Source organism: Micromonospora lacuserhaii (assembly GCF_036902735.1).
Lineage (GTDB): Bacteria > Actinomycetota > Actinomycetes > Mycobacteriales > Micromonosporaceae > Micromonospora.
On sequence record NZ_JBAKHO010000023.1, the window covers coordinates 1 to 57671 of the forward strand.

The 57671-nt window shown below is 73.6% G+C and carries 50 protein-coding genes and 1 riboswitch (1 of these 51 running past the window's edge); of the genes, 15 read left to right on the forward strand and 35 right to left on the reverse strand.

The annotated features are described in order from the left end of the window. The 3 genes from V6U81_RS16225 to V6U81_RS16235 all read right to left on the reverse strand — a co-directional run. Positions 1-2076 (reverse strand): WGR domain-containing protein (locus tag V6U81_RS16225; RefSeq protein WP_334490268.1); only part of this gene is annotated, 2076 nt, incomplete at its 3' end. A gap of 70 nt (positions 2077-2146) precedes the next feature. Beyond that, positions 2147-2473, reverse strand: coding sequence for a hypothetical protein (locus V6U81_RS16230; protein ID WP_334490270.1), 327 nt, complete (start codon positions 2471-2473; stop codon positions 2147-2149). A gap of 161 nt (positions 2474-2634) precedes the next feature. Then, positions 2635-2862 (reverse strand): hypothetical protein, encoded by a 228-nt coding sequence (locus tag V6U81_RS16235; protein WP_334490361.1) that lies wholly within the window; start codon positions 2860-2862, stop codon positions 2635-2637. 142 nt (positions 2863-3004) lie between these two features. Between V6U81_RS16235 and V6U81_RS16240 the strand changes: the two genes are divergently transcribed. The 4 genes from V6U81_RS16240 to V6U81_RS16255 all read left to right on the forward strand — a co-directional run bounded on the left by V6U81_RS16240 (position 3005) and on the right by V6U81_RS16255 (position 6851). After that, positions 3005-3736, forward strand: a complete 732-nt coding sequence (locus V6U81_RS16240; protein WP_334490272.1) for a histidine phosphatase family protein — start codon at positions 3005-3007, stop codon at positions 3734-3736. Then, positions 3720-4589: an NAD(P)H-hydrate dehydratase gene (locus V6U81_RS16245; protein ID WP_334490274.1), complete on the forward strand. Its 870-nt coding sequence runs from the start codon at positions 3720-3722 to the stop codon at positions 4587-4589. Before V6U81_RS16240 ends, V6U81_RS16245 begins: the two co-directional genes overlap by 17 nt. A 147-nt stretch (positions 4590-4736) precedes the next feature. Next, a complete protein-coding gene (locus V6U81_RS16250; protein ID WP_334490276.1) occupies positions 4737-6236 on the forward strand; it encodes a S8 family peptidase in 1500 nt (499 codons plus the stop codon). Between the two features lie 114 nt (positions 6237-6350). After that, the gene (locus V6U81_RS16255; protein ID WP_334490279.1) at positions 6351-6851 is read left to right on the forward strand and encodes a hemerythrin domain-containing protein; all 501 of its coding nucleotides are present in this window, start codon (positions 6351-6353) and stop codon (positions 6849-6851) included. Positions 6852-6898: 47 nt separating this feature from the next. On the opposite strand, the gene V6U81_RS16260 is transcribed toward V6U81_RS16255, so the two are convergent. Then, positions 6899-7756 carry a metallophosphoesterase family protein gene (locus V6U81_RS16260; RefSeq protein WP_334490281.1) on the reverse strand — a complete coding sequence of 286 codons (858 nt, stop codon included), beginning with the start codon at positions 7754-7756 and terminating at the stop codon, positions 6899-6901. Positions 7757-7830: 74 nt separating this feature from the next. Next, positions 7831-7920: riboswitch (ZMP/ZTP riboswitch) on the forward strand. A gap of 18 nt (positions 7921-7938) precedes the next feature. Here V6U81_RS16260 and V6U81_RS16265 point away from each other — a divergent pair. Continuing rightward, positions 7939-9357, forward strand: a complete 1419-nt coding sequence (locus V6U81_RS16265) for a glycine hydroxymethyltransferase (protein WP_334490283.1) — start codon at positions 7939-7941, stop codon at positions 9355-9357. Between the two features lie 61 nt (positions 9358-9418). Here V6U81_RS16265 and V6U81_RS16270 read toward each other — a convergent pair whose 3' ends face one another. The 6 genes from V6U81_RS16270 to V6U81_RS16295 form a co-directional block, all read right to left on the reverse strand. Beyond that, positions 9419-9670 carry a hypothetical protein gene (locus V6U81_RS16270; RefSeq protein WP_334490284.1) on the reverse strand — a complete coding sequence of 84 codons (252 nt, stop codon included), beginning with the start codon at positions 9668-9670 and terminating at the stop codon, positions 9419-9421. Positions 9671-9677: 7 nt separating this feature from the next. Continuing rightward, a complete protein-coding gene (locus tag V6U81_RS16275) occupies positions 9678-11057 on the reverse strand; it encodes an aminotransferase-like domain-containing protein (protein WP_334490285.1) in 1380 nt (459 codons plus the stop codon). A 1-nt stretch (position 11058) separates the two neighbouring features. Continuing rightward, complete coding sequence (locus tag V6U81_RS16280; RefSeq protein ID WP_334490286.1) at positions 11059-12153, reverse strand: alpha-hydroxy acid oxidase; 1095 nt, start codon at positions 12151-12153, stop codon at positions 11059-11061. Beyond that, on the reverse strand, positions 12146-13111 hold the full coding sequence (locus tag V6U81_RS16285; protein WP_334490287.1) for an alpha/beta hydrolase: 966 nt from the start codon (positions 13109-13111) through the stop codon (positions 12146-12148). The genes V6U81_RS16280 and V6U81_RS16285 overlap by 8 nt, the downstream gene beginning before the upstream one ends. Continuing rightward, on the reverse strand, positions 13108-14337 hold the full coding sequence (locus V6U81_RS16290; protein ID WP_334490288.1) for a cytochrome P450: 1230 nt from the start codon (positions 14335-14337) through the stop codon (positions 13108-13110). Before V6U81_RS16290 ends, V6U81_RS16285 begins: the two co-directional genes overlap by 4 nt. Before the next feature lie 64 nt (positions 14338-14401). After that, a complete protein-coding gene (locus tag V6U81_RS16295; protein WP_334490362.1) occupies positions 14402-15685 on the reverse strand; it encodes an SGNH/GDSL hydrolase family protein in 1284 nt (427 codons plus the stop codon). Between the two features lie 362 nt (positions 15686-16047). Between V6U81_RS16295 and V6U81_RS16300 the strand changes: the two genes are divergently transcribed. The 4 genes from V6U81_RS16300 to V6U81_RS16315 all read left to right on the forward strand — a co-directional run bounded on the left by V6U81_RS16300 (position 16048) and on the right by V6U81_RS16315 (position 28867). Next, positions 16048-17610 carry a class I adenylate-forming enzyme family protein gene (locus V6U81_RS16300; RefSeq protein WP_334490290.1) on the forward strand — a complete coding sequence of 521 codons (1563 nt, stop codon included), beginning with the start codon at positions 16048-16050 and terminating at the stop codon, positions 17608-17610. Then, entirely contained in the window at positions 17607-18863 is a 1257-nt protein-coding gene (locus V6U81_RS16305) for an MFS transporter (protein ID WP_334490291.1), read from the forward strand. Before V6U81_RS16300 ends, V6U81_RS16305 begins: the two co-directional genes overlap by 4 nt. A 134-nt stretch (positions 18864-18997) precedes the next feature. After that, on the forward strand, positions 18998-28360 hold the full coding sequence (locus tag V6U81_RS16310) for a SpvB/TcaC N-terminal domain-containing protein (protein WP_334490292.1): 9363 nt from the start codon (positions 18998-19000) through the stop codon (positions 28358-28360). A 57-nt stretch (positions 28361-28417) separates the two neighbouring features. Next, positions 28418-28867 carry a hypothetical protein gene (locus V6U81_RS16315; RefSeq protein WP_334490293.1) on the forward strand — a complete coding sequence of 150 codons (450 nt, stop codon included), beginning with the start codon at positions 28418-28420 and terminating at the stop codon, positions 28865-28867. A gap of 4 nt (positions 28868-28871) precedes the next feature. On the opposite strand, the gene V6U81_RS16320 is transcribed toward V6U81_RS16315, so the two are convergent. After that, positions 28872-29396 (reverse strand): hypothetical protein, encoded by a 525-nt coding sequence (locus V6U81_RS16320; RefSeq protein ID WP_334490294.1) that lies wholly within the window; start codon positions 29394-29396, stop codon positions 28872-28874. Positions 29397-29578: 182 nt separating this feature from the next. Between V6U81_RS16320 and V6U81_RS16325 the strand changes: the two genes are divergently transcribed. Further along, complete coding sequence (locus V6U81_RS16325; RefSeq protein ID WP_334490296.1) at positions 29579-30934, forward strand: BTAD domain-containing putative transcriptional regulator; 1356 nt, start codon at positions 29579-29581, stop codon at positions 30932-30934. 16 nt (positions 30935-30950) lie between these two features. Here the strand turns inward: V6U81_RS16325 and V6U81_RS16330 are convergent, their stop codons facing one another. Genes V6U81_RS16330 through V6U81_RS16345 form a run of 4 tightly spaced genes read right to left on the reverse strand, consistent with a single transcriptional unit; the run spans position 30951 to position 32651 of the window. Next, positions 30951-31508, reverse strand: coding sequence for a dihydrofolate reductase family protein (locus V6U81_RS16330; RefSeq protein WP_334490298.1), 558 nt, complete (start codon positions 31506-31508; stop codon positions 30951-30953). Between the two features lie 39 nt (positions 31509-31547). Next, positions 31548-31697, reverse strand: a complete 150-nt coding sequence (locus V6U81_RS16335; RefSeq protein WP_334490300.1) for a hypothetical protein — start codon at positions 31695-31697, stop codon at positions 31548-31550. 57 nt (positions 31698-31754) lie between these two features. Then, positions 31755-32105: a hypothetical protein gene (locus V6U81_RS16340; protein ID WP_334490302.1), complete on the reverse strand. Its 351-nt coding sequence runs from the start codon at positions 32103-32105 to the stop codon at positions 31755-31757. Between the two features lie 54 nt (positions 32106-32159). After that, positions 32160-32651, reverse strand: a complete 492-nt coding sequence (locus tag V6U81_RS16345; RefSeq protein ID WP_334490304.1) for an SLOG cluster 4 domain-containing protein — start codon at positions 32649-32651, stop codon at positions 32160-32162. Positions 32652-32830: 179 nt separating this feature from the next. On the opposite strand from V6U81_RS16345, the gene V6U81_RS16350 reads away from it, so the two are divergent. Together V6U81_RS16350 and V6U81_RS16355 are read left to right on the forward strand one after the other, a co-directional pair. Further along, complete coding sequence (locus tag V6U81_RS16350; protein ID WP_334490306.1) at positions 32831-33820, forward strand: exo-alpha-sialidase; 990 nt, start codon at positions 32831-32833, stop codon at positions 33818-33820. 70 nt (positions 33821-33890) lie between these two features. Continuing rightward, positions 33891-34640 (forward strand): SGNH/GDSL hydrolase family protein, encoded by a 750-nt coding sequence (locus tag V6U81_RS16355; protein ID WP_334490308.1) that lies wholly within the window; start codon positions 33891-33893, stop codon positions 34638-34640. A gap of 372 nt (positions 34641-35012) precedes the next feature. Here V6U81_RS16355 and V6U81_RS16360 read toward each other — a convergent pair whose 3' ends face one another. From V6U81_RS16360 to V6U81_RS16415, 12 genes are all read right to left on the reverse strand, one after another. Further along, on the reverse strand, positions 35013-36368 hold the full coding sequence (locus tag V6U81_RS16360) for an ATP-grasp domain-containing protein (protein WP_420884037.1): 1356 nt from the start codon (positions 36366-36368) through the stop codon (positions 35013-35015). 2 nt (positions 36369-36370) lie between these two features. Next, on the reverse strand, positions 36371-37342 hold the full coding sequence (locus tag V6U81_RS16365) for an alpha-ketoacid dehydrogenase subunit beta (protein ID WP_334490311.1): 972 nt from the start codon (positions 37340-37342) through the stop codon (positions 36371-36373). Further along, positions 37342-38313 carry a thiamine pyrophosphate-dependent dehydrogenase E1 component subunit alpha gene (locus V6U81_RS16370; RefSeq protein WP_334490313.1) on the reverse strand — a complete coding sequence of 324 codons (972 nt, stop codon included), beginning with the start codon at positions 38311-38313 and terminating at the stop codon, positions 37342-37344. The genes V6U81_RS16365 and V6U81_RS16370 overlap by 1 nt, the downstream gene beginning before the upstream one ends. Then, positions 38310-39107 (reverse strand): DUF3050 domain-containing protein, encoded by a 798-nt coding sequence (locus V6U81_RS16375; RefSeq protein ID WP_334490314.1) that lies wholly within the window; start codon positions 39105-39107, stop codon positions 38310-38312. Before V6U81_RS16375 ends, V6U81_RS16370 begins: the two co-directional genes overlap by 4 nt. Before the next feature lie 2 nt (positions 39108-39109). After that, positions 39110-40039, reverse strand: coding sequence for a phytanoyl-CoA dioxygenase family protein (locus tag V6U81_RS16380; RefSeq protein ID WP_334490315.1), 930 nt, complete (start codon positions 40037-40039; stop codon positions 39110-39112). Next, positions 40036-41127: a 4-hydroxyphenylpyruvate dioxygenase gene (gene hppD / locus V6U81_RS16385; protein WP_334490316.1), complete on the reverse strand. Its 1092-nt coding sequence runs from the start codon at positions 41125-41127 to the stop codon at positions 40036-40038. The genes V6U81_RS16380 and hppD overlap by 4 nt, the downstream gene beginning before the upstream one ends. A gap of 71 nt (positions 41128-41198) precedes the next feature. Continuing rightward, entirely contained in the window at positions 41199-42458 is a 1260-nt protein-coding gene (locus V6U81_RS16390; RefSeq protein ID WP_334490317.1) for a beta-ketoacyl-[acyl-carrier-protein] synthase family protein, read from the reverse strand. Then, complete coding sequence (locus tag V6U81_RS16395) at positions 42455-44071, reverse strand: class I adenylate-forming enzyme family protein (protein ID WP_334490318.1); 1617 nt, start codon at positions 44069-44071, stop codon at positions 42455-42457. The genes V6U81_RS16390 and V6U81_RS16395 overlap by 4 nt, the downstream gene beginning before the upstream one ends. After that, the gene (locus V6U81_RS16400; protein WP_334490363.1) at positions 44068-44595 is read right to left on the reverse strand and encodes a beta-ketoacyl synthase chain length factor; all 528 of its coding nucleotides are present in this window, start codon (positions 44593-44595) and stop codon (positions 44068-44070) included. The genes V6U81_RS16395 and V6U81_RS16400 overlap by 4 nt, the downstream gene beginning before the upstream one ends. A gap of 26 nt (positions 44596-44621) precedes the next feature. Continuing rightward, positions 44622-45782 (reverse strand): beta-ketoacyl-[acyl-carrier-protein] synthase family protein, encoded by a 1161-nt coding sequence (locus tag V6U81_RS16405; RefSeq protein WP_334490319.1) that lies wholly within the window; start codon positions 45780-45782, stop codon positions 44622-44624. Next, on the reverse strand, positions 45775-46020 hold the full coding sequence (locus V6U81_RS16410) for an acyl carrier protein (protein ID WP_334490320.1): 246 nt from the start codon (positions 46018-46020) through the stop codon (positions 45775-45777). The genes V6U81_RS16405 and V6U81_RS16410 overlap by 8 nt, the downstream gene beginning before the upstream one ends. Continuing rightward, positions 46020-46286: an acyl carrier protein gene (locus tag V6U81_RS16415; protein ID WP_334490321.1), complete on the reverse strand. Its 267-nt coding sequence runs from the start codon at positions 46284-46286 to the stop codon at positions 46020-46022. Before V6U81_RS16415 ends, V6U81_RS16410 begins: the two co-directional genes overlap by 1 nt. Positions 46287-46303: 17 nt before the next feature. Here V6U81_RS16415 and V6U81_RS16420 point away from each other — a divergent pair, with 17 nt between their 5' ends. Beyond that, a complete protein-coding gene (locus V6U81_RS16420) occupies positions 46304-46906 on the forward strand; it encodes a 4'-phosphopantetheinyl transferase family protein (RefSeq protein WP_334490322.1) in 603 nt (200 codons plus the stop codon). Positions 46907-46968: 62 nt separating this feature from the next. Here V6U81_RS16420 and V6U81_RS16425 read toward each other — a convergent pair whose 3' ends face one another. Continuing rightward, the gene (locus V6U81_RS16425; protein WP_334490323.1) at positions 46969-48360 is read right to left on the reverse strand and encodes a class I adenylate-forming enzyme family protein; all 1392 of its coding nucleotides are present in this window, start codon (positions 48358-48360) and stop codon (positions 46969-46971) included. Between the two features lie 858 nt (positions 48361-49218). Here V6U81_RS16425 and V6U81_RS16430 point away from each other — a divergent pair. After that, positions 49219-49767, forward strand: coding sequence for a DUF1062 domain-containing protein (locus V6U81_RS16430; RefSeq protein WP_334490324.1), 549 nt, complete (start codon positions 49219-49221; stop codon positions 49765-49767). Between the two features lie 97 nt (positions 49768-49864). On the opposite strand, the gene V6U81_RS16435 is transcribed toward V6U81_RS16430, so the two are convergent. From V6U81_RS16435 to V6U81_RS16465, 7 genes are read right to left on the reverse strand one after another with little or no spacing between them, the layout of a single operon-like run. After that, the gene (locus V6U81_RS16435) at positions 49865-51145 is read right to left on the reverse strand and encodes a beta-ketoacyl synthase N-terminal-like domain-containing protein (RefSeq protein WP_334490325.1); all 1281 of its coding nucleotides are present in this window, start codon (positions 51143-51145) and stop codon (positions 49865-49867) included. Then, positions 51142-52410: a beta-ketoacyl-[acyl-carrier-protein] synthase family protein gene (locus V6U81_RS16440; RefSeq protein WP_334490327.1), complete on the reverse strand. Its 1269-nt coding sequence runs from the start codon at positions 52408-52410 to the stop codon at positions 51142-51144. The genes V6U81_RS16435 and V6U81_RS16440 overlap by 4 nt, the downstream gene beginning before the upstream one ends. Beyond that, positions 52407-52811, reverse strand: a complete 405-nt coding sequence (locus V6U81_RS16445) for a cupin domain-containing protein (RefSeq protein ID WP_334490329.1) — start codon at positions 52809-52811, stop codon at positions 52407-52409. The genes V6U81_RS16440 and V6U81_RS16445 overlap by 4 nt, the downstream gene beginning before the upstream one ends. Next, positions 52804-53514, reverse strand: coding sequence for an SRPBCC family protein (locus V6U81_RS16450; protein ID WP_334490330.1), 711 nt, complete (start codon positions 53512-53514; stop codon positions 52804-52806). Before V6U81_RS16450 ends, V6U81_RS16445 begins: the two co-directional genes overlap by 8 nt. Positions 53515-53537: 23 nt before the next feature. After that, positions 53538-54989, reverse strand: a complete 1452-nt coding sequence (locus V6U81_RS16455; RefSeq protein ID WP_334490331.1) for an acetyl-CoA carboxylase biotin carboxylase subunit — start codon at positions 54987-54989, stop codon at positions 53538-53540. Beyond that, a complete protein-coding gene (gene accB / locus V6U81_RS16460) occupies positions 54989-55474 on the reverse strand; it encodes an acetyl-CoA carboxylase biotin carboxyl carrier protein (RefSeq protein WP_334490333.1) in 486 nt (161 codons plus the stop codon). The genes V6U81_RS16455 and accB overlap by 1 nt, the downstream gene beginning before the upstream one ends. Beyond that, a complete protein-coding gene (locus V6U81_RS16465; protein ID WP_334490334.1) occupies positions 55471-57180 on the reverse strand; it encodes an acetyl-CoA carboxylase carboxyltransferase subunit alpha in 1710 nt (569 codons plus the stop codon). Before V6U81_RS16465 ends, accB begins: the two co-directional genes overlap by 4 nt. Before the next feature lie 475 nt (positions 57181-57655). Between V6U81_RS16465 and V6U81_RS16470 the strand changes: the two genes are divergently transcribed. Beyond that, positions 57656-57671 carry the 5' portion of an AfsR/SARP family transcriptional regulator gene (locus tag V6U81_RS16470; RefSeq protein WP_334490364.1) on the forward strand. 761 nt of this gene lie beyond the right edge of the window, so 16 of the gene's 777 nt are visible here — the first part of the coding sequence; its start codon is at positions 57656-57658; its stop codon lies beyond the right edge, outside the window.

Below are 57671 nucleotides of genomic sequence, written 5' to 3' on the forward strand. Positions count from 1 at the left end.
CGGGCCCGCCGGGCCCAACGCCGCCGGCAGCAGCGCCCGCGCGGCGGCGGCCGGGTGCCGGTGGAACCAGGCCAGGGCGGCCGGGCGCGCCGACTTGAGCCGGTCGAGCCAGTCGGCCATCAGGTCGGCGACCTCACCACCGGTGTACGGCAGCAGCACCCCGGCGGCGACCTGCGGGCTGCTCCGGGAGACGTGGAGCGCGGCGGGGAGGGCGTCCAGCTCCAGCCGTCCCACCACCCGCGGCAGCCACGAGCCGGTGTCCCAAGTGTCGCGCGGGCGCCACGACCGGACCAGCGGACGGGCCACCGCCTCGGGGGCCCGGGTGAAGAAGGCGATGCCCTCGCTGTCGGGGTACCGCCCGGAGGCGATCGTCGGCGCCAGGTCGCTGAGGTCCTCGCCCTGTCGCCACCACGACATGTAGTACACCCGGGTGGCCGCCCAGCGCTCCCGCTCGCCGGGCAGCCAGGCGATCGCGGCCTCGTCGGGCCGGACGAGACCGGCCACCACCGGCGGTGCGGTGCGGTGCCGCCTGGCCAGCCACGGCGGGCTAACCAGCACCGGTGGCAGCCGGTCGGGGGTGGCCGGGGTGAGCGACTCCCGGTCGGCGTGGATCTGCGTGACCCGCTGCCGGTCGTCGGAGTCGAGCAGCGGCAGCGCCGCGGCGACCGCGGCCGGGTTGGTCAGCACGTGGCCGCGCAGCAGCGTGGCGGCGTCCCGGGCGGCGGCGGTGCGTCCCCCGGCCGCCCGGGCCAGCAGGCGCACCCCGCGCACCGGGAAGCGCCGGAGCATCTCCAGCACGCCGGCCTGGACGTACTTCTGGTCGAGCCGGTCGAGCAGCAGCCGCATCGCCTCGTCGGTGGGGAAGGCGGCCAGCAGCGAGACCAGCCGTTGCCGGCCGGCCGCGTCGACGTACTCGTGGTCGAACCAGTCGGCCAGCAGCGGGGCCATCGACGGGCCGACGGTCGCGGCGGCGGTGACCACCGCGGCCGGGTCGTACACGGCGGAGTGAACGCCGAGACGGTCGGCCATCCGGGCGAAGTCCTCGGCGGCGGGCGCCGCGTTCATCATCAGCTCGGCGAGGAACCGGTCCCCGCTGGCGTCGACGGCGGGCACGTCCTCGGCCACCCAGTCCGCCTCGGTGGGCAGCAGGAAGGAGGTGACCACCCGGTTGGCCAGGTCGACCTGCCGGTAGGGGACGAGCGCGGCACGGGCGGCGGCGTACTCGTCGTCGGTGGCCACCGCGAGGTGGGCGCGGACCCGGCCCAGGACGGCCAGCCGGGTTCCCCGGTAGCCCCAGTCGGCCGCCCCGCCGCCCGCCCGGGCGAGGACGCACCGGTGGTGGTCCCGGTGTCCCTCCGTCCTGATCCCGATCGATTCGATGACGGCACGGGCGGCGGCCACCACACCGTCGTCGGCGACCAGCAGGTCGGCCAGGTCGCGACCCCGGTCCGTGTCCCGCCAGGCGATCTCGTGCCCGACGGCCACCAGCAGCCCGGCCGCGCCGAGCGGTGTACGCTCACCGGCCAGGTGGGCGCGGACCGCGCCGACCAGCTCGGCGTCGTCGCTGTTGCCCAGCAGCCGGTCGACGCCGTCGGCCAGCGACGCCAGCAGTTCCTCGCCGGCCTTGCGTGCCTTGGCTCCGCGGGGAAGGACAGCACCGGTCAGACCGTCGCGGCGCGGCAGGAGGTGCCGCCGCCAGCCGGCCGGCACCACGAAGGTCTCCTCGTCGGGCAGCGCTTCAGCCGGCGGTCCGGCCGGGGTCGGCGGCGCCGTCGGACCGTCGGCGGCCGACATCGGACCGGTCGTCCCCGGCTCCCCCGCCACAGCCGACGTCGCCGGTGCAGCGGTCACGGCCGTCGACGTCGGGGCGGCGGGTGCCTCGACGTACCCCTTGCGCAGCTTCTCCGCGATCAGCCGGTCGGCGTGTTCGGCGGCCTCGGTGGCGGAGCCGAACTCTTTCACCTGGATCCGCCCCGCCGAGCCAGTCCGTCCATATCGGACGGTGACCGTCAGGTCGGCGGATTCCACCTCCCAGAACTTCGCCGCGCTGCCGCTGACACAGTCGAATCTGCGCACGCCCGTCTCCTTGATCACCCGCGATGTGCGGGGACCATAACGGCAACCACCGACAGCGTGCCGACGGCGGTCAGGAGACCAGCAGCAGACCGAGCGCGATCAGCGGCACGGAGACGAACAGGAAGATGCCGACCCCGGTCAGCACCCGCCCGCCGCCGGCGCCCTCCTGCTCCGGGGCATGCCCGAACATCGCCCGCGACTCCATGGTGCCGATCCGGCTGAGGGTCAGGTCGCCGGTCACCCCCAACAGTGCGCCGACGATCATCAGGGTGAAGCCGAGGCGTTGGACGAGGTCGCCACCCCGGGCGGAGTGCCAGGCCACCGCGCCGAGCAGCGCGACCAGCCCCGCGACAACGAACAGCACCAGCGCCTCACGCAGTCCCTTGACCACGGTCATCCGTCTCCGCCTCCCCGTCGGATCCCGCCCAGCGCGGGATCGGAGGCGTCATTCTTCCGGGTCGATGCGTACGGCGCAGTCCCGTTCGGGTCCGGCGGTGGTCGGGTACGCGACGGAGGCCGGGCGGACCGCACGGTCCACCCGGCCGCTCCGACCGTGGGTCAGATGTCCTCGCGCAGCCGCGTCATCAGCATCTGCTTGCCCTGCTCGCCGGCCTTGCGGTTGTTCTCCTGCATCTTGCGGAACCAGGTGGCCAGCTCCGTGTCGCCCCGGGCCTCCGCGTCGGCGATGTAGATCCCGAGCTGCCAGATGTGCTGCAGCGACATCTGCACCGCGTGGATCAGGTCGTAGTTCTTGTCCCTCACCGGACTGATCTGCTCGTTCACCATGGTCGCCACGGTGTACCTCCCCTGGTCACTGTCGTGGACGTCGGCGGTTACCCGGCCTCGCCCACTCCATGCGCCCGGCCCCGAGCGCGTCCCGCCGAGCCGGCACGGTTACCCGGTCCGGCCCCCGGGTAGGCATGGGGCCATGTCCGAACTGGCAGCCCTCTGGATCGTGCGGCACGGCGAGAGCACGGCGAACGTGGCCGCCTCGGCAGCCGAGGCGTCCGGCGCCGCGCTGATCGACCTGACCCACCGCGACGCCGACGTACCGCTGTCGACCACCGGGGAGGAGCAGGCCCGGGCCACCGCGCGCTGGCTGGCCGGGCTGCCGGCCGAGCGCCGGCCGGACGTGGCGGTGGTCTCGCCGTACCTGCGCGCGGTGCGGACCGCGGAGCTGGCGCTGGCCGGCACCGGGATCCCGGCCAGCCGGGACGAGCGGCTGCGGGACCGGGAGCTGGGCATCCTCGACGGCTACACCGGCCTCGGCGTCCAGCAGCGCTTCCCGGAGGAGGCCGACCGGCGCCGCCGGCTCGGCAAGTTCTACTACCGGCCGCCGGGTGGCGAATCCTGGACGGACGTCGCGCTGCGGCTGCGTACCCTCCTGGGCGACCTGCGCCGCGACCACGAGGGCCGGCGGGTGCTGCTCTTCGGCCACGACGCCCTGGTCTTCCTGCTCCGCTACCTGGTCGAGGGGCTGACCGAGGGGGACCTGATGGCGCTGACCCGGGAGCACGTGATCGCCAACTGCTCGGTGACCGGCTGGTCCGCGGACGCCGACGGCCGGCTCACCCCGGACACCTTCAACGACGTACGCCACCTGCACCAGCAGGGCGCCCGACCGACCAGGGAGGACGAGGTCCATGCCGAACCGGTCTGACACCCGCGTCATCACGCCGGCCCTGCTGCGCGACTGGGCGCTGCCCGTGCCGACCGGCGGCAAGGAGCACCGGGGCACCGTCCTGGTGGTGGGCGGTTCCCGGTTCACCCCGGGCGCGGTGCTGCTGGCCGGGGTGGCCGCGCTGCGGGCGGGCGCCGGTGTGCTGCAACTGGCCGCCGCCGAGTCCACCGCCGCGGCGCTGAGCATCCAGGTGCCGGAGGCGCTGGTCGTCGGGCTGCCGGAGACCTCCGACGGGGCGGTCGACGGCGATCCCGGTGACCGGCTCGGCGACCTGGTGTCCCGGGCCGACGTGGTGGCGGTCGGCCCGGGCCTCAACGACATCGACCAGACCCGCGCGCTGCTGCACCTGGTGCTGGACTCGGCCCGGCCGGAGACGGCGCTGGTGCTGGACGCGTACGCGCTCGGGGCGCTCAGTCACGAGCCGGACCTGCTGGTGGGCTCGGGGCGGAAGGTGGTGCTCACCCCGAACCTGACCGAGGCCGGGCACCTGCTTGGCCGCGACCCCGGTGACGACCTGGACGCCGAGGCCCGCGAGCTGGCCCGCCGGTACGAGGCGGTGGTGTCGCTCTACGGCCACATCGCCACCCCGGACGGTTCGGGCTGGCGGGAGGAGAGCGGCGACGCCGGGCTGGGTACCTCGGGCAGCGGGGATGTCCGGTCGGGGCTGCTGGCCGGGCTGCTGTCCCGGGGCGCGGAACCGGCGCAGGCCGCCTGCTGGGCCGCCTGGGCGCACGCGGTCAGCGGCCAACGGCTGGTCCCGCAGTTCGGCAGGATCGGATTCCTCGCCCGGGAGCTGCTCGACGAGATCCCGCACACCCTCGCCACCGTCTGACACTTCTTGTCTGACCGAACGGATGTGTGTAACGCCACACCTGCTCCCTACGCTGTTGCTTCGAAAGCGGGCATCCGCCCGCTTCCGCCGGGCCGCTCCCTCATCGCGGGGCACCGCCCGGCGGGGGACGGCCCCCTGGGAGTCTGTGTGAAGAACCTCCGTCGCAAGACACTGGCCGCCGCGTCCGCCGTGACGCTCGGCGTCGGCCTCGCCCTGACCGGCGGGTTGGCGCCTGCGGCGGCCGTCGGACCGGACACCACGTTCCTGGTCCTGGCCCCGCAGGGCGCCGCGACCGGCCCGGCAGCGGCCCGCGTGGCCGCGGCCGCCGGCACCGTGGTGGCCTCGTACGACCAGATCGGTGTGCTCGTCGTCCGCTCCACCAACCCCGACTTCGCCACCCAGGTGAAGGGCGCGGGCGTGGAGTCGGTCGCCGCCACCACCGGCCTCGGCTCCGCCCTCGAAGAGGACGAGACCGTCGAGGTCTCCGCGGCCGACGTCGCCAACGCCACCGGCGACCCGACCAAGGAGCCGATGTTCGGTCAGCAGTGGGACATGCCGATGATCCACGTTCCGCAGGCCCACGCGGTCACCACCGGTAGCTCCAACGTGGTGGTGGGCGTGCTGGACAGCGGCATCTCCAGCAGCCACCCCGACCTGGCCACCCAGATCGCCAAGGACAAGAGCACGTCCTGCATCGGCGGTGTCACCGACACCACCGAGGCGGCCTGGAACCCGACCACCTCCGACCACGGCACGCACGTGGCCGGCACCATCGCCGCCGCCATCAACGGCGTCGGCGTGACGGGCATCGCGCCGGGCGTCAAGGTCGCCGCGGTGAAGGTGGTCAATGACGGCGGCTACATCTACCCGGAGGCCGCGCTGTGCGGCTTCATCTGGGCCGCCGACCACGGCATGCAGGTCACGAACAACAGCTACTTCATCGACCCGTGGGAGCTCAACTGCCGCAACGACGCGCGCCAGCGTCCGGTGTGGCAGGCGGTCCAGCGGGCCATCCGTTACTCGCAGAGCAAGGGCGTGCTGAACGTGGCGTCCGCGGGTAACTCGAACTACGACCTCGCCCACAAGATCACCGACACCGGCAGCCCGAACAACCTGCCGGAGGGCCAGGACCCCGAGGTCCGCGAGGACCTCACCAACGCCTGCCTCGACCTGCCGGCCGAGGCGCCGGGCGTGGTGACCGTCTCGGCGGTCGGCCGGACCGGGGCGAAGAGCTACTACTCCTCGTACGGCCAGGGCGTCATCGACGTGACGGCGCCGGGTGGCGACACCCGGTACCGGACGCAAGGTGCGGCGCGCACGTTGAGCGACGGCATCCTGTCGACCACGTTCGACGTGGCGACGAAGACCAACGGCTGGGGCTACAAGCAGGGCACCTCGATGTCCGGTCCGCACGCGACCGGTGTCGCCGCCCTGGCCCTGTCGGCGCACCCGGGCATGTCGCCGGGTGAGCTGGCGGCGTTCCTGGAGCGCACCTCGGTGGCGCAGTCCTGCCCGGACGGCGTCTTCAACCTGGTGCCGTTGATCGACCCGACCGACCCGCACCTGTACGACGCGACCTGCTCCGGCGGCGCGCGTAACGCGTTCTACGGCGCCGGCATGGTCGACGCGTACAACGTGGTGAAGTAGCAGCACCGCACCACCCGTGGTGGGGCCCGGCGGAATTCCGCCGGGCCCCACCCGTTTTCGCAGTTCAGACCCGGGGTACCGGAACACGGTCAGCCGAACCAAGGAGGTCTGCCGGTGTCCACCGATGCCATCGTCCTGCTCAAAGAGGACCACAAGGAGATGCGTCGTCTCTTCAAGGAGTTCCAGAAGGCCGAGGACGGGCCGGCGGAGAAGCGCCAGCAGCTGGTGACGCAGATCCTGGAGGCCCTGACGGTGCACACGTACCTGGAGAACGAGGTGCTGTACCCCGAGGTCCGCAAGCTCCTGCCCGACCTCGAGGACGACATCCTCGAGTCCTACGAGGAGCACCACGTCGCCGACCTGCTCTGCGCCGAGCTGGCGGCCATGGACGCCTCCGACGAGCGCTTCGTCGCCAAGACCACGGTGCTGATCGAGAACGTCGAGCACCACGTCGAGGAGGAGGAGCAGGAGTGGTTCCCGAAGGTCCGGGAGGCGCTCGGCCGCAACCAGCTCCAGGAGATCGGCGAGCGGATGATCGCGATGCGCGCGGACGCGCCGCGCCGCCCCGACGACCCGAAGGCGCTCAAGAGCGCGCGCGACGCCGCGACCGCCTGACCCGCGAGCACCCGGGGCCCGACCACGCGGTCGGGCCCCGCGCCGTGTCACCAGGCGGTCGGCGGCACCCCATCGGGCGCCGGCAGGATCCGCCGCAGCCCGGGTACGCCCCGCGGCTGCCACTCCCGGGGGTAGCCCACCGAGACCTCCTCGAAGCGCACCCCGTCGTACCAGGTGGTGCGCGGGATGTGCAGGTGCCCGTAGACCACCGCCGCGGCGTCGTACCGGCGGTGCCAGTCGGCGGTGGCCTCGGTGCCGCACCACTGCGCGAAGATCGGGTACCGCAGCACCCGGGTCGGTTCCCGGACCAGCGGCCAGTGGTTGACCAGCACCGTCGGCAGCGCCGGGTCACGGGCGTCCAGCCGCCGGGCGGTCTCGGCCAGCCGGGCCGCGCACCAGTCCGGGCGGCTCGGGTACGGATCGTTGTGCAGCAGGAACTCGTCGGTGCAGACGATTCCGGTCCGGTACGCCTCGGCGAGCGCCGCCTCGCGGGTGTCGAACCCGTCGGGGCGCCAGCTGTGGTCGTAGAGCAGGAACAGCGGCGCGACCAGTGCCGGCCCGCCGGGCCCCCGCCACACCCGGTACTCGTCCTCCGGGGTGAGGACCCCCAGTCGCCGGCACACCTCGACGAGGTGCCGGTAGCGGGCCACCCCGCGCAGGGTGACCGGGTCGGTGGGTGGGGTCCAGAGCTCGTGGTTGCCGGGCGCCCAGACCACCGTGTGCCAGCGCCGCGCGAGCAGGCCGAGGGCCCATTCGATGTCGGCGACGGTGTCCGCCACGTCGCCGGCGACCAGCAGCCAGTCCCCCGGCGACTCCGGTCGCAGCGCCTCGACCAGGTCGCGGTTCTGCGGGTACCCGACGTGCAGGTCGCTGATGGCGACCAGGTTGCCGTCCTGTCCGCGCATCCGCCGATCGTACGCACGCCGGGCGGGTACGGGTCGGTCGGCCGAGCCGGGCCGGGGGCGACCCGCTAGGATCACCGGTGGGCCGTGACTGGCGCGTGGGGATGGAGCACCATCGGGAAGCGGCCCCGTCATGAGGACGCACGCCGAGCGCCTGGGCCTTCCACACGTCAGTAGGAGGTCACATGTCGCTGAACGCCGAATCCACCGCCTTCCGCAGCGCGCTCGAGGTCATCCGCGCCGTCGAGCCCCGGGTGGCCGACGCCATCGGCGCCGAGCTGGCCGACCAGCGCGAGTCGCTCAAGCTCATCGCCAGTGAGAACTACGCCTCCCCGGCCACCCTGCTGACGATGGGCAACTGGTTCAGCGACAAGTACGCCGAGGGCACGGTCGGCCGCCGCTTCTACGCCGGCTGCCAGAACGTCGACACCGTCGAGGCGCTCGCCGCCGAGCACGCCAAGGAGCTCTTCGGCGCCGCGCACGCGTACGTGCAGCCGCATTCGGGCATCGACGCCAACCTGGTCGCCTTCTGGGCGATCCTGGCCGACCGGGTGGAGTCCCCCGCGCTGAAGAAGGCGCAGGTCCGCCAGGTCAACGACCTGACCGAGGCCGACTGGTTCGCGCTGCGCCGGGAGCTGGGCAACCAGCGGATGCTGGGCATGTCGCTGGATTCCGGCGGCCACCTCACCCACGGCTTCCGGCCGAACATCTCCGGCAAGATGTTCGACCAGCGCAGCTACGGCACCGACCCGGTCACCGGCCTGATCGACTACGACCGGGTGGCGGAGGCGGCCCGCGAGTTCAAGCCGCTGATCCTGGTCGCCGGCTACTCCGCGTACCCCCGGAAGGTCAACTTCCGGATCATGCGGGAGATCGCCGACTCGGTCGGCGCGACCTTCATGGTCGACATGGCGCACTTCGCGGGCCTGGTCGCCGGCAAGGTCTTCACCGGCGACTTCGACCCGGTGCCGCACGCCCACATCGTCACCACCACCACCCACAAGTCGCTGCGCGGCCCGCGCGGCGGGATGGTGCTCTGCGGTCCGGAGCTGGCCGACCAGGTCGACCGGGGCTGCCCGATGGTGCTCGGCGGCCCGCTGCCGCACGTGATGGCCGCCAAGGCCGTCGCCCTGGCCGAGGCCCGCCGCCCGGACTTCGCCGACTACGCCCAGCGGATCGTCGACAACGCCCAGGCGCTCGCCGAGGGCCTGTTGAGCCGGGGGACGAAGCTGGTCACCGGCGGCACCGAGAACCACCTGGTGCTGCTCGACGTCTCCGGCTACGGCCTCACCGGCCGGCAGGCCGAGCAGGCGCTGCTGGACTCGGGCATCGTCACCAACCGCAACGCGGTCCCGCAGGACCCGAACGGCGCCTGGTACACCTCGGGCATCCGGATCGGCACGCCGGCGCTGACCACCCGCGGCCTCGGCACGGCGGAGATGGACCAGACCGCCGAGCTGATCCACACCGTGCTCAGCCAGACCACCCCGGGCGAGTCCAAGGCCAAGTACGTCCTCGACCCCGCGCTGGCCGACAAGGTCAGCAAGCAGGCCACCGAGCTGCTGGCCGGCTTCCCGCTCTACCCCGCCGTCGACCTCGGCTGACACCCGCTGCCGCCGCACCCCCGCCGCCGCCCCTCAATGGATGGCGCGGGGGTCCGGGGGGTCAGGGCAGGGGGCGCTTGAGGTGGTAGCGGTGGACCTCGGTGCTGCCCTGGACGTTGTTGACGTCCTCGGCGGCGGAGACCAGCTCCCAGCCCTCCCGGCCGGCGCGGTTGAGGTGCGCGATCGCGGTGTCGCCGTACGCGGTGATGTCGGTCCGCGATCCGTCCGGGGCGTACCAGACGAACGAGACGTGGAAATTGCGTCCCTGTCCCTGGTAGCGGCGGACCAGCAGGGCGTACTCCCAAGCGACCATTGCTCCATTATGGTGGGCCGGCGCCCGCCATCGGAACCGCGGCTGCTCCCTCCGAGAGGTCGGCCACCGGCGCGCGGTCGGGGCCGGCGGACCGCATCTCCTCGGCGACCAGGGCGGCCAGCCGGTCCAGGCCGAGGTCGATCTGCTCCGGCGTGACCGCGCTGACCGACAGCCGCAGCGCGGCCACCGGGGCGCCGTCGTCGTAGAAGTGGGCCATCGGCGTCCAGAGCAGCCCGTGCCGCTCGGCCGAGCGGCGCAGCAGCGTGTCGTCGACCGGGAACGGCACGGTGACCACCACGAAGAAGCCACCCGCCGGGGCGTTCCAGCGCACCGGTGACGGCGGCGGGAACCGCCGACGCAGGCCGGCGAGCAGGTGGGCCAGGTTGCGGCCGTACGCGGCCCGCTCCCGGACGTTCGCGGCCACCAGGGAGCAGTCGTGCTCCAGCAGCGCCCCGCCGATCATCGCCTGGGCCAGCGCCGAGGTGTTCACCGTGACCATGCTCTTGATCTTCGCGAGCTGGTCGGCGAGCGGGCCGACGCTCCCGTCCGGGCCGGCGACCCGCTGGTCGGCGACGACATAGCCGACCCGCGCGCCGGGCAGCACCGTCTTGGCGAACGAGCCCAGGTAGACCACCCGACGACCGGTGTCCAGCGCCTTGAGCGTCGGCAGCCGGCGGGCGTCGCCCGCCGGGAAGAGCCCGTACGGGTTGTCCTCGATCAGCAGCAGCTCCTCCTCGGCGGCCAGGTCGAGCAGCCGCCGCCGGTCGTCCACGCTGAGGCTGGCCCCGGACGGGTTGGCGAAGTCCGGCATCACGTAGCAGGCGCGGGGCCGCAGCCCCTCGGCCCGGGCCTGGCGCACCTGGGCGCGCAGGTCGGCCAGGTCGACGCCGGCCGGGCCGCCGGCCACCGGGCGCACCGGCAGGCCCACCAGTCGCGCCGCGCCGGTCAGCCCGACGTACGTGGGGGCCACCGCGAGCAGCACGTCCCGCGGGCCGGCCCGCAGCGCCCGCAGCACCAGGAACATCGCCTCCTGGCAGCCGACGGTCACCACGATCGCCTCGGGGTCGACGCGTACTCCCTCGTCGACGGCGAGGTTGCGGGCGACCAGATGGTGGATGATCCCCTTCGTCCGGCCGTACTGGAACAGGGTCCGCCGGGTCTGCTCGGGGCTCAGCCCGAGGTCCTCGGCGAGGTGCCGGCGGAACCGGTCCAGCCAGCGGCGCGGGGCATCGTCGTCGAAGAACTCCTCGTACGGCCGGCCGGCGGCCAGCGACACCGCGTCCGGCCAGTGCTGCGCCACCTCGTTGAGGAAGTTCATCGAGTTCAGGGCCGGATCGTCGACCGCCGGGTGCAGCGCGGCGAGCTCCAGGTCCACCGGTTCGTCCACGTCAGCCTCCGGTCAGGGTGCGCAGCTCGCGGGCCGCGGCGGGGTCGGCGCAGCCGGCGAGGGTGAGGGCGTCGCGCAGCTCGACGGCGAGCAGCTCCAGCGCCTTCTCGGCGCCGGCCCGCCCGCCGGCGGCGAGCGCCCAGAGCAGCGGGCGTCCCAGCAGCACCCCGGTCGCGCCGAGGGCCAGGGCGCGCAGCACGTCGGTGCCGCCGCGCACCCCGCTGTCGAGCAGCACCTCGGCCCGGCCGGCGACGGCGGCGACCACCTCGGGCAGCACGGTGGCGGTGGCGGGGGCGCCGTCGAGCTGGCGGCCGCCGTGGTTGGAGACCACCACCGCGTCCGCGCCGACCTGCACCGCCCGCACCGCGTCGCGAGGGTCGAGGACGCCCTTGACCAGCAGCGGCAGCGGGGTACGGTCGCGCAGCCACTCCAGGTCGGCCCAGGTGAGCGCGGGGGCGAAGACCGCACCGGTGTGCGCCGCGATCGCCGACACGCCGGGCGTGCCGGTGTGGGCCAGGTCGTCCCGGCCGCCGGGCAGGTTCGCCGCGGTCACCTCAGGCGGCAGGGCGAAGGCGTTGCGGACGTCGCGCCGCCGCCGGCCGAGCACCGGCACGTCAACGGTCACCACCAGCGCGGCGCAGCCGGCGGTGCGCGCCCGGTCCACCAGCTCGGCGACCAGCGCCCGGTCGCGCAGCCAGTACAGCTGGAACCAGACCGGGCCGGTGGCCACGGCGGTGACCTCCTCGATCGGGGTGCTGCTCAGGGTGCTCAGCGCGTACGGCACGCCGGTCGCGCCGGCCGCCGCGGCGAGGGCCAGCTCGCCGTCGGGGTGCAGCAGCCGCTGGTACGCCATCGGCGCGACCGCCACCGGCATCGCCTGCTCCCGGCCGAGCAGCGCGGCCGTCGTGCGGGGGTTCTCCACGCCGGTGAGCATCCGGGGCAGCACGGCGACCCGGTCCAGGGCGGCCCGGTTCGCGGCCAGGGTGATCTCCGCCCCGCTGCCGCCGTTGACGTAGTCCCAGACCCCCGGCGGCACCACTGCCCGGGCCGGCTCGGCGAAGTCCGCCAGGCAGACCGGCGGGACGGCGTCAGGCATGGTCTGACCCGCCCGGGACGGACCCCACGAGCGCGAAGCGTTCCCGCAGGAAGGTGGCCGCCTCCTCCTGCGCCCGCCGGCCGGCGTCGAAGACCCCGGGCATGGCGAAGAACCCGTGGATCATCCCGGGGTAGCGGCTCAGCCGGACCGGGACGCCGGCCTCCCGCAGCCGCTCGGCGTAGCGCTCCCCCTCGTCGCGCAGCGGATCGTGCTCGGCGGTGACCACCAGGGCGGGCGGCAGGCCGGAGTGGTCCTCGGCGAGCAGCGGCGAGGCGAGCGGGTCCGCCGCGTCGGCCGGGTCGGCCAGGTAATGCCCCCGGTACCAGTCGACGGAGTGCCGGTTGAACAGCAGTGGATCCTCCTCCCCGGTCGGCCGGCGACCGGGGCGCTGGTCGGTGTTCGGGTAGACCAGCAGCTGGCCGGCGAGCCGGGGTCCGCCCGCGGACCGGGCCAGCAGGGTCACCGCCGCCGCGAGGTTGCCGCCGGCGCTGTCCCCGCCCACCACCAGCCGGTCCGGGTCGACGCCGAACTCGTCGGCGTGCCCGGCCAGCCAGGCGGTGGCCGCGTGGCAGTCCAGCACGGCCGCCGGGAACGGGTGCTCCGGGGCGAGCCGGTAGCCGACCGTCACCACCTGGCAGGGCGTCGCGTTGGCGAGCCGGCGGCAGATCCCGTCCGCGGTGTCCACGCTGCCCAACGTCCAGCCACCGCCGAAGAACCAGACCAGCGTCGGCATCGGCCCGCCGCCGGCCGGGCGGTGGATCCGCACCGGCAGGTCACCGCCCGGGCCGGGGACCTGCGTGTCGCGTACCCGGTGCACCGGCTCGACGTCGCCGCCGCCGGCGCGGATCGCGGCGAGGTCGGCGGCGCGGGCCTCGGCCAGGGTCTGGGTGTACAGCGGCGGCGTGCCGGCGGCCGCGCGCGCGGCCCGGTACGCGACCACCTGGGGGTCGACGGTCATGCCCGCTCCTTCCCGCCGGTCGAGACAAAAAGCTTGTCGATGCCGCGCAGGAAGAGGCTCCCGCTGTAGCTGGGCGGCCGGGTCACGGTCAGCTCCGGGAAGCGGGCGAGGAGCCGGGGCAGCGCGAGCCGCCCCTCCAGCTTGGAGACCGCCGAGCCGAGGCAGAAGTGCAGGCCGACGCCGAAGGCCAGCGACGGCGGGCCGGACCGGCGCGGGTCGAAGCGGTCCGGGTCGGGGAACCGGGCCGGGTCGCGGTTCGCCCCAGCGATGATCAGCAGCACGTTCTCGCCCTGGCGGACCGGCACGCCGCCGAGGACGGTGTCCCGCGGGGCGGCCCGGGCCAGGAAGTGCACCGGGCTCTCCATCCGCAGCACCTCGTCGACGCAGCCGCGGGCCAGCCCGTCGTCGCCGGGCAGCGCGCCGACGGTGTCCGGGTGCGCGAGCAGCAGCGGCAGGCCGTTGCTGAACATGTAGACGGTGGTCACGAAGCTCGCGTTGAACAGGACGATCAGGTTGCTGATCAGCTCTTCCTCGGTCAGCTCCACGTCGCCGGAGTCCAGCGCCTCGACCAGCCCGCTGATCAGGTCCTCGCCGGGCTGCCGGCGCCGGTGCCCGATCAGCTCCCGGTAGTAGTCGCGCAGCTCCGCCGCGGCCTGGTTCGCCCGGGCGAGGCGTTCCGGGGTCTTGCCGGCCACGTCCATGAACTCGTCGATCCAGTCGACCCGCTGCCGGTACCAGGGCAGGTCGGCCTCGGGCAGGCCGATGAACTCGGCCATCACCAGCGCCGGCACCGGGTACGCGAAGTCGGCGACGAAGTCCACCTCGGCGCCGCCGGCGCCGGCCTCGGCGATCCGGTCGAGCATGGTGTCGACGACCCGGACGATCACCGGCTCCAGCGCGCCGAGCCGACGTGGGGTGAAGGTCTTCGCGAACACCGCCCGCATCCGGGTGTGGTCCGGCGGGTCGGTGAACATCATCGAGGACATGAACGTCCGCAGGATCTCCTGGTCCTGCCAGCCGGGCGGGGCGCCCTTGCACCACTGCGGGTCGCGCAGCACCTGGTCGACCAGGTCGTACCCGGCGGCGACGGCGGAGACGGTGCTGTGCTCGGGGCGGGTCGGGATGGCGCTGATCGGGCCGTGCGCGTGCAGGGCCGCGTACCAGGGATAGGGGTTCTGCCGGCCCTGCTCGCTGTAGAGGCCGGTCAGGATCTCGTCGACGTCCACGGTGGTGCTTCCTCCCCAGGATGGACGGTGGGGCGGCCGGGTCACCCCCGCCGCCCCACCGGTGTCACAGACCCAGCAGTCGTAGCGGTACGGCGTCGGCCATCGCCTGGTTGCCGGCGTCATTCGGGTGGATGTGGTCACCCGCGTCGTACGCCGGCAGCAGCCGGCTGGGCTGCGCCGGGTCGCGCAGCACGGCGTCGAAGTCGAGCACCCCGTCGAACTCACTCGCGCCCTGGGTCCGCAGCCAGGTGTTGACCGCCTGGCGGGTAGCGTCCTTCTCCGGCGTCCACACCCCCGGGCCGCCGTTGCCCTCGTACGGCGTGATCGTCCCGACCAGGCTGCGCAGGCCGCGCTCCTTGGCCTGCTGGTTGATCTGCCGCAGGGCGGCGATGATGCTCTCGGCGGAGTCGTCGGACATCCAGATGTCGTTGATGCCCAGGTGGGTCACCAGGGTCTCCACCCCGGTCTGCGGGAAGACGTCCTCGTTGAGCCGGGCGAGGGCGTTCGGGCCGAGTTCGTTGTAGCCGGGGAAGCCGCCCGCGCCGGGCTCGGGGCCCTCGTGGTTGAGCCGGTTGCCGGCCAGGCTCAGGTTGAGCACACCGGGGGTGCGTACCTCCGGTCGGGTGTCGATCAGCCGGTCGGCGAGCAGATCGGGCCAGCGCTTGTTGGCGTTGACGGTGCTGCCGTTGCCGTCGCCGATCGAGTCGCCGAAGACGACCACCGAGCCCGGGGTGTGCCGGCGCTCCACGTCGACCCCGGAGAGGAACATCCAGCAGCAGTTCGGCCGGATGGTGAAGCCGGTGCCGTCGGCGGCGGTGGTCAGGTCGGACGCCCCGATGAAGTTGGTGACCTTGGACTGGCCGTGGAAGGTCACCGGCCCGGTCAGCACCGGGAAGTGCAGGGTGACCACCAGGTCCTCCTGCTCGTCCACCGGGAAGTCGAGCGGGTCGCTGAGCAGCTCGGCGCCCTTGTTCATGGTGGCCGAGGCGGCGCCGCCGAAGGTCAGCTCGCGCAGCGTTGCGGCGTCGATGTCGGACCGGTCGTCGGGGGTCGCGGTGTTCGGCCGGGCGACGGTCGCGTGCCCGACCTTGACCGCCTGCTCGCCGTAGAGGTTGCTCAGCCGTACCCGCAGCCGGTCGCCGCCGACCGAGGTGTGCACGGTCATCCGGATGCTCTGGTTGTTCAGGCCGGTGTTGGTCAGGCCGACGGTGTTGCCGCGGGTGACCGCCGCGGCCCAGCTGCCCGCCCACTCGGCCCGGGGGTGCCGGGCGGTGTCGGTGTCGGACGGACCGGCGCTGGCCACCACCGCCGGGGCGCCCACCACCAGCAACGCGGCCGCGGACGCTATGACGTGCCATCTCTTCGGGGTCGACATTGAACCTCCATGGTCTGCCCGCCCAGGGCCGGAGTCCATTGACGCACCGCCCGGACGATGGTCCAGAAACCTAGCCGCTGCCGCTGACGGGCGTCAATCAACCCGATCGACATGATCGAATGTCCGCGGGGTGCCGCCGGACGCCGTTCGGCTCTGTCCCACGGCACCGCTGCGCGCCTAGGCTCGCAGTCGGCGGCGGTGCGGTCGCCAACTCGCGCACCCCGTCGCGTCCCGGGCGCTCCGGCCTGCCCGGACGTCACCACCGGCCGGTCGCCGCGGCGCGTCCCACCGGGCCGCGGCGTCGACCGCCACCGCATCGACCTGGGGGCTGTGCGATGACCGAGGGTGCCGACCGATCCACCACCTACGTGCACGACGCGCTCACGCTGTTCGCCGGCTTCGGCGACCGGGAGGCGCTGGTCGGCGACGGCCGCCGGCTCAGCTACGCCGAGGTCGCCGCGGAGGTGCGCGGCCTGGCCGCCGCACTGACCACCCACGGGGTACGCCCCGGCGCGGCGGTGCTGGTGATGCTCGGCAACGCCGTCGAGGGGCCACTGCTCCAGCTCGCCCTGCACCTGCTGGGCTGCCGGACCATGTGGATCGCGCCGGTGACCTCGCGCCGGGAGGTCGACGAGTTCGCCCGGCTGGCCCGGCCCGAGGTGTTCGTGCACCACGCCGACGACGGCCTCGGCGCGGAGCTCGCCGCCTCGCTGGCCGGGGTGCCGGTGCTGCGGCTGGGCGCGGAGCTGACCCCCGTCACCGGGGTCGACCTGCCCGACCGGGTGCCCACGCCGGAGTCGTTCCTGCAGACCAGCGGCACCACCGGCACCCCGAAGCTGGTGCACCACCGGGAGAGCTTCTACCGACAGGTGCTCGCCCTCGCGGCCGACTTCCGCGGCGCCGGCTTCCCGCTGCTGCGGCACCTGTCGCACTCGCCGATGTGGCTGGCCAGCGGGCAGATCACCACGCTGTTCAACCTCTTCACCGGCGGGGTGCTCTTCCTGCGCCAGCAGTGGGATCCGGCGGCGTTCATCCGCACCGTCGACACCGAGCGGCTCACCTCCACCTTCGTCACCCCGCCGATGCTCTACGAGGTGCTCGACCATCCGGCGCTGGACGGCGCGGACTTCTCCGCCATGTTCATGTTCAACGTGGGCGCCGGCCCCGCCGCGCCCGCCCGGCTGCGCCAGGCGATCGCCCGCTTCGGCCCGTGCCTGCGGATCGTGTACGGACTCAGCGAGGCCGTCGTGATCTGCGCCCTGCCCGGCCTCACCGAGGACCCGGAGCACCCGGAACGGCTGCGCTCCTGCGGCCGGCCGTACGGGGACGTGACGGTCGAGATCCGCGACGCCGACGGGCGGGCGCTACCGGCCGGCGAGGACGGCGAGGTCTGGGTCCGTACCAACCTCAGCTTCGTCGGCTACCACGGTCAGCCGGAGCTGACCGCCGAGACGCTGGTCGACGGCTGGGTCCGCACCCGCGACGTCGGGCACCTGGACAGCGACGGCTACCTCTACCTGGTGGACCGGTTGCAGGACCGGATCCTCACCCGGCAGCGCAGCTGGCCGATCTACTCCCGACCGATCGAGGACGTCCTCGCCGGCCACCCCGGGGTACGCGCCGCCGCGGTGATCGGTGTGCCCGACCCGGTGGCCGGCGAGCTGCCGTACGCCTTCGTGGTGCCGGCGCCCGGCGGGTCGGTGACCGGGGACGAGCTGATCGCGCTGGTCACCGCCGAGCTGAGCGACACCTGGGCGCCCGGCGGGGTGGAGTTCGTCGACCGGCTGCCGCTTAACCGGTCGGCCAAGGTGGACAAGAACGCCCTGCGGGCCCGCTACGCCGCCGCCCATCCGCCGACGGAGGAGGTCGCCCCGACGGTGATCGGCAGTCCGGCGTGAACCCGCGCCGGGAGCTGTACACCCTGGTCACCGCAGACCTGATCTCCAACCTGGGCACCCGCATCTCGGTGGTGGCCATCCCCTGGCTGGTGCTGGAGACCACCGGCAGCCCCACGAAGATGGGTGTGGTGGCGGCGGCGGAGACACTGCCGTACATGCTCTCCAGCGCGCTGGCGACGCCGTGGGCGGACCGGTTCGGGGTGCGGCGTACCTCCGTGGTGGCGGACGCGGCCAGCGCGGCGGTGATGGCGGTGGTGGCGCTGGCGCCCTGGCTGGGGTTCGGCACGCTGGTCGCGCTGGTGGCGGTGGCCGGCGGGCTGCGCGGCATCGGCGACCGGGTCAAGCACGTCATGTTCCGCCCGGCCGCCCAGCGGGCCGGGGTGTCGCTGATCCGGCTGACGTCGGCCTACGACGGGATGAGCCGGGGCGTCACCCTCTTCGGGGCGGTGCTCGGCGGGCTGCTCATCGACTGGGTGGAGGTGACCCGGGCGATCTGGATCGACGCGGCGACCTTCGCGGTCTGCGCGCTGCTGATCGGCGTACTCGTGCATCCGCCGGCGTCGACGGAGCCGGCGCCGCGGGAGAGCTACCTGCGGGCGCTGCGCGGCGGCTTCGCCTACCTGCGCACCGACCGGGTGCTGCTGACCATGCTGGTGGTGGTCTCGGCGCTGAACATGTTCGCCAACGCCAGCGTCGCGGTCTACATCCCGCTCTGGGTGGCGCAGGTCTTCGGCGACCCGGCCGGCTTCGGCCTGGTGCTGGGGGTCTTCTCCGGGGGCGCGCTGCTCGGAAACCTGATCTTCACGGTGGCCGGGCCGCGGCTGCCCCGGCGGCTCACCTTCGCGGTCGGCGTGGCGGCCAGCGGCACCCCCCGGTTGCTGGCGCTGGCGCTCAGCGACGAGCTGGCGGTGGTGCTGGGCGTGACGTTCCTGTCCGGGGTGGCGATCGCCGCGGTGAACCCGCTGCTCGGCGCGGCCCTCTACGAGCGGGTGCCGGAGGCGTTGCAGACCCGGGTGCTGGGCATCGCCGGTTCGGTGGCGTTCCTCGGGCTGCCGGTCGGCGCGCTGCTGGGCGGCTGGTCGGTGGCCGCGCTGGACCTCGTCCCGGCGCTGTGGGTGATGTCGGCCCTGTGTCTGGTGCTCACCGTCACTCCGCTGCTGATCGGCGGGCTGCGGATGGACGGCGGGGAAGCCGGACCGGCACCGGCCGAAGCCGGTGTGCGGGAGGACCGGCGGGCCATCCCGCGACGGTAGCGCGTCACGCGGAGTAGACGTCATATCTACTATCCGACAATTTAAATACTGCGATGGCCAATGTCGCTGAGCGCGACGACCTGCTGATACTGCGTGAGCCCTCAGTCCCACGGTTCGTGTTAGGGGTCTCGACCATGTGGCATCCCCCCCTTTTCGCCTTCCGGCTGCATGCCCTGACGAGCCGGTGGACCAGGTTCCTGGCCGTCGTCGCGGTGCTCGCGCTGGTCACCTCCGGGCTGACCGGCTCGGTGTCGCCGCCCCGCCCCGGTGACCGCACCGCGACCCAGGCGGCGACCACGCCCGGGCCGGCCTGTGGCGACACCACCGGCACCGCGGCGGTCGCCAAAGTCGCCGCCGAACTGCCCGACTACCAGCAGGTCGTGGCGCCCGGCATGGCCGCCACCGTCTCGTACGGCGGGGCGAAGCTGGCCATCGGCCCGAAGGCGGTCCGGCTGCCGACCGGGATCGGCATCACCGTGCTGGCGCCGGGGCTGACCCCGAAGCTCGACAGCGGCATGACCAACGTGACCGGGAAGACCAGGGGGGGCGGCTACCGCTTCACCCCGCACCCGCAGCAGTTCGCCGCCTCGATCCAGGTCACCCTGCCGTACGACCCGGCGCTGCTGACCGACGAGTTCACCGCGCAGGACATCTACACGTACTTCTTCGACGACGTGCAGACCTGCTGGCAGGTGCTGGAGCGGGTCTCGGTGGACGAGGTCAACCACACCGTCACCTCGCTGACCGACCACTTCACCGACATGATCAACGCGACGGTGACGGTGCCGGAGCACCCCGAGGGGGTGCAGTTCAACCCCAACCAGATCAAGGGCATCCAGGCCGCCGACCCGGGTTCGGGCATCGCCCTCATCGCGCCGCCGTCGGCGAACAACCAGGGCGAGAACCACCTGGCGTACCCGATCGAGGTGCCGCCCGGGCGGCAGGGGCTGACCCCGCAGCTCGGGCTGTCGTACAGCTCCTCGTCCGGCAACGGCTGGACCGGGGTCGGCTGGGACCTGTCGGTGCCCACCATCTCGGTCGAGACCCGCTGGGGCGTGCCCCGCTACGCCGCCGCCACCGAGACCGAGACGTACCTGCTCAACGGCGAGCAGCTCACCCCCGTCGCGCACCGCGGCACGCCGGTGGCCCGCAGCGCCGAAAAGGTCTTCCACACCCGGGTCGAGGGAAGCTTCGCGCGGATCGTGCGGCACGGCACGAACCCGAAGGGCTACACCTGGGAGGTCACCGACAAGAACGGCATCCACTGGCACTACGGGGCGCCGGCCGGCGCCGACGGACCGGCCGCCGACGCGAGCCTGGCCGACAACGCGGGCAACACCTTCCTCTGGGCGGTGCGCGAGGTCCGCGACCCGCGGGGCAACTTCATGCGCTACCACTACGCGAAGGTCGACGACACCGGCCTGGCCGACGGCGCCGAGCCGGGCCGCAACCTCTACGTCGAGAAGATCACCTACACCGGCCAGGGCACCACCGAGGGCCGGTACGCGGTCAGCTTCACCCGGGACCGGGAGCGGGGCGAGGCGCTGCGGGTCGACAAGTCCATCGACGCCCGGGGCGGCTTCAAGCGGGTCACCGCGGACCTGCTCCGCGAGGTGGCGGTGACCCTCGACGGCAGCCTGATCCGGCGCTACCAGCTCGACTACACCCGGGGCGCCTTCGCAAAGACGCTGCTGAAGGCGGTGATCCAGTACGACGCCGACGGCCACGAGTTCAACCGGCACCGGTTCGACTACTTCGACGACATCCGCGACTCCGCCGGGCAGTACCAGGCGTTCGCCCCCCGGCCGTGGACGTCACCCGGTGACGGCCTGAGCAGCGCCGCGCTCAACATCACCCCGGAGCAGGCCGGCAACGCCAGCGCGCTCAACGCCAACACCAACACCAGCGGCGGCGGCCACCTGTACGTGGGCGTGGGCAGCTCGCCCAGCAAGTCGGGCACCGTCGGGGTGAAGGTCGGCTTCAGCCACGGCAGCGACCAGGGCCTGTTGGCGCTGGTGGACGTCGACGGCGACTCCCTGCCGGACAAGGTCTTCCGCGACGGCGGGTCGGTGAAGTACCGCAAGAACCTCTCCGGGCCGACCGGCGCGGCGACGTTCGCCGAGCAGGCGAAGCCGCTGAACCTGCCGGGGATCATGGGCGAGTCCAGCAACACCCTCACCCTGGGCGTCGAGGGCTACCTCGGTGCGGCCGCCGCGCAGCTCGACTACGTCAACTCGTTCGCCACCACCGAGCAGTACTTCAGCGACGTGAACGGCGACGGCATCCAGGACCTGGTCGACGGGTCCACCGTCCTCTTCGGCCGGGTCGGGTCCGACGGCGTGCCGGTCTACGGGGTCAGCGGCGACACCCCCGCCCCGATCAGCCAGGGCGAGGTCGACGCCACCGGGCTCTTCGGCTCGTTCACCGCCGACCGGGACCGGATGACCGACTCCTTCCCGCTGCTGGACAGCGTCCGCCGGTGGGTGGCCCCGTACGACGGCACGGTGCGCATCGAGGGCGCCGTGCGGCTCTCCCCCGACACCGCCGCCGCCCGCGCCGCGTCGCGCACCGCCGACGGGGTCCGGGTGGCCGTCCAGAAGGAGGGCACCGAGCTCTGGTCGACGCAGATCGACGAGGACGACAACGACGCGCACACCCCCGCCGGGGTGGAAGCGGTCACCGTGTCCCGCGGCGACCGGCTCTACTTCCGGGTCGGCTCGGCCGCCGACGGCGGGTTGGACGAGGTCTCCTGGGACCCGAAGGTCAGCTACGTCGGCGTCGGCGACCCGCTGGACGTCAACGGGCTGCCCGCGTACCGCTTCCAGGCCTCCCGCGACTTCACGCTGGGCGGCCGGGCGGCCACCGTCAAGGTGCCGCTGACCGGCACCATGCACCTCTCCGGCGACCTGGTGAAGTCCGGCGCCACCTCCGACGACGTGACCGTCGTGATCACCCGCAACGGCACCCCGGTGCTGGAGCAGACGCTCGCCGCCGGCGCCACCGGCAGCGTGCCGGTCGACCTCGACGTCGCCGTCGCGCAGGGGCAGACCCTCCAGTGGCGGATCCGGGTCGACTCCCCGGTCGACGTGGACAAGCTGGCGTGGACGCCGCGGGCCTACTACACCGCCGCGACCGGCGTCGACCGGCTCACCGACGCGAACGGCAAGCCCTTCATCGACGTCCACCCGCCGTACACCCTGGACCTGTACCCGGTGGACGGGCTGACCGGGCCGCAGGAGGCGTACTCAGTCACCACCGGCGGGGCGCAGACCGTGGAACCGACGCTGAACTTCGCGTTCGGCGCGGAGAAGCCCACCGCCCGGGTGTCGTTCACCGTCAAGCGCCGCGGCGAACTGGTCGCCAAGCGGTTCTTCCAGGTGACCGACGGCGTGGTCAGCTCGCCGGGCGCCTTCGACGTCGCCGCCGACGCCGGTGACCAGCTCTGGTTCGACTTCAGCACCACCGACCCGAAGCTGCGCGGCTTCCTCACCGGCCAGTCGGTCACGGTGGGCGGGTCGAGCGTGCCGAGCGCCTTCCACAGCGCCGCCGAGGAGGGCGCCTTCGCGCAGCCGTACCGGGGCTGGGGCGCGGTCGGCTACAACGGCAACCGGGACCGGGCCACCCAGCCGATCGTCCAGGACGACCTGGTGGTCGACGAGCACTACGGCGACCAGCTGCCGGACAGCGTCGACCCGCAGGCGCAGAAGGACGCCTTCGCCGCCGACCCCCGGGTCGACCCGCCGAAGGTCACCCCGTTCACCCCCTCGCCGCAGGACGGGCGATGGGGCGCCGGCGAGCACTCGTGGATCGCCCGGACCAGCGTCAGCAGCTCCCGGCTGGGCGTGGACTCGATCAACCTGCCCCGGCCGCAGGACTTCGCCGGGGCGACCGCCGTGCCGCGGCTGTCCCGCTCGCAGCAGATCTCGCTGACCGGCAGCGTCGGCGGTGGCATCGGCTCGCTCGGGGGCAGCCTGGCCACCGGTGACAGCACCGGCCAGGTGGACTTCATCGACCTCAACGGCGACCAGTTCCCCGACGTCGTCGGGGCCGGCGCGGTCCAGTACACCGACCCGAACGGCGCGCTCGGCGGCACCCGCGGCACGCTGCCCGACGGGGCGGTACGGCGCAGCACCAACGTCTCCGGCAACGCCAGCGCGGGCAGTGCCGCCCGGACCATCTCCACCGGCCGCGGCTACGACAGCCCGCCCGGCACCTCCGCCGCCACCAGCGCCCAGTCGGGCAACGACATGCCGCCGCTGGGCGTGGGCGGCAGCTTCGGCGGCACCAAGTCGGACGGCGACTTCGACCTGCTCGACGTCAACGGCGACAGCCTGCCCGACCGGGTGTACGCCAACGGTAAGGTCGCGCTCAACCTCGGCTACGCCTTCGGCGCGGCGGAGCAGTGGCGCAACCCGACCGGCCTGAACAAGGGCAGCGGCACCAACGCCGGGCTGAACATCGGCTTCAACACCGACTTCTACGGCTTCGCCGGTGGCGCCTCGTTCAGCCAGGGCCGGTCCTCCTCGGCCGGCACCCTCGCCGACATGAACGGCGACGGCCTGCTCGACCAGGTCCTCTCCGGTGACCCGATCCGGGTCGGCTTCAACACCGGCAACGGCTTCGAGACCCCGGTGCCGTTCCACGGCAGCCTCACCGACGTCAACGGTGACCGCAACGCCAAGCTGGGCGGCGGGGTCTACTTCACCTTCGGCATCTGCTTCACCGTGGTCTGCGTCGTGATCAACCCGGGCGCCGACCTCGGCACCGGCGCCAGCCGTACCGAGCAGGCGCTGCGCGACATCAACGGCGACGGCTACGCCGACCACCTCTCCTCCACCCGGGACAACCAGCTCGTGGTGGCGGAGAACCGGACCGGCCGCACCAACCTGCTCGCCTCCGTCGACCGGCCGCTGGGTGGTCGGATGGAGTTCGACTACACCCGCGACGGCAACACCTACGGCCAGCCGCAGTCGCGCTGGGTGCTGTCGAAGGTCGCCGTGGACGACGGCCGACCCGGCGACGGCGCGGACGTGCAGCTGGTCAGCTACGACTACGACGGCGGCGTCTACGACCGGCGGGAGCGGGACTTCCTCGGCTACGGCACGGTGGTGGAGAAGCACCGCGACCCGGGCCACGCGAACGCGGTCGGTCGCAGCGTCACCCGGACGTACCGCACCGACAGCGTCTACACCAAGGGCCTGCCGCACACGGAGCTGACCGCCGACGGGGCGGGCCGGCCGTTCCAGGAGACCGTGCAGACGTACACCGCGCGGAACGTCACCGCACCGGGCTCCCCGGCCGACCTGGCCAGCGCCACGGCCACGCTGTTCCTCCAGCAGACCCGGACCGACGTGAAGTTCTACGAGGGCGCGGCCACCCCGGGCAAGACCACCTACGTCACCCGGGAGTACGACGAGGTCGGCAACCTGACCCGGCAGTTCGACGCCTCTGACGGGGGCGCCGCCGACGACGTCGACGCCCGGATCGGCTACACCTCCCAGGACCCGGCCTGCCAGGCCGCGTACCTGGTCGGCATGCCGAAGGTGATCGACGTGCGCGGCAACGGCGTGCTGATGCGGCATCGCGAGTCGACGATCAGCTGCGTCACCGGGGACCTCACCCAGGTCCGGGCCGCGCTCGCCGACGGCACCACGGCCACCACCGACCTGGAGTACTTCGACAACGGCAACATGAAGTCGGTGACCGGCCCGCCGAACAAGGCCGGCCAGCGGTACCGGCTGGACTACGCCTACGACCCGGTGGTGAACACCCACGTCGAGTCGATCACGGACAGCTTCGGCTACCGGTCGACGGCCACCCACAACCTCAAGTTCGGCCTGGTGGAGACCACCACCGACTTCAACAACCAGCAGATCCGCAACACCTACGACGCGGCCGGCCGGATCGACTCGGTCTCCGGGCCGTACGAGATCCCGGAGAACCGGTTCACCATCGACTTCGAGTACCACCCGGAGGCGGCGTACCCGTACGCCATCACCCGGCACGTGGACCGGCAGGCCGACGGCAGCGTGCGCGACGACACCCTCGACACCATCACCTTCGTCGACGGGCTGAACCGGACCACCCAGACCAAGAAGGACGCCGCGGTGCCGGCGACGGCGGACGGACCGCCGCAGGACGTGATGGTGGTGTCCGGCCGGGTGGCGTACGACTTCCTCGGCCGGGCGGTGCGGAGCTGGTACCCGGTCACCGAGCCGAAGGGCCCCGGCAACGTCGCCTTCAACCCGGCGTACGACCCGGTCACCCCGACCGAGGTGAGCTACGACGTGCTGGACCGGACGACCCACACCACCTTCCCGGACGGCACCGCCACCGCCATCGGCTACGGCTTCGGCCCCGACCGGGACGGCGCGACGCAGTTCGAGACGGTGGTCACCGACGCCAACGGCAAGTCCAAGCGCACCTACACCGACGTCCGGCAGATCACCACGGCGGTCAAGGAGTTCAACCCGGCCGGCGGCCAGCCGGTCATCTGGACCAGCTACCGGTACAACCCGATGGGCGAGCTGGTCGCCGCCATCGACGACAAGGGCAACGTCACCAGTTCCAGCTACGACAACTTCGGCCGGCGGACCTCGCTGACCAGCCCGGACTCGGGCACCGTCGGGTCGACCTTCGACCTGGCCGGCAACCTGGTCCGCAAGGTCACCTCGAAGCTCGCCGCGGTCGCCAAGGCCATCGAGTACGACTACGACTTCACCCGGCTCAGGGCCATCCGGTACCCGGTCTTCCCGGCCAACAACGTCAGCTACACGTACGGCCCGCCCGGTGCGCCGGACAACGCGGCGAACCGGATCACCGACTCGGTCGACGGCGCCGGCAAGGTCAGCCGCCGGTACGGCCCGCTCGGTGAGCTGATCAAGGAGACCCGCACCACCCCGGCCCAGGGCAGCCACATCGAGACCTTCACCACCGAGTACCGGTACGACTCGTTCAACCGGATGCTCTCGCTGACCTACCCGGACGGGGAGAAGCTCTCCTACCACTACAACAGCGGTGGCCAGGTCGACTCCGCCCGAGGGGTCAAGGGCGACTTCACGTACGACTACCTGAAGCGGCTGGACTATGACAAGTTCGAGCAGCGGATCCTGCTGGAAACCGGCAACGGCACCCGCACCCGCTACTCGTACGGGGTCGAGGACCGGCGGCTGAGCAACATCCAGGCCAACCTCTCCAACGGATACGTCTTCCACAACCTGGACTACGACTACGACAACGTCGGCAACATCATGTCCGTCGTCAACGACACGGTGGCCCCCAGCGGCCCCGAGGTCGGCATGCAGGTCGGCGGGCCCAGCACCCAGAACTACCGCTACGACGACCTCTACCAGCTCACCCACGCCGAGGGCAGCTACCAGCCGCGTACCCCGCAGACCGACCGGTACCGGGTGGATCTGAAGTACGACAGCATCCACAACCTCGTCGACAAGGACCAGACGCACGAGCTGGTCAGCAACGGGAACACCATCGTCGAGGGCAAGCTCAGCTACCACTACGGGTACGCCTACGGCAGCGCCAAACCGCACGCGCCGACCACCATCGGCATCTACACCCTCGCGTACGACGAGAACGGCAACCAGATCAGCCGGGCGCAGCAGCCCAAGCCGCGCCGGCAGATGATCTGGGACGAGGAGAACCGGCTCGCCTGCTCGCACGAGAACGTGCAGAGCCAGACGCTGCCGCAGACCCCGGCCTCCTGCGACAACGCCGGCGGCACCCCGAACAGCGCCCGCTACTACTACGACGACCAGGGCAGCCGGGTGGTCAAGGACGGGGCGCAGTTCCACATCTATCCGAACCAGAACTACTCCACCCGGGGCAACCAGCAGTTCAAGCACGTCTACATCGGCCAGGACAAGCTGACCACGAAGCTGGTCGAGCCGGACTTCCGCCGCGAGGACCGGCAGTACTACTCGCACAGCGACCACCTCGGGTCGACCGGGTTCGTCACCGACGACCAGGGCGGCATGGCCGAGCACCTGCAGTACTTCCCCGGCGGCGAGACCTGGGTCAGCGAGCACTCCTCGCAGCCGGTGCCGCACCAGTTCACCGGCAAGGAGTACGACCAGGAGACCAACCTCTACTACTACGGGGCCCGGTACTACGACCCCCGCACCCAGGTCTGGCAGACCCCCGATCCGGTGCTGGAGAACTACCTGGAGGGCACCCCGAACGGCGGCGTGTACGCGTCGATGAACCTGGCGCTCTACACGTACGCGTACAACAACCCGATACGCCTGGGCGATCCGGACGGTCGGTTCCCCTGGAACCGGGTGCTCGGCGGGGTGAAACTCGTCGGCGGCGTCGCCGAGGCCGCCGCGGGCGTGGCCCTCGGGGCCGCCACGAGCTGGACGGGCGTCGGCGCGGTCGCCGGCGGCGCGGTGGCGGTGCACGGCGTGGACGTCGCGATCAGCGGTGCCCGGCAGTTGTTCAGCGGTGAGGAGACCAGCTCCTTCACCAGCTCGGGTCTGCAGGCGGCCGGGGTCAGCAAGTCGAACGCCGAGCTGATCGACGCGGGCATCTCGATCGTCGGCAGCGCCGGCGCGAGCATGGCCACCTCGGCGATCAAGGGCGCGGCCACCGCGGCGCCCAAGGTGGCGGCGGCCGCCGCGGACGATGTCGCGGCCCGCGCGGTGCCCAGCACCGCCGAGAAGGTCGTCGAGACGGCCGCCAAGATCCCCTGCGTCGGCAACAGCTTCGCCGCCGGCACCCGGGTGGTGCTGGCCGACGGCAGCACCAAGCCGATCGAGGACGTCCGGACCGGCGACCTGGTCCTCGCCGAGGACCCGGAGACCGGCGAGCGCGGACCGCGGGAGGTCACCCACCTGATCATCGGCCAGGGCGTGAAACACCTGGTCGACGTCGAGGTCAACGGCGAGGTCATCACCGCCACCGACAAGCACCCGTTCTGGGTGGTGGGGGCCGGTGACTGGGTCGACGCCCAGGAGCTGGTGGCCGGGGACACCGTCCGGCTGGCCGACCACCGGGTCGCCACGATCCGCTCGGTCGGGCACCGCACCCAGGTCGACCGGGTCTACAACCTGAGCGTCGCGGGGATCCACACCTACTACGTGGTCACCGGCGGCGGCCGGGCGGGCGACGCGGTGCTGGTGCACAACGCCAACTGCTCGGTGAACGCGAAGATCCTGGCCCAGAACCTGTCCGCGGCCAACGTGGTACGACCGGCGGAGACCGCCGCGCACCACATCGTCGCCAGCGGCGCCAAGGCGGCCGCACCCGCCCGGGCTCACCTGGCCAGCCTCGGGGTGGGCATCAACGAGGCCGCCAACGGGGCCTACCTGCCCCGCTTCGTCAGCTCCGCCAACCCGCTCGGCGCGGCCGTGCACTCCACCACGCACAGCCCGGCCTACTACGCCGAGGTCAACCGGTTGATCCTGCAGACGAAGACCGCGGCCGAGGCGCGCAACGTGCTGGCGTACATCGGTAGACAGCTGGCGGCCGGGCCGTGGCCGTAAGCCGACCCGCCGACGCCCGGGCCCGCTGGAGCGGGCCCGGGCGGGGAGGATGAGGGCATGTCACCACGACTGCCGATCGAAGCCGCCGAGGCCGCGTTCCGCGACCTCGGCGGCTTCGCCACGGACGACGCCCCCGAGCCCGACCGGCTGCGCGACGCGGTACGCCGGTTCGCCGCCGTCGAGTTCGACGTCTCGACCGACCTGCCCGAGCAGGACGGGCTGCTCTTCCAGTACGCGACGCTCGGCGCGGACGGCGCCGTCCTCGGCTTCGTCCGCCAGTTCGAGGTCGTCGACGCCGACGGCGACCACGAGGAGTACGTCCAGTTGCACGCCGAATACCGGCTGCCGCCGGACCCGGGGCTGACCGGGCACCACGAGGACTGGTGGTTCCGGGGCGGCCCGGAACCGTTCGAGGCGTGGTTCGACCGGGTCTCCGGCCACCCGGTGTGGGGACACCTCCAGCGGGTCGGCCCGTCCGGGTTCGAGATCTGGCAGGAGAGCGTCTGACCGATCAGTCCAGGTCGTCGCAGACGTTGTGCGTCGTGCCGTGGACCAACGTGAGGGTCTTGTAGAACGTCGGGCTGAACTCCATCACGTACTGCCCGTCGATGAGCCAGTAGCCGCGCGGCAGGGTGCCGCCGTTCTCCCGGAAGCCGAAGAGCGCGGGGCCGTTGGCGTACCACGTCATCGACCCGTCGGGGAAGTAGTCGATCATTGCGGTGCCGCTGGCGTCCACCTGGGTGGTCGCCCCGCTCTCGGTGTTGGTCACCTCGACGATCAGGTCCCCGGCGTACAACTCCCGGCGCGGCGAGCCGTCCGGGTTGGTGTCCAGCACGAGCTTGCGGACCTCGTCGCGGACGGCTTCGCTGTGGATGGCGAAGTCGCACCGCGCCCCGGCGGGCTGGTCGAAGGACCCCTGCGGGGCGGGCACCCAGCCGTGCGTCACCTCCGTCGTCGCGGCGGACGCCGGCGCCGGCCCGGCCGCGACGACCGCGACCATCGCCAGCAGGGTGGCAACGCTCATTCTCCTACGCATGTCTGCTCCTCGGTCGGTGTCGGAACGGGACCACCCTCACCTTCGGCGCTCACCACGCCCTGACCACGGCGGCGGCGTCGGTCCGCGTCGACGCGCCTCGCCGGGGCGCGCCGGCCCGCCGGGATCACCACCGGATCACCGCCCCCGACAACCTGTCCACGGGGCCAGACGGTCACAGGGGTATGGAGTTCCGACTGCTCGGACCGTTCGAGGCCCGCCACGACGGCAGGCCGGTCGACCTCGGCAGCCGTCGCCAGGAACGGTGCATCCTGGCCGTGCTGCTGCTCGACGTGGGTCACCTGGTCAGCACCGACCGGCTCATCGACCTGCTGTGGAACGGCCGCCCACCGGCCTCGGCCCGGGGCGCCGTGCATACCTACATCGGACGGTTGCGGGCGTCGCTGGCCCCTTATCAGGTCCGGATCACCACCCGGGGCGACGGTTACCTGCTGGAACCCGACGGGCACCGGGTGGACGCGGTGGAGTTCACCCGGTTGGTGGACCGGGCCGCCGAGAGCACCGACCCGGCCGAGCGGGTCCGGCTGCTGGACCGGGCGCTGGTGCTGTTGCGCGGGCCGCTGCTCGCCGACACCGCCGACGACGAGTTGCGGGAACGGCTGCACGGCCCGCTGGAGGAGCGCCGGCTCACCGGCGTCGAGCTGCGCGCCGAGGCCCGGCTCGCGCTGGGCCAGCATGCCCGGGTGGTGACCGAGCTGACCCCGCTGGCGGATCGGCACCCGACCCGGGAACACCTGGTCGCCACCCTGATGACCGCGCTGTACCGGGGCGACCGGCAGGCCGACGCCCTGCGGCTGTATCGCAGCACCCGACGGACGCTGGTGGACGACCTGGGAGTCGAGCCGGGCGACCGGCTGCGGGAGGTGCACCGGCGGATCCTGCGCGCCGACCCCCGGCTGGAACGCACCGGCCGGCCGGTGTACGAGGTGCGGGTCCGCGGGGAGGCGCTGCCGTGGAGCGTCGGCGGGCATCCGGCGCTGGAGTTCTGCAACACCTTCGCCGGGTGGGGCCACCAGCCGCCGATGCCCGGCGCGGAGTGGCTGCGCGGTTACCGGACCCTGGCGGTCTGGACCGGTCACGTGGGGCTGGCCGACGAGGTCGCGGTGAGCCGCCTGCTCGAGCTCGCCCGGCGGGACCCCGTCCGGGCGGCCGCCGCACTCGACGAGGCACGCGCGCTGCGCGCCCGGCTGTACGCCTGCCTGACCGACCCGCAGGACCACCGGACCTTCGACGCGGTCGCCCGGTACGCCGAGGACGCCGCGGCGACAATGCGCTTCCGCCGGGAGGCCGACGGGCGGGGCCGCTGGCGGCCGGACCTCGTCGCCGGGCTGCGGCTGCCGGTGCACGCGGCGGCGTGGAGCGGTGCCGAGCTGTTGGCCGACCCGCGACGGCTGACGATCCGGGTCTGCCCCGACCCGCGGTGCGGCTGGTTGTTCCTCGACGAGACCGGCATCCGGCGCTGGTGCAGCCTGGCCACCTGCGGCCGGCCGGAGGCCACCGCGCCCTGCCGCAGCGCCTGAGCCGGGCTGGTGCCGGCTACACCTGGTAGCGCAGCATCACCACGCCGTTGCCGAACGCCCGGGACTCGACCAGCCGCAGGTCGGCGGTCGTGTCCGACGGCGGGAACAGCGACACGCCACGGCCGATCAGCACCGGGTGCACGAAGATCCGGTACTCGTCGATCAGCCCCCGCTCCCGGAAGGTGGCGGCCAGCTCCGCCCCGCCGAGCACCAGGTCGCCGCCCGGCTGGGCCTTGAGCGCGTGCACCTCCTCCGGCACCACGTCCCGCACGATCGTGGTGTTCCAGTCGGCGTGCCGCAGCGTGCGGGAGTAGACCACCTTCGGCATGTCCCGCCAGATCCTTGCGAACTCGCGCACCGTCGCGCTGCTCGCCGGATCCTGGTCGGCGGTGGGCCAGAAGCCGGCCATCAGCTCGAAGGTGCGCCGACCGTCGAGGAACGCGCCCATGCCGGCCAGCTCGGTGTTGAAGTACGCGTGCAGCTCGTCGTCGACCCGGTGCCAGTCGAGCTGGTGCTCCGGGCCCTCGAAGTAGCCGTCGAGCGACACCGACATCCACAGAATGATCTTCCGCATCCGGTCCTCCCCCGGTCGGTAGGTGGCCAGTCTGGCAGCTCACTGCGACAGGTTCCGCCGCTCGCCGCCCGTGTCGAGGAACCGGGCGGCCGGCCCGTCCCGCTCGTCGAGGTGGCGCTCGACGCCGGCGGTCATCCGGTGGAACTCGGTGACCAGGTCCACGTCGTACCGGTCGGCGAGGACGAGCACCGACCAGAGGCAGTCGGCCAGCTCGTGCCCCAGCCGTTCCCGGGCGTTACCCGACCGTCAGCGGTGTTCGCGGCCCCGCGCGGTGAGCCGGGCGACCAGCAAGCCGTCGCGGGCCGGACCCGGCAGCCAGGTGCCGGGGTGGCGGGTGTCGGCGTCCAGCCGGTCGCCGTCGACCAGCGCGCCGCCGTCCCAGCCGGCCGGCCAGGTGCGAAAACGGCGTACCTCGACCAGCCCGTCGGCCACCAGGTCGGCCAGGGCCCGGGCGAGCGCGGGCAGGGCCTGGTCCAGGCGCGACTGCTGCTTCCCGGCGCGCAGCCAGGCGTCGGCGAGCTCCGGCAGCGGCGCGTCCCCGTCGGACGCGCGCAGCACGAAGTGCGCCATGGGGGTGAGGCCGGCACGACGCGTCATCCGTCCAGTTTGTCCTGCTGCTGTCTCCGCCCGTGCACCACCCCCGACACACGACTAGGAGGACTGGCCGCGGCCGACGCGGGACAACGCCACCTGGACGGCCTGCTCCGGGAGGTCGACGTGCTCCGGGCCCGGGACCGGTTGGCCGTCCGCGTCCACGACCCGCCAGCCGCCCAGCACCACCACCGGCACGCCACCCCGGCGCAGGGCGAGCGCCACCTCGCTGAGCGTCCCCCACGAGCCGCCGACCGCGATCACCGCGTCGGCGCTCCACACCAGCACCGCGTTGCGGGCCTGTCCCAGGTTGGTGACCACGGTGGCCGAGACGTCCGCGACCGGGCCGGGCGCGGTGCCGTCGTCGGGGCGTACCCCGATCACCAGGCCGGCGCGGGAGCGGGCGCCGGCGGCGACGGCGGCCATCACCCCGCCGCCGCCTCCGCAGAGCACCGTCGCCCCGCGCGCGGCGAGCAGCTCCCCCACCCGGCGGGCGTACGCCAGCTCGGTCTCCGTCGCGGACGCCGGCCCGCAGACCGCCACCTGCACCATCCGCTCATCATGCCCCTCGCACGAGGCGGCTCGGGTCGGCAGACCGCAACGCCGGTGCGCCCCGACGCCGGGTCGCGGCAGGCGCCAGCGCTACGATCGTGGCCGAGCGAGGGCACATGTTTCCGCCGAGGGCGCCGCAGGTGACGGGCGTGTTCGCCGAACGGAGGAGAGCAGCCGCGATGACGTCGACACCGACCAGCCGAGAGGCGACCGGGGCCCGGGTACGCGAGGTCCGGCGGATCTGGGACGAGGCGCCGCACAACGCCTTCACCGATCTGGTCCGCCACCGCGACACCTGGCTCTGCGCGTTCCGGGAGGGCGGGACGCACATCTCGGACGACGGGGCGATCCGGGTGCTGGCCTCCCCCGACGGCCGGGACTGGACGCCGGCGGCACGGCTCACCAGCCCCGCCACCGACCTGCGCGACCCGCGGTTCGTGGTACGCCCCGACGGGCGGCTGCAGCTGCTCGCCGCCGCGGCCACCGGCGACGCCCCGAAGGCGCAGCAGACCTTCACGACGGTCACCTGGCTCTCCGACGACGGGCGCGGCTGGGGCGAGGCCAGCCCGGTCGGGGAGCCGGACGTGTGGGTGTGGCAGGCGGCCTGGCAGGACGACGCGATGTACGGGGTCGGCTACGCCACCCGGGACCCGCGCTTCGCCCGGCTCTACCGCAGCGAAGACGGGGTCGACCTGTCGCCGTGGGTACCCACCCTCTTCGCCGGCGGCTACCCCAACGAGTCGGGCCTGGTCTTCGCGCCCGACGGCACGGCGTACTGCCTGCTGCGGCGCGACGGGAACCCGGCGACCGAGCAGGTCGGCCGCGGCGAGGGCGCGACCGCGCAGCTCGGCCGGGCCCGCCCGCCGTACCGGGAGTGGGCCTGGACGGACCTCGGCGTCCGGGTCGGTGGCCCGGCGCTGCGCCGGCTGCCCGACGGCCGACTGATCGCCGGGGTGCGCCTGCACGACGGCGGCGTCCGTACGGCGGTCTGCGAACTCGACCCCGAGGAGGGCACGCTGACCGAGCTGGTCGCGCTCCCCTCCGGCGGGGACACCAGCTACCCCGGGCTGGCCTGGCACGACGGGCTGCTCCGGGTCAGCTACTACTCGTCGCACGAGGGGCGGACCAGCATCTACCTCGCCGAGGTGGAGCTGGACCCGCGCCGCTGACCGCGTCGGCTCCGGCCCGCGCCGGGCTCTGCTCTGGTCCGGGCCGGCGTCGGTCGGCTACCGTGCCGGCATGCCATCGACGCTGACCGAAGCGACGGACCCGTACTGCCTGCGCGCCGGGGAGAGCGCCGACCTGCTGCGCGGCCACCCCTGGCACCGGTTCGTGGTGCTCGGCGACAGCGTCGCGGAGGGGATGTGCGAGCCGGTCGCCGGCTACCCCGACGTGCAGTGGGCGGACCGGATCGCCGCCGAGCTGGCCGCGGCGCGGCCCGGACTGGCGTACCTCAACCTGGGCCGGCGCGGACTGCGGGCGCACGAGGTGCGCGCGGCCCAGCTGGACGCGGCGGTCGCGTTCGCCCCCGATCTGGCGCTGGTGGTGTGCGGCGGCAACGACGCGTTCCGGCCCTCGTTCGACGCGGACGCGGTGGACGCCGAGCTGGCCGCGATGGTCGCCGCACTCCGCGACACCGGCGCGGAGGTGATCACGGTGGGCATGTTCGACGTCTCGTGGAGCCCGGCCGTCCCCGAGCCGCTCCGGCCCGGGCTCGGGGAGCGGATGCGTCGCCTTTCATCGCACACCGGCCGGCTTGCCGCCCGGCTGGGCACCCTGCACGTGCACCTCACCGACCATCCCGCCGTCGCGGACCCGTCGCTGTACAGCGCCGACGGGCGGCACGGCAGCGCCCGCAGTGACGCGATCGCCGCCGCCGAGACGGTCCGCCGCCTCGGCGCCTACCTGGCCGCCCGCCGGTCCGGCGCCCACCTGAACGCCCGCCGCGCCGGCGCGCCCGAATCGGCACCGGGCCCCGCCACGTCCTAGATCGAACACCTGCCGGACGCGCCCGCGGGGGCGCCTGTGCCCCATGCTGGATCGCCGCCTACGGGAGCCGCCGGCACAGGAGGGCGCAGCCCCTGTGGTCGGCTCACCTGCCGACCGCAGGGGCTCCCGAACGTGTCGCGACCGCGGCCGCATCTGCTCCACGACCGATATGACGCAGCGTCATACCGCTCATCACGACAAGCGCCCGCCGCCACAGTCACCCACCGTCGCCAACCTCGGTCACCCCACGCCCCACTCGTCAGCGCCGCCTCCACCGCCTGCAGGACGCGTTGATCAAGGAGTTTGGGCACCAGATGTGGGCTCGATGGTGCCCAAACTCCTTGATCAACGGGGTCCGAAACCGGCGGGGGTTTAGTCGGTGAGGAGGATGCCGGTTAGGAGGACGCCGCGGGCCAGGTTGAGGACCTCGTCGCAGCCGGGGTAGCCGACCCTTGCCAGGGCGCCCGAGCCGGTCCGGCCGAAGAGGTAGGGGGCGAGGCTGTACGGGACCTCGGCGGTGACCGTCTCGCCCGTCTCGATCTGCACGAAGTCCATCGCCACCCGGTCGGCCTCCATGTACCGCTGGAGGATGTTGCCGCCGCGGGCGAGGGCGGCGTGCAGCCCCTCCTCCCAGACGGCCGGGGTCAGCTCCCGGCCGATCAGCACCCCGTACCCGGCGGAGCCGTCGGCCGGCTTGGCCACCAGGTCGCGCTGCTCGGCCAGCGCCCGGTCGAGCTGGTCGGCGGTGAGCGCCACGGTGTGCGGGACGTACCGGCGGACCAGTGCGCGATCGACCTCCGGCAGTTGGTTCAGGTCCTCCCAGAGCCAGGCAAAATTGATCTTGTTGCCGAGCAGCCAGGCCGCCGCGCTGACGAACATCGGCAGGGTTCCCGCGTCGAGGGCCCCGGCCACCGCGTCCAGGCCGGCGCTCGGGGTGACCCGGTTCGGCACGAAGAGCCGGAACAGGGCGTCCACCGGGCCCCCGCCCACCACCAGCCGGCGAGCGTCGTCGAGCCGGGCGGTGGCGACCGGGGCGATCACCAGGTCGATGCCGAAGTCACGCGCCCGGACGGCCAGCGGGTCGAGGATCCGGATGAAGGTCTCCGGGTCGTCCAGGCCCGGGTACTCGGCGTCGAAATCCATCAGCAACGCCACCCGGGCACCCTCGGCCAGGCCGAGGGTCTCCCGGATCGCCACGAACCGCTGGTCGAGCAGGGACGGCGCGGGGCGGACCGCGAGCCCGTCCAACAGCCTCTGCTTCCGGAAGAGCTCGGCGTACCGGTAGATCACCGTGTCCGCGTCGAAGCCGCCGCCGAGGCTGCTGTCGATGTTGTACTCGACGAACCGGGGCACCCCGCCGGAGACCAGCACGTCCGGCCGGTACGCGGCGAGCAAGCCCTCGTGCAGCGGCTCGTCCTCGTTCAGCAGCCGGGTCTCCCCCACCGGCACGCCGAGCAGCCGGCGCAGCTCACCGGCCGTGCCGGCCCGCCGCCGGCAGGCCTCCAGGATGAGCTGGGCCAGCCGGTCGCAGACCTCGTTCAGCTCCCGGAACGCGTCCGCGGTGAGCACCGGCGGCCGGGCCAGCCGCCACTGCTTGTTGTACGTCGCCCGGCCGTGGAAGACCTGCTCCCAGGCGGCGGCGCCACTGGCCACCATCGCCGTACGGGCGGCCTCGGGCAGGTCGGCCCACGCCTGGCCGGCCGACGGCCACGCATAGTTCGGGTCCATGGTCATCCGTCCTTCATGGTCAGTTGGATGGCGGCGGTGAGCTGGTCCCGGCCGGGCTGCACGGCCCGGTCGAGGGCGGCGGCGAAGGGCAGCACCGCGCCGTCCGGGCGGGTCACCCGGCGCGGCGGGGCGGCCAGCGCCACCCGTTCCACCACGCTGGCGATGATCTCGCCGGCGATACCGCAGGAGCGGTTCGCGTCGTCGACCACCACCAGCCGGCCGGTGCGGGACACCGACTCCAGCAGCCCGTCGATGTCGAACGGGTAGACGGTGCGCGGGTCGAAGACCTCCACCGACACCTGGTCGGCCAGCTCGGCGGCGACGGCGAGCGCGTCGTGCACCAGGTGCCCGACGGCGACCACCGTGACGTCGGTGCCGGCCCGGCGGACCACCCCGCGCCCCAGCGGCACCGGGGCGAGGGCGGTCAGGTCGACGTCCTCCCGGACGTCCAGCGCGCCGGCCGGGGCGAAGACCACCACCGGGTCGTCGTGCCGGATCGCCGAGACCAGCAGCCCGTACGCGTCGGTCGGGGTGGCCGGCACCGCGGTGACGATCCCGACGTGGGCGAAGAGCGGGTACGGGTGGTCCGAGTGCTGCCCCGCCCAGCCGGTCCGGGAGCCGGAGCCGGGCACCAGGTAGGTGACCGGCGCGGCGCACTGCCCGCCGGTCATCAGCGGGAACTTGTGCGCGTGGTTGACGATCTGCTCGAAGACCAGGAAAAGCAGGGACGGGATCTGGAACTCGATCACCGGCCGCATCCCGGCCAGCGCCGCCCCGGTGGCGAAGCTGGTGAACGCCTGCTCCGACAGCGGGGTGTCCAGGACCCGCTCCGGCCCGAAGCGCTTGAGCAGACCCGAGGTGACGTTCGAGGCGGCCACCCGGATGTCCTCGCCGAGCAGGAAGACGTTCTCGTCGCGGGCCAGTTCGTCGGCGAGCGCCCGGGTGAGCGCCCTGCGGTACGACAACCTGGGCATCAGCCACCTCCGGTCCGGGCGGTCAGCCCGCTGGCGTACAGGTGGTCCAGCGCGCCGGCCGGGTCCGGCTCGGGGCTGGCCAGGGCGAACTCGACGGCCGCGGCCACCACCGTCTCCACCTCCGCGTCGACGGCGGCCCGCGCGGCGGCAGGGAGCCGGTCGCCCTGGATGCGCACCGGATCCCGGGACCGGCCGGCGGCCACCTCCTCCGGCGGGCGGTAGTCGAGGCGTACCGAATGTTCGAAGGTGTGGTGGGCGTCGAACCGGTAGGTGCGGGCCTCGACCAGCTCCGGGCCGCCGCCGGCGCGCATCCGCGCGACGGCGGCGGACGCGGCGTCGCGTACCGTCTCCGGGTCCTGGCCGTCGACGACGACGGCCGGCATGCCGAACGCCTCGGCGCGGCCGGTGATGGTGCCGGCGACCGCGCCCTCGACGGGCATGGTGGTGGCGTAGCCGTTGTTCTCGCAGACGAAGAGCACCGGCACCCGCCAGAGCGCGGCCAGGTTGAACGCCTCCAGCAGCATCCCCTCGTTGACCGCGCCGTCGCCGAAGAAGGTCGCCCCCACCGTGTCCCCGCCGCGCCGCCGGCGCGCCCACACCGCCCCGGTGAGGATCGCGCCGGCGGCGCCGACGATGGCGTTGGCGCCCAACACCCCGACGGAGAAATCCGCGGCGTGCATGGAGCCGCCGCGACCCCGGTTCAGCCCGGTCTCCCGGCCGCACAGCTCGGCCATCATCCGGGCCGGGTCGGCACCCTTCGCGAGCACGTGCCCGTGCCCGCGATGGGTGCCGGTGACCAGGTCCGTCCCCCGCAGCGCGGCGCACACCCCGGCGGCGATCCCCTCCTGACCGAGGTACGGGTGGATGCCGCCGACGATCGCCCCGGAGTGGACCAGCTCGACGGCCCGCTCCTCGAAGCGGCGGATCAGCCGGACCGTGCGGTAGAGCCGGACCTGGTCGGCGTCGGTCACCGGGCGCGACCCTCCTTGACCGCGGCGAGGATGTCGTCCCAGAGCCGGGCCCGGGCGGCCAGCGCCAGGTTGACCGTGTCCGCGCACTCCTGCCACTTGGCGTCGTCGTCGCCGCAGAGGTCGGCGAGCATCTGCATGGCCATCGGGGTGTGCTGCTCCCCGTCGACCTCGATGTGCCGCTCCAGGTAGTCGACGAAGGTGTGCAGCCGCCGGCTGCGCTCGTTGACGGCGACCACCTGGGTGAACATGTCGGGGATCAGGTCCTCCCGGCCGAACGCGAAGGCGGCGGCCTGGCAGTGCACCGGGGTCTCCTCGATGATCTTCCAGGTGGTGGCGGCGAACCGGGCCGACGCCGCCGGGACACCGGCCCCGGCCAGCGCCTCGGCGACCGGGGTGCCGGCGCGCAGCAGGTCGATCAGCTTCTCCACCGCGGCGGTGTCCGCGCCGGCCTCGGCCATGCCGCGTACGTAGAGCTCGAAGTGGCTGATGTAGCCCTCGCCCAGCTCGTCGCTCTCCTCCACCATCACGATGTCGTTGATCAGGCGACGGCTGCCGCTCGGGCCGGTGGGGATCCACGGCACGGTGACGCAGGTGAGCTGCCGCTGCAACGACTTCAGCAGGGACATGAAGTCCCAGACCGCGAAGACGTGGTGCTCCATGAAGGTGACCAGCGCCTCGTGGGTGTCCAGGTTGGCGTAGAGCGGGTGCTTGACCACCGCGTCGCGGCGGTCTGCCACCGCCTTCTCCAGCCGTTCGATGCCCGGGTGCGTCCGTCCCCAGTCGTACCGTGACATTGTCAGCCTCCCTGCTGGGCGCGGTCGCGCCAGATGACCGGGCAGTAGTCGGGGTCCGCGTAGTCCGGCCGCCCCTCGTGGGTGCGGCGGACCAGCACGTCGTGGTTGTACGCGGCGAGCGTGCCGTCCGACAGCGGGTACTCCCGCCAGGCGTTCGCGCCGTCCTGCAGGTGCAGCGAGATCGCCTGCCGGGGACGGCCGCTGACGTTGGCGCCGCTGCCGTGGTAGGTGCGGCAGTGGTGGAAGGACATGTGTCCCCGGGGGATCACCATCGGGATCTTGCGGATCTCGGCGCCGTTGTACGCGGCGTTCTCGGCCAGCATCTCCTCCAGCTGGCCGCGGTCGCGGTCGGCGAAGTGCCGGACCACGGTGTCGTCCGCGCCGATCTCCTTCCACCGGTGCGAGCCGTCGACCATGGTGATCGTGCCCATCTCCTCCCCGCAGTCGTGGAACGGGATGAAGGCGGTGAGCATGTCCTCCGACGACGAGGACGCCCAGTAGTGCTTGTCGAAGTGCCAGGGCACGATGTTCGACGGCTCGCCGGAGATCGGCGGCTTGTAGATCAGCGTGGACTGGAAGATCCGGATCTCGGTGGCCCGGGCGAGCCGGGCGGCGACCGCGCCGATCAGCGGCTTGCGCAGGATCGCGGCCAGCCCGTCGTGTTCGTGGTGCACGTAGTCGTTGTGCCGCTGCACCGACCCCTGCGCCGGCTCCCAGTAGGCGAGCTTCGGTGGGCGGACCGGCAGCCGGCGGTCCCGCTCACCGGCGTAGTAGCGGTCGGTGGCCGCGGCCAGGGCATCCACCTCGTCGTCGGTGAGCAGCTTCTTCGACAGGTACCAGCCGTGCTCGGCGTAGAAGCGCACGTCGGACTCGGAGGGCAGCAGCGCCTCCTCCTCGGCGGTCAGCGTCGGCTCGAACTCGGTCGCGGTCACGCGATCACCCCCTGCGGTACGGCCGCCGCGGCGGCGGCCAGCTCCCGTTCCTTGGCCTCGTAGAGCGCCTTGATGTTGCCGCTGCCGAAGGTGCGCGCCCCGCGTCGCTCGATCAGCTCGAGGAAGAGGGTGCGGCGCAGGTGCATCGACTCGGTGAAGATCTGCAGCAGCTGCCCGCCGTGGTCGGAGTCGACCAGGATGTTCAGGTCGCGCAGCCGCTCCAGCGGGGCGTCGACCGGGCCGACCCGCTGCTCCAGCGTGTCGTAGTAGCTGGCGGGGGTGCCGGCGAAGCGCACCCCCCGCTCGCCGAGCGCGCCGACCGCGGTGACGATGTCGTCGGTGCGCAGCCCCAGGTGCTGCACCCCGGCGCCGTCGTGCTCGGCGAGGAACGCGTCGATCTGCCCCGGCCGGCGGGTCGGGTCCGGTTCCAGCAGCACCAGGGTGACCCGCCCGCACGGGCTCTGCACCACCTTGGAGTTCATCGCCTGGCCGGCGACCTCGATGTGCTCCTCGAAGATCTGCTGGAAGCCGAAGACCCGCTCGTAATGGCCGATGGTCACGTCGAGCTGCCCGGGCGGCACGCAGACCGCCAGGTGGTCGATCTCGGCGAGCAGGTCGGCCTCGCCCTTGCCGGGCCCGGTCGCGGTGACCGCGCCGGGCAGGAACGCCGACCGGTCGCCGCGCCGCTGCACCAGCCGGTGCACGACGTCGCCGAAGCCGCCGACCTCGGCGGTCACCACCTCGGCGTCCGCCCCGGTCCAGGTCCGCGGCGGGGTCAGCCCGGTCGCACCGCGGGCCACCAGCTCCGCGTACGCCCCGGCGGCGTCGCCGACCTCCAGCGCCACCACCGCGATCCCGTCGCCGTGCCGCTGCACGTACGCCGAGGCGGGATGCCCGGCCGCCAACCCGGAGGTGAGCAGCAGCCGGATGTCGCCCTGACTGAGCAGCAGCGAGCGCTGCCCGTCCAGCCCGGTCTCCGGGCCGCCCTGTCCGCTCAGCCGGAAGCCGAGCGCCGTGCCGAAGTAGAAGGCCGCCTGTCTGGCGTCCCCCACGTAGAGTTCGATGTGGTCGATCCCACGGATATCCATGATGTCCAGCCCTTCCCCATGTCCCCCCGTGACTGCCGTCCGGGCGTGTGCCGCCCGGGGTGGTACGTCGATCACCTCCCCGGCCGGGCGACCGCCGGTCCCGCCGCGTCGGTACGCCGCAGCAGCAGGCTGACGTTCTGGCCGCCGAACCCGAACGAGTTGGTGAGCGCGAAGTCGGTCCGGGTGGCCCGGGGCTCGGCGCGGATGTGGTCCGCCGGGCAGTCCGGGTCCGGGTCGTCGAGGTGGTACGTCGGGGGCAGCAGCCCCCGGCCGAGCGCCAGCGCGCAGGCCGCCGCCTCCACCACCCCCGAGGCGCCGAGCAGGTGCCCGGTGAGCGCCTTGGTGGAGCTGACCGGCACCCCACCGGCGCCGAAGACCTCGGCCAGGGCGACGGTCTCGGCGATGTCGCCGAGCTTCGTGCTCGTGCCGTGCGCGTTGACGTAGCCGACGTCGGCGGCGGTCACTCCCCCGCTGGCCAGCGCGCGGCGCATGCACTCGGCTGCGCCCGCGCCGTCGGGCCGGGGCGCCGTCGGGTGGTACGCGTCGGTGGTCGCGCCGTAGCCGGCCACCTCGGCGTACACCCGCGCGCCCCGGGCGGCGGCGTGCTCGGCGCGTTCCAGCACCAGCAGCGCCGCCCCCTCGGCCAGCACGAACCCGTTGCGCCGGGTGTCGAACGGCCGACTCGCCTCGGTCGGGTCGTCCCAACCGCGGGCCAGGGCGCGGGCGTTGCCGAAGGTGTCGCAGAAGGTCGGGAAGAGCGGTGCCTCGCTGGCCCCGCAGAGCACCACGTCGGCCTCGCCGGCGCGGATCAGCCGGACCGCGTCGGCGACCGACTGGGCGCCGGAGGCGCAGGCGGTGCCGACCGAGGAGCTGTAGCCCCGGATGCCGTGGGTGATGGCGATCCGCGCCGACGGCATGTTCGCCAGGATCCCGGTCAGCAGGTACGGGCTGACCGCGGCCCGCCCCCGGGCGGCCCGGGCGATCACCTGGCTCTCCAGGGTGGACATCCCGCCCACCCCGCCCACGATCACGCCGATCCGGCCCGGATCCACGTCCCGGCCCACCTCGATGCCGGCGTCGGCGAGCGCGTCGGCGGCGGTGAGCAGCGCGAGCACCACGATCCGGTCGAGCACCTTCGTCTCCGGGCCGGAGGCGACGGTACGCGGGTCGACCGGCGGGAGCAGGCCGGCGACCTCCAGGGACTCCCGGGCGGGGTGCCCCTCGGGCGGCCGGGTCAGCCCGGACTTCCCGCTGGTCAACGCGTCGAAGGTGGCCTCCACGCCCCGCCCGACGGGGCTGAACAGCCCCATCCCGGTGATGACGGCGGTCATGACGGCGACTCGGTCAGGTAGCGCTCGCGCAGCGCCACCTTGCGGACCTTGCCGGTGACGGTGACCGGGATGTCGTCGGAGCGGACCGGCACCACCCGGCGCAGGGTCGCCCCGACGTCCGGGCCGAGCGCGGCCCGGACCGCCTCGGTGCGGTCGAGGGCCGGATCGGCCCCGGCGGCCAGTTCCAGCAGCACGTCGGTGACGACCACGTCGCCCTCCCGCACGATGACGACGGTGCAGTCGGTGACGTCGGGGCGGGCGGCGAGGATCCGCTCCTCGGAGAGCGCGGTGAAGTAGCGCCGGCCGTCGCCGACCTCGATCGAGTCCACCGCCCGGTCCAGGTGGTAGTACCGGCCGTCGGCGTCGGCGTGCACCAGGTCGCCGGTGAGGTACCAGCCGCGCAGCCGGGACCGGTAGGTGGTGACCGAGTCGTTCCAGTAGCCGCGGAACAGCGACGGCGAGTCGATGCCGAGCCAGCCGACCTGCCCCGGGGGCAGTTCGTTGCCGTCGAGGTCGAGCACCGCCACCCTGGTGAACCGGTACGGGCGGCCGACGCACCGGCCGTACCGGTTCGTCTCCGCGGTGTGGGTGATGTGGAACATCGAGTGCCCCATCTCGCTGGAGCCGAGGCCGTCGATGAAGACGGAGCCGGGGACCCGGGTGATGCCCTGCCGGGTCACCACGTCCCGGGAGCCGACGGCGACGAGTCGGCGCACGTGCGGCTCGTGCGAGCAGTCCCCGGTGTTGAACCACAGCCGCACCGAGTCCAGGTCGTACCCGGACAGGTTGAAGCGGGCCAGCTCCGCCCAGGTGACGGAGAAGCCGAACACCCCGTCGGGGCGCCAGCGTTGGATCGCGTCGAGCACCCGCTCACCGCCCTGGTCGGAGAGGAGGAACATCTCCGCCCGGTTGCCCAGCGCCTGGTTGACCATCAGCACGGTCGCGGTGTGCGGGGCGGGCAGCGCGTTGAGGATCCGCCGGGTGCCCTGCGCCTGCGGCATGCTGAGCAGGTGCCGGGTGGCGGCGAAGAGGCTGGCGTGCGAGTGCAGCACCGCCTTGGGCACGCCGGTGGTGCCGGAGGTGTGGGTGATGACGATCGGATCGTCGTCGTGGTGGCGGTAGTGGGCCGGCGCGGCGGCCGGGTCGCCGGTGCCCGCCTCGGCGGGGGTGCCGACCAGCGGCGCGCCGAGGTCGTGGCCGGCCAGCGCCGCGGTGTGCGCGGCGTCGGCGAGCACCCCGGCGGCGCGCAGCCGGCGGATGTACTCGGCGGCGATCTCCGGGCGCAGCTTGCCGTTCATCAGCGCGGGGATCGCGCCGAGCCGGGCCAGCGCCAGGAAGCTCAGCACCATGTCGGCGGCGTCGGTGGCCCAGACCGCGACCGGGTCGCGGGGCTTGATGCCGCGCGCGTGCAGCCAGGCCGCCCGGGCGGCGACCCGCTCGTCGAGCTCGCCCAGGGTGAGCGGGTGCTCGGCCGGGTGCCCGTCGACCGGGGTGTCGAAGGTCAACCCCGGCCCCTGCGGGTCGGCGCCGTGCGCCAGCACCCGGGCCAGCACGTTGCCGGCGCCCACCTCGGTGTCCGCGGCGAGCGCGCCGCGCAGTCGGATGGTCCTCATCGTTCTGCTCCTCCCCCCAGCAGCACCGCGACCGCACCGGTGGGGGTGCCGTCGGGTGCGGTGTCGATCAGGATCAGCAACGCCTCGTCGGCGTCCCCGTCGTACAGCAGCAGCTCCGCCTCGGCGGTCGCGTCGGCGCGCGGGTCGCCGGTCGGGCTCAGGCAGACCACCGGGCCGTCCAGTCCGTGCCGCGCCGCGACGTGCCCGGCGACGCTGTTCGGCACCGACTGGAAGAAGAACAGCGGCCCGACCCGGCCGCCGGCGGCCACGGTGGCCCGGACGTGGTCGGCGCTGGGCCGGTCACCGACGGCGCTGACCAGCACCACCGCGCACCGGGTGTCGTCGGCCGCGGGCCGCTCCCGCCGGCTGAGGCAGCGCTGCGCCACCGCCGCGACCAGCGGGTGGAACGGCGAGTGCACGAACCCGGGCAGCGGCGGCGGCGGTCCGTCCCCCGGTTCCGGCCAGCGCGCGTCGGCCAGCACCGTCGGCCCGACGCCGGGTCCGGCCGTGCGGCCCGGGACGATCCCGAGCCCCGGACCGCACGGGCCGGTCACGGCGCACCCACCAGCAGCGCGGTGTTCGCGCCGCCGAACGCGGCGTTGAGGCTGAGCGCGTACGGGGTGGTGACCGGTCGGGGCGCGTCGGTGATCACGTCCAGCGGGCAGGCCTCGTCGGGGCCGAGGAAACCGGCGTTGACCGGCAGCTTCCCGTGCCGCAGGGCCTGCACGGTGACCACCAGTTCGAGCAGCCCGGAGGCTTCCAGGGCGTGCCCGTGCAGCGCCTTGGTGGAGCTGACCGGCACCCGGGCGGCCCGCGCGCCCAGGGCCAGCCGCAGCGCCGCCGCCTCGGAGGCGTCGCTGAACCCGGTGCCGGTGGCGTTCGCGTTGACGTACCCGACCGTGTCGGCGGGCAGCCCGGCGCGGTGCAGCGCCGCCCCGACCGCCCGGGCCAGCCCGCGACCCTGGGGATCCGGCTGGCACGGGTGGTACGCGTCGCCCGCCCGGCCCCAACCGGCCACGGTGGCCGGTGGCGACGCCCCCCGCCGCCGGGCCGCCGCGGCGCTCTCCAGCACCACCGCGGCCACCCCGTCGCCGAGCAGCAGGCCCTGCCGTCCGGCGCTGAACGGGCGGACCGCCCCGTCGGCGGCGAGCGCCCGGCCGGCGTCGAAGAGCGCGAACTGGTCCGGTTCGACCAGGTAGCCGGCCGCGACGACGACCCGGTCGAGGTCGCCCCGGCGGATCAGCGCGGCGGCGTCGGCGACCGCGGTGCTGGCCGAGACGCAGGCGGCGGTGTAGACCCGGGTGGGGCCGCCGAGCCCGCAGCGCCGGGCCAGGTGGCCGGCGAGCGCCGGCACCTCGGGCCCGGTCCCGGTCGGTCCGTCGTCGACCGCGCGGTCGTCGCGGAAGGCCCGGGGCTGCGAGGCCGGCCCGCCGTGGGTGGCCAGCAGCAGGGCGGACTGCGCCCGGTCGGCGGCGCTCAGGCCGGCGGCCCGGCAGGCCGCGTCGATCGCGTCGGCCAGCTCGTCGGGGAGCGTGCCGACGTCGGGCAGGGTGGCGGCGACCCGCACCCGGCGGGCGGCGGTGTCGAAGCGGCGTACCGGCCGGAACGCCGGCATCCCGGCGAGGACCCCGGCGAGCTGTGCGTCGGCGCCCCTGCCCAGGGCGCTGACCGCGTGCACACCGGAGATCGCTACGGGCTCCCGGTCAGCCATCGGCGGGGGTGGTCAGGCAGCCGCGGAAGACCGCCAGGGCGTCGTCGACGGTGCGGATCCCGGCGAGCTCGTCGTCGGTGAGGTCCATCCGCCGGTCGTAGCGCTGCTCGACGAGGTGCACGAGCCAGGCCAGTTCCATCGAGCCGACCCGGTGCGGCACCTGGTCGACGGGTTTCGCGGTCAGTTCGGCGAGCATGCTCACCAGGTCAGCTCGCCCCAGGTCGGGCTGACCGGACATCAGTTGTCGACGCTGGTCGAACCGGCGACCCGGTCGGCGACCATGGTGGTGAACTCGCCCACGGTCATCAGGGCCAGCTTCTCCGACTCGTCATCGGCGAACTTCACGCCGTACCGGTCCTCGACCCGGACGGACAGGTCGGCCAGCGCGAGGGATTCCAGGTCGACCCCGGACGGGCCGAGGGTGGTCTGGTCGTCGATCCCCTCGACGTCGTAGTTCATGTCCTCGAGCTGCTCGATGACGAAGGTGCGGACCTCGTCTCGCATGGCGGTAACCTCTCTTCGTGGTCCTGCTACCGGCGTCCGGTCGGGACGCCGTGCACGTGTGGGTCGGCCGGGGCACCGGCGGTCGGCCGGATTCGGTGGAGCGGCTGCTGCGGCACGCGGGTGGCGCGCTGCTCGGCCGGCCGGAGCGGGAGATCGTGGTGGGCCGGGAGCCCGACGGGCGGCCGTACGCCCGGGTCGGTGGCGCGACCCTGCCGGTGAGCGTCAGCCACGGCGACGGGGTGCTGGTGGTGGCCGTGCGGCGCGCCGGCCCGGTCGGGGTGGACGTCGAGCGGCGCCGGCCGCTGCCCGCGCTGGCCCTGGCGGAGCGCTGGTACGCCCCGGCCGAGGCGGACTGGCTGCGCGGCCGGCCGCCCGAGCGGCGGGCCGAGGCGTTCCTGCTGCTGTGGACTGCCAAGGAGGCGGTCGGCAAGGCGCTCGGCCGGGGCCTGCGCGACGGCGGTCTGTGCCGGCCGATGCCGCCGCCGGTCCCCGGTGGAGCGGGGCAGCCGGTCCCCGGGCACGACGGTCTGCGCGTCGGCCACCCGCCGGCCGGTGACGACCTGGTGCTCGCCGTCGCGGTCGTCGCCGCGCTGGGCGAGGTCGAGGTGCTGCTCCACTGAGGATCGCGTTCTGGCGGTCCGGCGCGGGCCGAAGCCCCACTCGGGCTCGCGCAGCGGGCCGGTCACGGGGTGGCCGCCCGTAGCGCGGTGACCGAGCGGACCAGCTTGCCGGTGGTGGTGCGGGGCAGCTGGTCGAGCAGGTACAGGGTGCGGGGGCGCTTGTAGCCGGCCAGTCGCTCGGCGAGCAGCTTGTCCAGCGTCTCCTCGGTCAGCGCCCCGTCGGGCTGCACGTACGCGGTGATGCCGTCGTCGTAGACGACCACGGCGGCGCCCACCCCAGGCAGCCCGGCGAGGGTGGCCTCGACCTCGGTCAGGTCGACCTTCAGCCCGCCCACCGACACCTGGGAGTCCAGCCGGCCCTTTACGGTGACCAGGCCGCTCTCCGGGTCGACGGTGCCGGCGTCGCGGGTGTGCAGCCAGCCGTCCGCCCAGCGGGTGGGGTCGGCGAGCCCGACGTACGGCGAGGCGGGGCAGCTCACGTGCAGCTCGCCGTCGACCTCGCGGACCTCGATGCCGGGTGCCGGAGCGATCGACGGGCGGTGCCGGCCGTACAGGTCGGTGCCGATGACCCCGACCTCGGTCATCCCGTACATGTTGCCCAGCGGGACGCCGAACCGGTCGGTGAAGGCGCGCGCGGTCGCGGCGGGCACCAGCTCGCCGCCGGTGGTCATCCGCTTGAACTGCGGCAGCGGGCCGTCCGGGCGGGTGGAGGCGAGCAGTCCGATATGGAACGGCACGCCGAGCACGGTGGCCGGGGTGTCCTGCGCGGCGATGGCGGCCAGCACCGCGTCGCCGCTGAGCCGCTCCGGCGGGACCAGCTCGACACCGGCGTGCAGACCGTAGAGCAGGCCGCCGACCAGGCCGAGCACGTGCACCATGGAGGGGAGCAGGACGATCCGTTCGCCGGGCAGCGCCACCCCGTCGATCCGGGTGTAGCGGCGTACCTCGGCGACCAGGTCGTCGGCGGTGCGACCGATCACCTTGGACGGCCCGGTCGAGCCGGAGCTGAGCTGGATCACCGCGTGCCCGCTGGTGGCGGGGCGGTCGGCGTATGGGGTGACCCCCTCGGTGACGTCGACGAAGACGCGCAGCGCGCCCCCGCCGGTGCGTACCGGGGCGACCACCACCTGCGGGGTGAGCCGCGCCAACGCCCGGTCCACCTCGTGGTCGGTGAGCCGGTGGTCGAGGAGAACGGCCTGGGCGCCGGTGCGCCAGGTGGCCAGCAGGTTCACCACGTACGCCAGCGACGGCGGCAGGCGCAGCGCGGCGGCGCCACCGGGGCGCAGTCCGGCGGCGCGCAGCCGGTCCTGCGCCTCGCTGACCAGTCGGCGCAGTCGGGCCCGGTCCACCGCCTCGGGAAGTCGAAGACAGATGTCGGTCGAACGGCCGGTGAACAACACGTCGTCGACCCAACCAGGGTCCTGCGCCGTAGGATTTTCCGTCGGACGAGCCATGGCCACTACCGTCCACCGCCCAGCGTCAAAGAGGGCGTAATCCGCCCAGAAGGTGCGTCTTTCGGGGTGCTGACGGAACCCTACGACAGCCCGGAGAGCCATTGCTAGATGCAAATGGCTAGATCAGAAAGGGCGGCTGGCCGGATTGCCGCCGATCGATCGGACGGGCAGGATCGGGCGCGTACGCCGGCTCCGTGACACCGCCGGCCGGTTCGCCGCGCGCCCGCCCGGCCGGACTCCGGCCGGCGCGCGGCGCGCTGTGCGAAGACGCCGCCGGTATGGGAGATCCGGCACATCGAGCGCATTCGGCACCCCGCGGGCCCGGCCCGCCTCCGTCGCTGAACGCCCGTCGCCGTAGCTGAGGCGGCACCCGGCGCAGCAGCCCCGCGGACGCTACGAACTTGATGACGTCAACGAATCACCCGCTGCCCCCGCCGCGCGGCAACACCGGGCGGCAAACGGCGTCCGGGCGCGATCGACCGATGATTCGTCCGCGTCATCAAGTTCGTAGCGACGCGACGGGGGGATCGATCCGGATGCCCGTCCCGTCGAACGCATCTTCTGTTCAGGAACCGATGCCCTGCCGCGGAACCGGCCCGCGCCCGCACCGGGACCTCGCGGCGGCCGGAGGCCGGCGGCGTCCATGATCCGCCGGATGGAACCTGGCGGTGAGGCGCTCGAAAACCAGAGGCGCAGCGCCGCCGTGGGCCACTACCGTGCTGCCGAACCAAGTCGTCTAGGCAAGGACGTCCCGTTGTACACCCTGTGAGACCTCCCGAGCGCTGATTTGTCGCGCGTCGCGCATGCGCGCCGCGCTCCTTCTTGCTGCGGACTTCTCACTGAAACCGGTGTACTTCTGTGCTCAAAAACTGGATGGTCGTGCCCACCCGCCTGCCGCTCGTTCGCCGCCGCTGCCACGCGTGCGCGTCCGAGCTCTTCCAGGCAAGCGGCAAATTTCGCGTCAACGCAAACCACAAGCTCATCGACGCCTGGCTCCTCGTGCTCTGTAACGACTGCGGGGAGACTGCAAAGATCACGGTCCTGGAACGGATGACTGTGCGCTCCATACGACCCGAGCTGCTGGACCGGCTGCATGACAACGACCCTGGCCTGACAGCTGAGCTGCTCCAGGATCCGGTCGTGCAGCGCCGTAATCGCATCGCCCTCGACTGGGGCAACGCCTGGCGCCTCGACACCGGCGGATCGGATCACCTGGACCGCGAGGTGATCGACGTATCGGTCCGCTTTGCGGCGCGGATCCCTGTCCGGCCGGTGCGACTGATCGCTGAAGGTTGCGGTCTTTCGCGGGCCGAGGTCGACAGGCTGATCACGGAGGGGAAGGTCGTTTCGGCAGTCCGGCTGAGCGGCAAGCTCTCCGGCGACTTCACCTTCACGCTCAAGCGCTGACCCCACCTCGGGACCACGGGCCTGTCCGGCATGATCCGCCGGACAGGCCCTGGTGCGCCGACGGCCACGATCGCCGCGGTGCCCAGCGGTGGTGGGCTCAGTCGGCCGCGCCCCTCGGGGCCGCCGGCGCGCCGCGTACCACCAGGGCGGTGTTGAAGCCGTCGAAGCCGCGGGCGCAGACCAGCGCGACCCGGCTGCGTGGGCGTCGGGGCGTGCGCAGGAAATCCAGCTCGCAGCCGGGCGCCGGGTCGGCCGGCCCGGCCGACGCGGGCAGCGTGTCGTGGTGGAAGGCGAGCAGCGCGGTGGCCACGTCCAGCGCCGACCCGCCCTGGTGGGCCCGGCCGGTCAACGGCTTGTGGGTGCTCACCGGCGGCGGCCGGTCCCCGAAGACGGTCCGCAGCGCCGCCGCCTCGGCCCGGTCGTAGCGGGGCACACCGAGCGCGTCGGGCACGACCAGGTCCACCTGCCCGGCGGTCACTCCGGAGCGGTCCAGGGCCAGCCGCATCGCCCGCGCGTACCAGCCGGGGTCGGCGGCGTCGGCCGGGCCGGTGTGCGCGGCGTCGTGGGTGGCGCCCCAGCCGGTGACCTCGCCGTAGATCCGGGCGCCCCGGGCCATCGCGTGGCCGAGTTCCTCCACCACGAAGACCGCCCCGCCCTCGGCCGGCACGTACCCCGCGGCCGTCCGGTCGAACGGCCGGTACGCCGCGGCCGGGTCGTCGACGTCGCTGAGCAGGCCGGAGCGGAGCTGGCAGGCCAGCGCGTACGGGCTGAGCGGGCACTCGGTCGCCCCGGCGATCACCACCGGGGTGCCCCGCCGGACGGTGCGCACCGCGTGCGCGAGGCTGTCCAGCCCGCCGGCGGACTCGGCGACCAGCACCCCGCTGGGCCCCTTGAACTGGTGGTGGATGGAGAGCTGCCCGACGCTGGCGGCGTAGAACCAGGCGATCGACTGGTACGCCCCGACGGTCCGGGACGGCCCGCCCCAGAGCCGTTGCAGCTCCCGCTGCCCGAACAGGTTCCCCCCGGACGAGCTGGCCAGGGTGACCGCCCAGCCGTACGGGTCGGGGGCCCGCTCGGGCAGCCCGGCGTCGGCCAGCGCCAGCCGGGTGGCGGCGAAGCCGAGGTGGGTCCAGCGGTCGGTCTGCACCAGTTGCCGGGTGTCGGCGTACCGGGCCGGGTCGAAGTCGGCGACCTCGCCGGCGATCCGGGTCGGGTAGCCGGCCGGGTCGAACAGGGTGATCGGGCCGGTGCGGCGGGTGCCGTCGCGCACCGTACGCCAGTGCGCGTCGGCGCCGACGCCGCTGGGCGCGACCACCCCGATGCCGGTGACCACCGCCCGTGCGGCGGCCCGGTCGTCGGCGTCGTGCGGCGCGGTCACGCCGGCACCGCCAGCCGGCGGAAGAGCATCGCGGACTGGAAGCCGCCGAAGCCGCTGCCCACCGAGAGCGCCACGTCCACCGGGGTCTCCCGGGCCACGTTCGGCACGTAGTCCAGGTCGCACTCCGGGTCCCGGGTGGTCCAGTTGGCGGTGGGCGGCACCACCCCGTACTCGATGGCGAGGGCGCAGGCGGCCATCTCGATGGAGCCGATCGCGCCCAGCGAGTGCCCGACCATCGACTTGATGGAGCTCACCGGCACCCGGTACGCCGCCTCGCCGAGTGCCCGCTTGAACGCCGCCGTCTCGTGCCGGTCGTTCTGCCGCGTGCCGGAGCCGTGCGCGCTGATGTACGAGACGTCAGACGGGTTCAGCCGGGCCTGGCGCATCGCCGCGGAGATCGCCAGCCCCATCTCCACCCCGTCCGGGCGCAGTCCGGTCATGTGGAAACCGTTGCTGCGGCTGGCGTACCCGGCGACCTCGCAGTAGACGTGCGCGCCCCGCCGGCGGGCATGCTGCCACTCCTCGAGCACCAGCACCGCGGCCCCCTCGGCGAGGACGAAGCCGTGCCGGTCGGCGTCGAACGGCCGGGAGGCGTGCGCCGGGTCGTCGTTGTCCGGGCTGGTCGCCTTGATCGCGTCGAAGGAGGCGACGGTGACCGGTGAGATCGGCGAGTCGGCGGCCCCGGCGAGCACGATGTCGGCCTCGCCGTCGGCGATGAGCTGGTGGGCGTACCCGATGGCATCGATGCCCGAAGTGCAGCCGGTGGAGATCACCTGCGCGGGGCCGTGCAGGCCGTGCCGGCACGCGACGTCGGCGGCGAGGCTGCTGGGCATCAGCGCCTGGTACAGGTACGGCCCGCCGAGGGCATGGTCGACCAGCCAGCGCCGCCCGGAGTCGCTGACCCGCACGTACTCCTGCTCGAGGGCCATGGTGCCGCCGACGGCGGTGCCGAGCACCACCCCGGCGACCGCCCGGTCGGCGTCGGTGAGGGTCAGCCCGCTGTCGGCCAGGGCCTCGGCGGAGCAGGCGAGGGCGAACTGCACGTACCGGTCGGCGCGCTGCCGCTCGGCCAGGGTCAGCCCGGCCGCGTCGGGGTCGAAGTCGCACTCTGCGGCGATCTGGGAACGGAACGGGGACGGGTCGAAGAAGCTGATCCGCCGGGTGGCAGTCCGCCCCTCGGTGAGGGTCTTCCAGAACCGGTCCCGGGTGGCGCCGCCGGGGGCGACCACGCCGACGCCGGTCACCACGGTGCGCCGCCCGGTCACGAGGGGCCCCGCTGCTCGGCCAGTTCGGTGTCGACGTGGCCGAGTTCCGGGCGGGGCGCCAACGGTCCGAGATGGAACACCACCTCGGCCGGCACGTCGCCGGTGTTGCGCAGCCGGTGCCGCACGTTGCGGGGCACGAAGAGCGCCTCCCCGGTGGCCAGCGGTACCGGCTCGTCGTCCAGGTCGACGGTGATCGCCCCGTGGGCCAGGTAGAGGAACTCCTCGCTGTAGGGGTGGTAGTGCTCGGCGATCCGCTCCCCCGGCGCGAGCGCGGCCACCCCCATGAACCCGGAGGTGCTGCCGACGGTCTTCGGGCCGAGCAGCACCCGCAGCTCCCCGCCGCGCCGCCGGTCGGCCGTCACGTCGCGGGCGGCGACCAGGCCGGTGACGGTGTCACTCATCGCCGCCTCCCGCGTACGCCCGCTCGATCCGCTCCTTGATGACGGCCAGCTGCACCCGGCTGTTGGCGTTGATCCGCTCGGTCATCCCGGCGTTGTCGACCGGGGCGGAGGGTTTCATCGCGAAGTCCTGCACCCAGGTCATCCGGGTGCCCCCGGGCTCGCGGTCGTAGCGCCAGTGGATCCGCATGTACTCGAACGGCCCGGTCTCCACCCGGTGCGCCCGGACCTCGCGGGTGGCCGGGTCGGCGGTGCGTTCGCTCACCCAGCTCCAGGACACCCCGTTCTCGTCGGGGTGCATGGTGAGCCGGAAGCGCACGGTGGCGCCGTCGCGGTGCAGGATCTCCACCGCCGCGTACTCGGTGAACAACTCGGTCCACCGGGCGACGTCGTTGGTCCGCTCCCAGACCAGCTCCAGCGGCGCGGCGATGACGATGCCGTTCTCGGTGTGGCCGGGCGGGTCGGCGCGGCGGGCGACCAGGTCGGCGACGCCCGCGATGCTGAGCTGGGCGGCCTGCTCGGGGATCTGCACCCGCCACCGGTCGGCCACCACGGCGCTGAGCTCCAGCAGGGCCAGGGAGTCCATGCCCAGCTCCTCCAGGGAGGCGGCGGGGGCACGGGCGGCGGCGTCGGCGTCCAGGCCGCAGTGCGCCACCAGGATGTCGGTGATCTCCGCGCTGAGCGGTCGACCGTGGGTGACGGTCATCTTGGGTCCTCCTCGGATTGCGGTCAGGACGGGTCGGCGGTGGGGGACGCGGCGGCCACCACGGGCGGTGCAGGGGCCGGCCCGGGGCCGGCGGGCGCGGGGACGGCCTGCGGCCGGAGCGGGCCGTGGCCGGCGAGGAGACGCTCCACGATGGCGGTGCTGTAGCGGCCCTTGCGGAAGGCCGCGTCGTCGAGCACCCGCCGGACGAACGGGATGGTGGTGCGCACCCCGGGGCCGGCGACGTCGAACTCGTCGAGGGCGCGTTCCAGCCGGTCGAGGGCGAGTTCCCGGTCCGGCGCCCAGACCGCCACCTTGGCCAGCAGCGAGTCGTAGTGCGGCCCCACCAGGTAACCGGCGTAGCCGTGGGTGTCGACCCGGGTGAACGGCCCGCCGGGCGGGGTGAAGCGGTCCAGCCGGCCGGGGCTGGGCGCGAAGTCGCGCTCCGGGTCCTCCGCGTTGACCCGGGCCTCCACCGCCACCCCGCGCAGCCGGACGTCGGACTGCCGCAGGCGCAGCGGCACGCCGGCGGCCACGTGCAGCTGCTCGTGCACCAGGTCGATGCCGGTGACCATCTCGGTGACCGGGTGCTCCACCTGGATCCGCGAGTTGATCTCCAGGAAGTGGAACCGCTCGGCGTCGTCGACCAGGAACTCCACCGTGCCGACGCCGGTGAAGCCGACCTCGAGGACGCCGTGCAGGGCGGTCTCGGCGATCGCGTCCAGGGTGGCCGGGGAGAGCGCCGGCGCGGGCGCCTCCTCGACCAGCTTCTGGTGCCGCCGCTGCACCGAGCAGTCCCGGGTGCCCAGGTGCACCCCGTGGCCGTGGGCGTCGCAGAGCACCTGCACCTCGACGTGCCGGGCGTCGGTGAGGTACCGCTCGACGTACACCCGGTCGTCGCCGAAGACGGCCTGGGCGTCGGCGCGGGTGCGCGCGTACGCCCGGGCCAGCTCGGCCGGGGTGCGGACCACCCGCATGCCGCGTCCCCCACCGCCGGCCGCCGCCTTGACGATCACCGGATAGCCGACCTCCTCGGCGACCCGGGACGCCTCGGCGAGGGTCGGCAGGGTCCGGACGCTGCCGGCGGGCAGCGGCAGCCCGGCCCGGCGCATCAGCGCCCGGGCGGTGGACTTGTCGGCGAGCGCGGCCATCACGTGCGGTGGCGGGCCGATGAAGGTCAGCCCGTTCTCGGCGCAGATCTCGGCGAAGTCGGCGTCCTCGGAGAGGAACCCGTAGCCGGGGTGCACCGCCTGCGCGCCGGTCTGCCGGGCGGCCTCGACGATCGCGGCGGCGTTGAGGTAGCTGCGCCGGGCCGGCGCCGGGCCGATCCGGACCGCCTCGTCGGCGAGGCGCACGGGCGCGGAGTCGGCGTCGGCGGCGGAGTAGACGACGACGGTGCGGATGCCCAGCTCGCGGCAGGCGCGCAGCACCCGCAGCGCGATCTCGCCCCGGTTGGCGATCAGGACCTTGGAGAACATCACCCACCTGCCGGGTCGAGCAGCACGAGCGGCTGGTCGTACTCGACCGGCCGGCCGTCGTCCACCAGGATCTCGACCACCTGACCGGCCCGGTCGGCGGTCACCTCGTTCATCAGCTTCATCGCCTCGACGATCCCCACCACCTGCCCGGGCCGGACCAGGTCACCGACGGCGACGAAGGGCGCGGCGCCGGGCTCCGGCGCCCGGTAGAAGGTGCCGACGATCGGCGCCCGGACGGCGAGCCGACCGGAGTCGTCGGCGGCCGGCGGCGGCGGTGCGGGAGTGGCCGCCGCCCGGGGCGCGGGGGCCGGGGCGGGCCCGGTCGGGGCTGACGTGGCCGGGTCGTGCCACTCCACCTCCAGAGAGGTCTCGCCGCGGCGCAACCGCACCCGGCGCACCGGGCCGGACAGCTCGGCGACCAGTTCGTGGGCGTGCCGGCGCAACCCGGCCAGCACGGCGTCCGGGTCGCCGCCGTCCGCGCTCACCGCGGCACCGCCACGAGGCCGGTGCGGGCCGCGCCGAAGCGGCGGAAGCGTTGCCGGCGGCGCCGGACCAGGGTCGCCGCCGGCACGTCCAGCAGCGGCGCGAGGTTCGCCGCGACGGCCCGCCGCAGCAGCGCCCCGGCCTGCTCCGGGTCGGCGTGCGCACCGCCGGGCGGCTCCGGCACGATCTCGTCGGCGACGCCGAGGCGGCACAGGTCCGGGGCGGTCAGCCGCAACGCCCGGGCCGCCTGCGGGGCGGCCCCGCTGTCCGGCCAGAGGATCGCCGCGCAGCCCTCGGGGCTGATCACCGAGTAGACGGCGTGGTTCAGCATCAGCACCCGGTCGGCGACGGCGAGGGCCAGCGCGCCGCCGCTGCCGCCCTCCCCGGTGATCACCGCGATCACCGGGGTGGGCAGCACGCTGAGGGCGAGGATGTTCTCCGCGATCGCGGCGGCCTGGCCGTGCTGCTCGGCGCTGATCCCGGGGTCGGCGCCGGGGGTGTCGACCAGCGTCACCACCGGCAGGCCGAGCCGGGCGGCCAGCCGCATCAGCCGCAGGGCCTTGCGGTGCCCCGCCGGGCTGGCCATCCCGAAGTTGCGGGCCACCAGCTCCGCCGTGGTGTGGCCCTTCTGGTGGCCGACCACCACCACCGGCCGGCCGTCGAGTCGGGCCAGCCCGCCGACCACCGCCGGGCAGTCCGCGCCGAGCCGGTCGCCGTGCAGCTCGACGAAGCCGTCGAACGCGCTGTCCAGGTAGTCCATTGTGGTGGGTCGGCCCGGATGCCGGGCCGCCCGCACGGTGTCCCAGGCGTCGGCCACCGCGACCGGTTCCGGTCCGTCGGCCGGTCGGGCCGCGGGCCGCGCCGGCTCCTGCCGGGGTACGACCAGCCGGCGCACCCGGTGCCGCCCGGCGGCCGCCGCGGCGAGCAGCGCGGCCAGCCGGCCGCGCAGCGCCCGCCTCGGCACCACCATGTCGACCTGGCCGTGGCGCAGCAGGAACTCGGCGGTCTGGAACCCCTCGGGCAGGTCCCGCCCGGTGACCTGCCGGATCACCCGCGGCCCGGCGAACCCCATCCGGGCGCCGCTCTCGGCGAGCACCAGGTCGGTGTTGGTGGCGAAGGAGGCGGCCACCCCGCCGTAGGTGGGGTCGGTGATGACGCTGACGGTCAGCAGCCCCGCCTCGCGCAGCCCGGCGAGGGCCTGGCTGACCGTGGCCATCTGCATCAGCGACAGCGCGCCCTCCTGCATCCGGGCGCCCCCGGAGGCGGTCACCAGCACCAGCGGCATCGCGTCGGCCAGCGCCCGCTCGGCGGCCCGCGTGATCAGCTCACCGACCGCGCAGCCGAGGCTGCCGCCGAGGAAGCGGAAGTCCATCACCGCCAGGGCGAGCGGATGCCCGCCGATCCGCGCGGTGCCGCAGAGCACCGCCTCGTCCAGGCCGCTGCCGGCGCGGGCGGCGGTGAGCCGGTGCGGGTACGGCAGCGCGTCGACGAAGTCGATCGGGTCGACCTCGACGGCCCGGTCCGGCAGCGGGACCCAGGTGTCCGGGTCGACCAGCTGGCGCAACCGTTCGGGCGCGGTGAGCCGGGAGTGCGTGCCGCACTCCGGGCAGACATCCAGGTTGCGTCGCAGCCGCTTGCGGTAGAGCAGCGACGAGCACCCGCCGCAGCGACTCCAGAGCTGCTCGTCGGCGCTTGCGGCGGTGGTCATCGCGACCACTTCGCGACGATCAGCGAACGGTCCATGTGCGGCCTCCCCCACGGCGTACGCCCGGTGCGGTTGACGCCGGACGGATGCCGACACGATCCGGCCGGACGCGTCACCGCGGCGTCACACCGCACCGCCGACCCGACACGTCCAATGGTGACGATGCGTTGACGCAGCCTGTGTAGCCGCTATGGAAGCGCCGTCCAGTGAACGGCTCTCACGTTGAGTCATCACAGTTCAGAGGGGGTTCCACTGGCCGCCATGGACGGTCGCAATGCCGACCCGCCTGTTGACTCTGAGTAATCGAAGTTGGTAACATCCTCCCGTCAGTCCAGCGGACGTGGCGGTGCGACGCCACCGGGGGCGGGCGCGACTGGCGACAGTGCCGTCGCGGGGCGACCGCGCCGGGGGCACCGGAGTCCGGACCGAATTTCCCGTCGCAGGGGGTGCGCCCGTGACCGGTCATGCCAGCACGCCGATGTCCGTGCCGCCAC

Bases quoted from the DNA above. Each gene is read 5' to 3' on its own strand.
- V6U81_RS16265 (WP_334490283.1), top strand. From the start codon at position 7,939: ATGTCGCTGAACGCCGAATCCACCGCCTTCCGCAGCGCGCTCGAGGTC.
- V6U81_RS16245 (WP_334490274.1), top strand. From the start codon at position 3,720: ATGCCGAACCGGTCTGACACCCGCGTCATCACGCCGGCCCTGCTGCGC.
- V6U81_RS16240 (WP_334490272.1), top strand. From the start codon at position 3,005: ATGTCCGAACTGGCAGCCCTCTGGATCGTGCGGCACGGCGAGAGCACG.
- V6U81_RS16350 (WP_334490306.1), top strand. From the start codon at position 32,831: ATGACGTCGACACCGACCAGCCGAGAGGCGACCGGGGCCCGGGTACGC.
- V6U81_RS16365 (WP_334490311.1), bottom strand. From the start codon at position 37,342: ATGCCCAGGTTGTCGTACCGCAGGGCGCTCACCCGGGCGCTCGCCGAC.
- V6U81_RS16280 (WP_334490286.1), bottom strand. From the start codon at position 12,153: ATGCCTGACGCCGTCCCGCCGGTCTGCCTGGCGGACTTCGCCGAGCCG.
- V6U81_RS16270 (WP_334490284.1), bottom strand. From the start codon at position 9,670: ATGGTCGCTTGGGAGTACGCCCTGCTGGTCCGCCGCTACCAGGGACAG.
- V6U81_RS16415 (WP_334490321.1), bottom strand. From the start codon at position 46,286: ATGCGAGACGAGGTCCGCACCTTCGTCATCGAGCAGCTCGAGGACATG.
- V6U81_RS16235 (WP_334490361.1), bottom strand. From the start codon at position 2,862: ATGGTGAACGAGCAGATCAGTCCGGTGAGGGACAAGAACTACGACCTG.
- hppD (WP_334490316.1), bottom strand. From the start codon at position 41,127: ATGGATATCCGTGGGATCGACCACATCGAACTCTACGTGGGGGACGCC.
- V6U81_RS16355 (WP_334490308.1), top strand. From the start codon at position 33,891: ATGCCATCGACGCTGACCGAAGCGACGGACCCGTACTGCCTGCGCGCC.
- V6U81_RS16360 (WP_420884037.1), bottom strand. From the start codon at position 36,368: ATGGACCCGAACTATGCGTGGCCGTCGGCCGGCCAGGCGTGGGCCGAC.
- V6U81_RS16340 (WP_334490302.1), bottom strand. From the start codon at position 32,105: ATGACGCGTCGTGCCGGCCTCACCCCCATGGCGCACTTCGTGCTGCGC.
- V6U81_RS16410 (WP_334490320.1), bottom strand. From the start codon at position 46,020: ATGTCCGGTCAGCCCGACCTGGGGCGAGCTGACCTGGTGAGCATGCTC.
- V6U81_RS16450 (WP_334490330.1), bottom strand. From the start codon at position 53,514: ATGACCGTCACCCACGGTCGACCGCTCAGCGCGGAGATCACCGACATC.
- V6U81_RS16405 (WP_334490319.1), bottom strand. From the start codon at position 45,782: ATGGCTGACCGGGAGCCCGTAGCGATCTCCGGTGTGCACGCGGTCAGC.
- V6U81_RS16325 (WP_334490296.1), top strand. From the start codon at position 29,579: ATGGAGTTCCGACTGCTCGGACCGTTCGAGGCCCGCCACGACGGCAGG.
- V6U81_RS16455 (WP_334490331.1), bottom strand. From the start codon at position 54,989: ATGTTCTCCAAGGTCCTGATCGCCAACCGGGGCGAGATCGCGCTGCGG.
- V6U81_RS16375 (WP_334490314.1), bottom strand. From the start codon at position 39,107: ATGTCACGGTACGACTGGGGACGGACGCACCCGGGCATCGAACGGCTG.
- V6U81_RS16310 (WP_334490292.1), top strand. From the start codon at position 18,998: ATGTGGCATCCCCCCCTTTTCGCCTTCCGGCTGCATGCCCTGACGAGC.
- V6U81_RS16395 (WP_334490318.1), bottom strand. From the start codon at position 44,071: ATGAGGACCATCCGACTGCGCGGCGCGCTCGCCGCGGACACCGAGGTG.
- V6U81_RS16315 (WP_334490293.1), top strand. From the start codon at position 28,418: ATGTCACCACGACTGCCGATCGAAGCCGCCGAGGCCGCGTTCCGCGAC.
- V6U81_RS16230 (WP_334490270.1), bottom strand. From the start codon at position 2,473: ATGACCGTGGTCAAGGGACTGCGTGAGGCGCTGGTGCTGTTCGTTGTC.
- V6U81_RS16465 (WP_334490334.1), bottom strand. From the start codon at position 57,180: ATGACCACCGCCGCAAGCGCCGACGAGCAGCTCTGGAGTCGCTGCGGC.
- V6U81_RS16300 (WP_334490290.1), top strand. From the start codon at position 16,048: ATGACCGAGGGTGCCGACCGATCCACCACCTACGTGCACGACGCGCTC.
- V6U81_RS16320 (WP_334490294.1), bottom strand. From the start codon at position 29,396: ATGCGTAGGAGAATGAGCGTTGCCACCCTGCTGGCGATGGTCGCGGTC.
- V6U81_RS16445 (WP_334490329.1), bottom strand. From the start codon at position 52,811: ATGAGTGACACCGTCACCGGCCTGGTCGCCGCCCGCGACGTGACGGCC.
- V6U81_RS16345 (WP_334490304.1), bottom strand. From the start codon at position 32,651: ATGGTGCAGGTGGCGGTCTGCGGGCCGGCGTCCGCGACGGAGACCGAG.
- V6U81_RS16285 (WP_334490287.1), bottom strand. From the start codon at position 13,111: ATGACCGTCGACCCCCAGGTGGTCGCGTACCGGGCCGCGCGCGCGGCC.
- V6U81_RS16330 (WP_334490298.1), bottom strand. From the start codon at position 31,508: ATGCGGAAGATCATTCTGTGGATGTCGGTGTCGCTCGACGGCTACTTC.
- V6U81_RS16425 (WP_334490323.1), bottom strand. From the start codon at position 48,360: ATGGCTCGTCCGACGGAAAATCCTACGGCGCAGGACCCTGGTTGGGTC.
- V6U81_RS16390 (WP_334490317.1), bottom strand. From the start codon at position 42,458: ATGACCGCCGTCATCACCGGGATGGGGCTGTTCAGCCCCGTCGGGCGG.
- V6U81_RS16260 (WP_334490281.1), bottom strand. From the start codon at position 7,756: ATGCGCGGACAGGACGGCAACCTGGTCGCCATCAGCGACCTGCACGTC.